This window comes from Enterobacter sp. MG-EB028 (assembly GCF_056673305.1).
The window spans coordinates 2,392,929-2,447,647 of sequence record NZ_CP195079.1; the positions used below are offsets into that span (position 1 = coordinate 2,392,929).

At 55.5% G+C, this 54,719-nt stretch carries 60 protein-coding genes (2 of these 60 cut by a window edge); 41 read left to right on the forward strand and 19 right to left on the reverse strand.

The features are described from left to right. Both ACR42C_RS11355 and ftrA read right to left on the reverse strand, forming a co-directional pair. A protein-coding gene (locus ACR42C_RS11355; protein WP_162874949.1) for a dihydrofolate reductase family protein crosses the window boundary here: on the reverse strand, window positions 1-476 show its 5' portion. Its footprint begins 61 nt before the window's first position; only the first 476 of its 537 coding nucleotides appear in the window; its start codon is at window positions 474-476; the stop codon falls past the left edge of the window. Window positions 477-517: 41 nt separating this feature from the next. After that, window positions 518-1,525, reverse strand: coding sequence for a transcriptional regulator FtrA (gene ftrA / locus ACR42C_RS11360; RefSeq protein WP_316379123.1), 1,008 nt, complete (start codon window positions 1,523-1,525; stop codon window positions 518-520). 73 nt (window positions 1,526-1,598) lie between these two features. Between ftrA and ACR42C_RS11365 the strand changes: the two genes are divergently transcribed. From ACR42C_RS11365 to zinT, 8 genes are all read left to right on the forward strand, one after another. Next, complete coding sequence (locus ACR42C_RS11365; RefSeq protein ID WP_479985150.1) at window positions 1,599-2,012, forward strand: rhodanese-like domain-containing protein; 414 nt, start codon at window positions 1,599-1,601, stop codon at window positions 2,010-2,012. Window positions 2,013-2,168: 156 nt separating this feature from the next. Then, entirely contained in the window at window positions 2,169-3,272 is a 1,104-nt protein-coding gene (locus ACR42C_RS11370) for a cobalamin-independent methionine synthase II family protein (RefSeq protein WP_192982362.1), read from the forward strand. 202 nt (window positions 3,273-3,474) lie between these two features. Beyond that, window positions 3,475-4,746: an urea ABC transporter substrate-binding protein gene (urtA, locus tag ACR42C_RS11375; protein WP_116339951.1), complete on the forward strand. Its 1,272-nt coding sequence runs from the start codon at window positions 3,475-3,477 to the stop codon at window positions 4,744-4,746. Window positions 4,747-4,770: 24 nt separating this feature from the next. After that, entirely contained in the window at window positions 4,771-6,345 is a 1,575-nt protein-coding gene (gene urtB / locus ACR42C_RS11380) for an urea ABC transporter permease subunit UrtB (protein ID WP_320719555.1), read from the forward strand. Then, on the forward strand, window positions 6,345-7,418 hold the full coding sequence (gene urtC / locus ACR42C_RS11385) for an urea ABC transporter permease subunit UrtC (protein ID WP_316387201.1): 1,074 nt from the start codon (window positions 6,345-6,347) through the stop codon (window positions 7,416-7,418). Before urtB ends, urtC begins: the two co-directional genes overlap by 1 nt. Next, window positions 7,418-8,215, forward strand: coding sequence for an urea ABC transporter ATP-binding protein UrtD (gene urtD / locus ACR42C_RS11390; protein WP_479985151.1), 798 nt, complete (start codon window positions 7,418-7,420; stop codon window positions 8,213-8,215). Before urtC ends, urtD begins: the two co-directional genes overlap by 1 nt. Window positions 8,216-8,224: 9 nt before the next feature. Next, window positions 8,225-8,923: an urea ABC transporter ATP-binding subunit UrtE gene (gene urtE / locus ACR42C_RS11395; protein ID WP_163329615.1), complete on the forward strand. Its 699-nt coding sequence runs from the start codon at window positions 8,225-8,227 to the stop codon at window positions 8,921-8,923. A gap of 52 nt (window positions 8,924-8,975) precedes the next feature. After that, window positions 8,976-9,617: a metal-binding protein ZinT gene (zinT, locus tag ACR42C_RS11400; protein ID WP_479985152.1), complete on the forward strand. Its 642-nt coding sequence runs from the start codon at window positions 8,976-8,978 to the stop codon at window positions 9,615-9,617. Window positions 9,618-9,663: 46 nt separating this feature from the next. Here zinT and ydeE read toward each other — a convergent pair whose 3' ends face one another. After that, window positions 9,664-10,881 carry an efflux MFS transporter YdeE gene (gene ydeE / locus ACR42C_RS11405; protein ID WP_479985153.1) on the reverse strand — a complete coding sequence of 406 codons (1,218 nt, stop codon included), beginning with the start codon at window positions 10,879-10,881 and terminating at the stop codon, window positions 9,664-9,666. Window positions 10,882-11,074: 193 nt separating this feature from the next. On the opposite strand from ydeE, the gene eamA reads away from it, so the two are divergent. Then, entirely contained in the window at window positions 11,075-11,980 is a 906-nt protein-coding gene (gene eamA, locus ACR42C_RS11410) for an O-acetylserine/cysteine exporter (RefSeq protein ID WP_479985154.1), read from the forward strand. Between the two features lie 31 nt (window positions 11,981-12,011). On the opposite strand, the gene marB is transcribed toward eamA, so the two are convergent. From marB to marR, 3 genes are read right to left on the reverse strand one after another with little or no spacing between them, the layout of a single operon-like run. After that, window positions 12,012-12,230: a multiple antibiotic resistance protein MarB gene (gene marB / locus ACR42C_RS11415; RefSeq protein ID WP_116339935.1), complete on the reverse strand. Its 219-nt coding sequence runs from the start codon at window positions 12,228-12,230 to the stop codon at window positions 12,012-12,014. A gap of 33 nt (window positions 12,231-12,263) precedes the next feature. Continuing rightward, complete coding sequence (marA, locus tag ACR42C_RS11420) at window positions 12,264-12,644, reverse strand: MDR efflux pump AcrAB transcriptional activator MarA (RefSeq protein WP_008502237.1); 381 nt, start codon at window positions 12,642-12,644, stop codon at window positions 12,264-12,266. Window positions 12,645-12,664: 20 nt separating this feature from the next. After that, a complete protein-coding gene (gene marR, locus ACR42C_RS11425) occupies window positions 12,665-13,099 on the reverse strand; it encodes a multiple antibiotic resistance transcriptional regulator MarR (protein ID WP_116339933.1) in 435 nt (144 codons plus the stop codon). A 256-nt stretch (window positions 13,100-13,355) separates the two neighbouring features. Here marR and ACR42C_RS11430 point away from each other — a divergent pair, with 256 nt between their 5' ends. Next, window positions 13,356-14,021 (forward strand): MarC family NAAT transporter, encoded by a 666-nt coding sequence (locus ACR42C_RS11430; protein ID WP_479985155.1) that lies wholly within the window; start codon window positions 13,356-13,358, stop codon window positions 14,019-14,021. A gap of 46 nt (window positions 14,022-14,067) precedes the next feature. On the opposite strand, the gene ACR42C_RS11435 is transcribed toward ACR42C_RS11430, so the two are convergent. Then, window positions 14,068-15,264 (reverse strand): sugar transporter, encoded by a 1,197-nt coding sequence (locus ACR42C_RS11435; RefSeq protein ID WP_479985156.1) that lies wholly within the window; start codon window positions 15,262-15,264, stop codon window positions 14,068-14,070. A gap of 176 nt (window positions 15,265-15,440) precedes the next feature. On the opposite strand from ACR42C_RS11435, the gene ACR42C_RS11440 reads away from it, so the two are divergent. The 3 genes from ACR42C_RS11440 (at window position 15,441) to ACR42C_RS11450 (ending at window position 17,614) form a co-directional block, all read left to right on the forward strand. Further along, window positions 15,441-16,229 carry a PhzF family phenazine biosynthesis protein gene (locus ACR42C_RS11440; protein ID WP_192982351.1) on the forward strand — a complete coding sequence of 263 codons (789 nt, stop codon included), beginning with the start codon at window positions 15,441-15,443 and terminating at the stop codon, window positions 16,227-16,229. A 26-nt stretch (window positions 16,230-16,255) separates the two neighbouring features. Continuing rightward, on the forward strand, window positions 16,256-17,050 hold the full coding sequence (locus ACR42C_RS11445) for a PhzF family phenazine biosynthesis protein (RefSeq protein WP_479985157.1): 795 nt from the start codon (window positions 16,256-16,258) through the stop codon (window positions 17,048-17,050). An 81-nt stretch (window positions 17,051-17,131) separates the two neighbouring features. Beyond that, on the forward strand, window positions 17,132-17,614 hold the full coding sequence (locus tag ACR42C_RS11450) for a GNAT family N-acetyltransferase (protein WP_163329372.1): 483 nt from the start codon (window positions 17,132-17,134) through the stop codon (window positions 17,612-17,614). Here ACR42C_RS11450 and ptrR read toward each other — a convergent pair. Beyond that, entirely contained in the window at window positions 17,568-18,446 is an 879-nt protein-coding gene (gene ptrR, locus ACR42C_RS11455) for a putrescine utilization regulator PtrR (protein ID WP_116339922.1), read from the reverse strand. The two genes, ACR42C_RS11450 and ptrR, sit on opposite strands and share 47 nt — an antisense overlap. Window positions 18,447-18,544: 98 nt before the next feature. Between ptrR and sad the strand changes: the two genes are divergently transcribed. The 8 genes from sad to ACR42C_RS11495 all read left to right on the forward strand — a co-directional run bounded on the left by sad (window position 18,545) and on the right by ACR42C_RS11495 (window position 27,444). After that, window positions 18,545-19,933, forward strand: a complete 1,389-nt coding sequence (gene sad, locus ACR42C_RS11460; RefSeq protein WP_479985158.1) for a succinate-semialdehyde dehydrogenase — start codon at window positions 18,545-18,547, stop codon at window positions 19,931-19,933. A gap of 129 nt (window positions 19,934-20,062) precedes the next feature. Continuing rightward, the gene (locus ACR42C_RS11465; RefSeq protein WP_479985159.1) at window positions 20,063-21,652 is read left to right on the forward strand and encodes a methyl-accepting chemotaxis protein; all 1,590 of its coding nucleotides are present in this window, start codon (window positions 20,063-20,065) and stop codon (window positions 21,650-21,652) included. An 88-nt stretch (window positions 21,653-21,740) separates the two neighbouring features. Beyond that, complete coding sequence (gene glsB, locus ACR42C_RS11470; protein WP_479985193.1) at window positions 21,741-22,643, forward strand: glutaminase B; 903 nt, start codon at window positions 21,741-21,743, stop codon at window positions 22,641-22,643. Continuing rightward, window positions 22,643-23,005: a DUF4186 domain-containing protein gene (locus ACR42C_RS11475; protein WP_320719546.1), complete on the forward strand. Its 363-nt coding sequence runs from the start codon at window positions 22,643-22,645 to the stop codon at window positions 23,003-23,005. The genes glsB and ACR42C_RS11475 overlap by 1 nt, the downstream gene beginning before the upstream one ends. Window positions 23,006-23,185: 180 nt before the next feature. Then, window positions 23,186-24,151 carry a sensor domain-containing diguanylate cyclase gene (locus ACR42C_RS11480; RefSeq protein WP_320719545.1) on the forward strand — a complete coding sequence of 322 codons (966 nt, stop codon included), beginning with the start codon at window positions 23,186-23,188 and terminating at the stop codon, window positions 24,149-24,151. A gap of 83 nt (window positions 24,152-24,234) precedes the next feature. Further along, entirely contained in the window at window positions 24,235-24,762 is a 528-nt protein-coding gene (locus ACR42C_RS11485; protein WP_479985160.1) for a GNAT family N-acetyltransferase, read from the forward strand. Window positions 24,763-24,877: 115 nt separating this feature from the next. Then, a complete protein-coding gene (locus ACR42C_RS11490) occupies window positions 24,878-26,329 on the forward strand; it encodes a tagaturonate reductase (protein ID WP_479985161.1) in 1,452 nt (483 codons plus the stop codon). A gap of 200 nt (window positions 26,330-26,529) precedes the next feature. After that, entirely contained in the window at window positions 26,530-27,444 is a 915-nt protein-coding gene (locus ACR42C_RS11495) for a bestrophin family protein (protein ID WP_479985162.1), read from the forward strand. Here ACR42C_RS11495 and ACR42C_RS11500 read toward each other — a convergent pair. Next, window positions 27,432-27,980, reverse strand: coding sequence for a GNAT family N-acetyltransferase (locus ACR42C_RS11500; RefSeq protein ID WP_320719543.1), 549 nt, complete (start codon window positions 27,978-27,980; stop codon window positions 27,432-27,434). The genes ACR42C_RS11495 and ACR42C_RS11500 overlap by 13 nt on opposite strands. Window positions 27,981-28,304: 324 nt before the next feature. On the opposite strand from ACR42C_RS11500, the gene ACR42C_RS11505 reads away from it, so the two are divergent. The 8 genes from ACR42C_RS11505 to ACR42C_RS11540 all read left to right on the forward strand — a co-directional run bounded on the left by ACR42C_RS11505 (window position 28,305) and on the right by ACR42C_RS11540 (window position 34,515). Further along, window positions 28,305-28,448, forward strand: a complete 144-nt coding sequence (locus tag ACR42C_RS11505) for a hypothetical protein (RefSeq protein ID WP_163329390.1) — start codon at window positions 28,305-28,307, stop codon at window positions 28,446-28,448. Then, complete coding sequence (locus tag ACR42C_RS11510) at window positions 28,448-29,035, forward strand: hypothetical protein (RefSeq protein WP_479985163.1); 588 nt, start codon at window positions 28,448-28,450, stop codon at window positions 29,033-29,035. Before ACR42C_RS11505 ends, ACR42C_RS11510 begins: the two co-directional genes overlap by 1 nt. A gap of 9 nt (window positions 29,036-29,044) precedes the next feature. Continuing rightward, entirely contained in the window at window positions 29,045-29,515 is a 471-nt protein-coding gene (locus ACR42C_RS11515; RefSeq protein WP_479985164.1) for an N-acetyltransferase family protein, read from the forward strand. 12 nt (window positions 29,516-29,527) lie between these two features. Continuing rightward, a complete protein-coding gene (locus tag ACR42C_RS11520; protein WP_479985165.1) occupies window positions 29,528-29,968 on the forward strand; it encodes an N-acetyltransferase family protein in 441 nt (146 codons plus the stop codon). A 145-nt stretch (window positions 29,969-30,113) separates the two neighbouring features. Then, complete coding sequence (locus ACR42C_RS11525) at window positions 30,114-31,109, forward strand: alpha/beta fold hydrolase (RefSeq protein ID WP_116339894.1); 996 nt, start codon at window positions 30,114-30,116, stop codon at window positions 31,107-31,109. Between the two features lie 44 nt (window positions 31,110-31,153). Further along, complete coding sequence (locus tag ACR42C_RS11530; protein ID WP_479985166.1) at window positions 31,154-31,894, forward strand: response regulator; 741 nt, start codon at window positions 31,154-31,156, stop codon at window positions 31,892-31,894. Then, a complete protein-coding gene (locus ACR42C_RS11535) occupies window positions 31,891-33,189 on the forward strand; it encodes an ATP-binding protein (RefSeq protein WP_479985167.1) in 1,299 nt (432 codons plus the stop codon). The genes ACR42C_RS11530 and ACR42C_RS11535 overlap by 4 nt, the downstream gene beginning before the upstream one ends. Before the next feature lie 135 nt (window positions 33,190-33,324). Continuing rightward, window positions 33,325-34,515, forward strand: a complete 1,191-nt coding sequence (locus ACR42C_RS11540; RefSeq protein ID WP_479985168.1) for a cytochrome c biogenesis protein/redoxin — start codon at window positions 33,325-33,327, stop codon at window positions 34,513-34,515. Between the two features lie 6 nt (window positions 34,516-34,521). Here the strand turns inward: ACR42C_RS11540 and tam are convergent, their stop codons facing one another. Together tam and ACR42C_RS11550 are read right to left on the reverse strand one after the other, a co-directional pair. Continuing rightward, on the reverse strand, window positions 34,522-35,280 hold the full coding sequence (gene tam, locus ACR42C_RS11545) for a trans-aconitate 2-methyltransferase (RefSeq protein WP_479985169.1): 759 nt from the start codon (window positions 35,278-35,280) through the stop codon (window positions 34,522-34,524). A gap of 81 nt (window positions 35,281-35,361) precedes the next feature. Further along, window positions 35,362-35,946, reverse strand: coding sequence for a GDP-mannose pyrophosphatase (locus ACR42C_RS11550; RefSeq protein ID WP_479985170.1), 585 nt, complete (start codon window positions 35,944-35,946; stop codon window positions 35,362-35,364). 86 nt (window positions 35,947-36,032) lie between these two features. On the opposite strand from ACR42C_RS11550, the gene ACR42C_RS11555 reads away from it, so the two are divergent. After that, entirely contained in the window at window positions 36,033-36,794 is a 762-nt protein-coding gene (locus tag ACR42C_RS11555) for a DeoR/GlpR family DNA-binding transcription regulator (protein WP_479985194.1), read from the forward strand. A 32-nt stretch (window positions 36,795-36,826) separates the two neighbouring features. On the opposite strand, the gene ACR42C_RS11560 is transcribed toward ACR42C_RS11555, so the two are convergent. The 3 genes from ACR42C_RS11560 to ACR42C_RS11570 form a co-directional block, all read right to left on the reverse strand. Then, window positions 36,827-37,189: an NUDIX hydrolase gene (locus ACR42C_RS11560; protein ID WP_479985171.1), complete on the reverse strand. Its 363-nt coding sequence runs from the start codon at window positions 37,187-37,189 to the stop codon at window positions 36,827-36,829. Between the two features lie 117 nt (window positions 37,190-37,306). Further along, window positions 37,307-37,678 (reverse strand): VOC family protein, encoded by a 372-nt coding sequence (locus tag ACR42C_RS11565; protein ID WP_479985172.1) that lies wholly within the window; start codon window positions 37,676-37,678, stop codon window positions 37,307-37,309. A gap of 100 nt (window positions 37,679-37,778) precedes the next feature. After that, a complete protein-coding gene (locus ACR42C_RS11570; protein WP_080327072.1) occupies window positions 37,779-38,222 on the reverse strand; it encodes a PACE efflux transporter in 444 nt (147 codons plus the stop codon). Between the two features lie 375 nt (window positions 38,223-38,597). Here ACR42C_RS11570 and ACR42C_RS11575 point away from each other — a divergent pair, with 375 nt between their 5' ends. Beyond that, complete coding sequence (locus tag ACR42C_RS11575) at window positions 38,598-39,635, forward strand: aldo/keto reductase (RefSeq protein ID WP_116339876.1); 1,038 nt, start codon at window positions 38,598-38,600, stop codon at window positions 39,633-39,635. Between the two features lie 69 nt (window positions 39,636-39,704). Here the strand turns inward: ACR42C_RS11575 and ACR42C_RS11580 are convergent, their stop codons facing one another. After that, a complete protein-coding gene (locus tag ACR42C_RS11580; protein WP_479985173.1) occupies window positions 39,705-40,886 on the reverse strand; it encodes an aldo/keto reductase in 1,182 nt (393 codons plus the stop codon). A 46-nt stretch (window positions 40,887-40,932) separates the two neighbouring features. Continuing rightward, window positions 40,933-41,919 carry an aldo/keto reductase gene (locus tag ACR42C_RS11585; protein WP_096927994.1) on the reverse strand — a complete coding sequence of 329 codons (987 nt, stop codon included), beginning with the start codon at window positions 41,917-41,919 and terminating at the stop codon, window positions 40,933-40,935. Window positions 41,920-42,131: 212 nt separating this feature from the next. On the opposite strand from ACR42C_RS11585, the gene ACR42C_RS11590 reads away from it, so the two are divergent. After that, window positions 42,132-43,040, forward strand: a complete 909-nt coding sequence (locus ACR42C_RS11590; protein WP_320719535.1) for a LysR family transcriptional regulator — start codon at window positions 42,132-42,134, stop codon at window positions 43,038-43,040. Window positions 43,041-43,076: 36 nt separating this feature from the next. Here the strand turns inward: ACR42C_RS11590 and ACR42C_RS11595 are convergent, their stop codons facing one another. Continuing rightward, window positions 43,077-43,976, reverse strand: a complete 900-nt coding sequence (locus ACR42C_RS11595) for a LysR family transcriptional regulator (RefSeq protein ID WP_479985174.1) — start codon at window positions 43,974-43,976, stop codon at window positions 43,077-43,079. Between the two features lie 139 nt (window positions 43,977-44,115). On the opposite strand from ACR42C_RS11595, the gene ACR42C_RS11600 reads away from it, so the two are divergent. The 9 genes from ACR42C_RS11600 (at window position 44,116) to ACR42C_RS11640 (ending at window position 50,390) form a co-directional block, all read left to right on the forward strand. Then, window positions 44,116-44,424, forward strand: coding sequence for a hypothetical protein (locus ACR42C_RS11600; protein WP_014831950.1), 309 nt, complete (start codon window positions 44,116-44,118; stop codon window positions 44,422-44,424). 8 nt (window positions 44,425-44,432) lie between these two features. Then, window positions 44,433-45,122 carry a type 1 glutamine amidotransferase domain-containing protein gene (locus ACR42C_RS11605; RefSeq protein WP_116339868.1) on the forward strand — a complete coding sequence of 230 codons (690 nt, stop codon included), beginning with the start codon at window positions 44,433-44,435 and terminating at the stop codon, window positions 45,120-45,122. Between the two features lie 84 nt (window positions 45,123-45,206). Next, entirely contained in the window at window positions 45,207-46,154 is a 948-nt protein-coding gene (locus ACR42C_RS11610; RefSeq protein WP_479984105.1) for an aldo/keto reductase, read from the forward strand. Window positions 46,155-46,256: 102 nt separating this feature from the next. Further along, complete coding sequence (locus tag ACR42C_RS11615) at window positions 46,257-46,508, forward strand: hypothetical protein (protein ID WP_320719533.1); 252 nt, start codon at window positions 46,257-46,259, stop codon at window positions 46,506-46,508. 88 nt (window positions 46,509-46,596) lie between these two features. Beyond that, entirely contained in the window at window positions 46,597-47,169 is a 573-nt protein-coding gene (locus ACR42C_RS11620; protein ID WP_479984106.1) for an NAD(P)H-dependent oxidoreductase, read from the forward strand. A 2-nt stretch (window positions 47,170-47,171) separates the two neighbouring features. Continuing rightward, entirely contained in the window at window positions 47,172-48,191 is a 1,020-nt protein-coding gene (locus ACR42C_RS11625) for an aldo/keto reductase (protein ID WP_479984107.1), read from the forward strand. A gap of 59 nt (window positions 48,192-48,250) precedes the next feature. Beyond that, window positions 48,251-48,946 carry a putative quinol monooxygenase gene (locus ACR42C_RS11630; protein WP_479985195.1) on the forward strand — a complete coding sequence of 232 codons (696 nt, stop codon included), beginning with the start codon at window positions 48,251-48,253 and terminating at the stop codon, window positions 48,944-48,946. Window positions 48,947-48,961: 15 nt separating this feature from the next. Continuing rightward, window positions 48,962-49,765: a carboxymuconolactone decarboxylase family protein gene (locus tag ACR42C_RS11635; protein WP_479984108.1), complete on the forward strand. Its 804-nt coding sequence runs from the start codon at window positions 48,962-48,964 to the stop codon at window positions 49,763-49,765. A gap of 346 nt (window positions 49,766-50,111) precedes the next feature. Then, entirely contained in the window at window positions 50,112-50,390 is a 279-nt protein-coding gene (locus ACR42C_RS11640; protein ID WP_316379156.1) for a hypothetical protein, read from the forward strand. Window positions 50,391-50,417: 27 nt separating this feature from the next. Here the strand turns inward: ACR42C_RS11640 and silA are convergent, their stop codons facing one another. Next, complete coding sequence (silA, locus tag ACR42C_RS11645) at window positions 50,418-53,558, reverse strand: Cu(+)/Ag(+) efflux RND transporter permease subunit SilA (RefSeq protein WP_479985196.1); 3,141 nt, start codon at window positions 53,556-53,558, stop codon at window positions 50,418-50,420. A 10-nt stretch (window positions 53,559-53,568) separates the two neighbouring features. Further along, window positions 53,569-54,719: the 3' portion of an efflux RND transporter periplasmic adaptor subunit gene (locus tag ACR42C_RS11650; protein WP_479984109.1), read on the reverse strand. Its footprint extends 100 nt past the window's final position; the window shows 1,151 of its 1,251 coding nt (coding positions 101-1,251); the start codon falls outside the window, past its right edge; the stop codon is at window positions 53,569-53,571.

A 54,719-nucleotide genomic window follows, 5' to 3' on the forward strand; every position in this document is an offset into this window, starting at 1 on the left:
AGGGTTAAATCAATATCCCGGGACAGCGTGCCAAAAAGCGGTTTTCCTGAGCCGAGCAGCACGGGTACGGTAGTGATAACAATATCGGCGACCAGCCCTTCGTGCAGGAAGGACTGTATCACCTGCCCGCCATCGATATAGACGCGATTTACGTTTTGTGCCGCCAGATCGTCGAGAACCTCTTTTGGCGTGCTGCGCGAGAACTGCACTTTGCCCTTCAGCGCCTCGGGCACGGGCGTCCCGGCCAGCTGTCGGGAGAGCACCAGCACGGGCCGGTCATAAGGCCATGCGTCAAAGGTCAGCACCTTTTCGTAGCTACCCCGGCCCATCACGATCCACTCTTTATCGGCGATGAACGCGTCATAGCCATGATCTTCTGTCGGGTCATCGCGCTGCAGCAGCCAGTCGATATCGTCATTTTCTCTGGCGATGTAGCCATCAAGACTGACAGCGATAAAAACGTGTGTGGTGACCATCAGGAGCTCCGTATTCAAACGTAATCGAAAAGACTGACCGTTTAGCGGCCAGCATCAGGGGGCGAAAACTGTTTACGATACTGGGCAGGCGAAAGCGCATACTGCTGGCGAAAATGATGGCGCAGCGTCGATGCCTGACCGAACCCGGTCTGTTCAGCAATGCTGTCGATGCTCAACCGACTGCTTTCCAGATAATCTTTCGCTCTCAGCAGGCGTTCATTGATCAGCCAGCGTGCGGGCGTCATCCCCGTCGCCGCCTCGAAGCGGCGCAGGAAGGTGCGCTGGCTCATACCGACCCGACGCGCCAGCGAGTCGAGGCTGTGCGGCTCGATAAGATGCTGGTGCAGATAGTCAAACAGCTGGCCCAGGCGCTGGCTCTCACGCAGCTGTGCCACCGGGCGGCTCAGCTGCTGCGGCTGCGAACCGTCACGGTGAGGGGGGATCACCAGCCGCCGCGCCACGCTGTTGGCGGTTTCCATACCGTAATCCCGCCGGACGACGTGCAGACAGAGATCGATCCCTGCCGCGCTGCCCGCAGAGGTCAGGATGTCTCCCTCGTCCTGGTAGAGCACGTCCTCAACCACTTCGATTTCAGGGTAGCGGGCCTTAAGCCCGTCAATATAGCGCCAGTGCGTTGTGGCCTTGCGGCCGTTCAGTAGCCCCGTAGCGGCCAGCACGAACACGCCCGAACAGATGGACAGCAGCTGGCACCCGCGCGCGCTGGCCTGGCGCAATGCCTCGCTGAGTGCGTCCGGAACCGGTGCATCCAGCCCGCGCCAGCCGGGAACCACGATCAGATCTGCCGACGCAAGCAGGCTCAAATCGCCATCAGTAACCATGCGGATCCCGCCGGTCGCCCGCAGTTCTCCGCTATCCACGCTCGCCACCGCAAAACGATACCAGTCGTCGCCCAGTTCCGGACGCGGCAGGCCAAAAATCTCCACCGCGACGCCAAACTCGAAGGTACACAGTCCGTCATAAGCCAGCACCACCACCTGCGGGCGGGAAATTTGTCTTAAGTTTGTCATCTTTTTGCTGTTTTCTGGCATAAGCAAGCGCATTCATGAGCTGAATTTGTGGATAGAGTAGTGTTAACACAAACGCCAAAGATGAGGAAGGATCATGAGCTATGTTACTGAATTTCCGGCTGCCGAGCCGCAGGAAGCCGTTACCCATTTTCTGCGTCGCCTGAGCGTCGAAACCGACTGCGCCGACGTGCATCATGCCATCGCCAATAATGAGCAGGACTTTGTGCTGCTGCACGTGGTGGGGAGCCCGGAACAGTTTGCCCGTCGCCATGTGCCGGGGGCACTGCATATGCCCTGGAGCCAGATTACCGCTGAGCGGATGTCCCAATGGCCGGAAAGGACGCTGTTTGTCGTCTACTGCGCGGGGCCCCACTGTAACGGGGCTGACCGAGCCGCGCTGAAGCTGGCGCGTCTCGGGCTGCCGGTCAAAATCATGCTTGGCGGCATTACCGGCTGGGAAGATGAGCGCTACGCGTTTGCCAGCCTGGCGTCCGTCGCCGCGCTGTGAATATGAATTTTTTTCAACACCCGTGAAATTTTCTCGTTTGCCGGAAGCGGTGAGGTATGACATCTTTTTTGGACATTTAGACATCCAGAAGTCTAAATATTCAAATGATGAATTATCACTGCCGGCAATTATCGCCGGCAGACTGAGGAGATTTCCATGCAACGACAGCACGCCCCTTACCGCGCCGACGTAGTCGGCAGCTTTTTACGTCCGGATGCCGTTAAACAGGCGCGCCTGAAGTTCGCCAGCGGCGAAATTGATGCCGGACAGCTTCGTGCGGTGGAGGACGAGGCCATTCGCCACGTCGTCGAGCAGCAGTGTGCGTGCGGCCTGCATGTAGTGACCGACGGTGAATTTCGCCGTGCCTGGTGGCACTTCGACTTCTTTGACGGTCTGCAGGGCGTTGAGCGTTACGATTCACAGCAGGGCATTCAGTTCAACGGAGTACAAACCAAGGCCCACGGCGTGCGCGTGACCGGCAAGCTGGGCTTTGGCGACCACCCGATGCTGGAAGATTTCCGCTATCTGAAAAGCATCAGCGGCAATGCCCAGCCGAAGATGACCATTCCCAGCCCAAGCGTGCTCCATTTCCGCGGCGGGCGCAAAGACATCGACGCGACGGTTTACCCGGATCTGAACGACTATTTCGAGGACCTGGCGACCACCTGGCGCGACGCCATCCGCGCATTCTACGACGCGGGCTGCCGTTACCTGCAGCTGGACGACACCGTCTGGGCTTATCTCTGTTCGGACGATCAGCGCCGTCAGATCCGCGAGCGCGGCGATGATGCCGATGAGCTGGCGCAAATCTATGCCCGCGTGCTGAACAAGGCGCTGGAAGGCAAGCCGGAGGATCTGACCATCGGGCTGCACGTCTGCCGCGGCAACTTCCGTTCCACCTGGATTTCCGAAGGCGGCTACGAGCCGGTGGCGGAAGTGCTGTTCGGAACGGTTAACGTTGACGCCTTTTTCCTCGAATACGATAACGACCGCAGCGGGGATTTCGCGCCGCTGCGCTTCGTTCGTCCGGGCAAGCAGCAGGTGGTGCTGGGGCTGATCACCACCAAAAACGGTGAGCTGGAGAACCCGGAAGGCGTCAAGGCGCGTCTGGAAGAGGCAGCGAAGTACGTGGCGAAAGATCAGATTTGCCTCAGCCCGCAGTGCGGTTTTGCCTCGACAGAAGAGGGCAACAGCCTGAGCGAAACCCAGCAGTGGGATAAAGTCCGTCTGGTCACGCAGATTGCCAGCGAAGTCTGGTAAACCTTCCGGCACAGCGCTGCATTATAAAAGTGCAGCGCTGTGCCATTCTGAGTCGTTCTCTTTACATCCTGCACTCTGTTTCCTGCAATAGCGCATTTTTCATTCTGGCATCCTTTTTGCTCCTGCTTCGCTGACACCTTTATTTCCGCGTCCATGCCGTAACGGACGTTTTCGCACAGCGTTCTTTTTCAGGAGTGAAAATATGCAGCGTCGTACCTTATTAAAAGCCTTTGCGTTATCCGCGTCCGTCGCGGCGATGGGAATGAGTTTTGGCGTGCAGGCCGCCGATACCATCAAAGTGGGGATCATGCATTCTCTGTCCGGCACGATGGCCATCTCCGAAACCCCGCTGAAAGACGTCGCGCTGATGACCATCGATGAGATCAACGCCAAAGGCGGCGTGCTGGGTAAGAAACTGGAGCCGGTGGTGGTGGATCCGGCCTCGAACTGGCCGCTGTTTGCCGAGAAGGCGCGTCAGCTGTTGAGCCAGGATAAAGTGGCGGTAGTGTTCGGCTGCTGGACGTCGGTTTCGCGTAAATCGGTGCTGCCGGTCTTCGAAGAGCTGAACGGCCTGTTGTTCTATCCGGTGCAGTATGAGGGCGAAGAGATGTCGCCAAACGTCTTCTATACCGGCGCAGCGCCGAACCAGCAGGCCATTCCGGCGGTGGAATACCTGATGAGCGAAGACGGCGGCGGGGCAAAACGCTTCTTCCTGCTGGGGACCGACTACGTTTACCCGCGCACCACCAACAAGATCCTGCGCGCGTTCCTGCATTCGAAAGGGGTGGCGGATAAGGACATCGAAGAGGTTTACACCCCGTTTGGTCATAGCGACTACCAGACCATCGTCGCCAACATCAAGAAATTCTCCGCAGGCGGCAAAACCGCCGTGGTCTCGACCATCAACGGCGATTCCAACGTGCCGTTCTACAAAGAGCTGGCTAACCAGGGACTGAAGGCGACCGACGTCCCGGTGGTGGCGTTCTCCGTAGGTGAAGAAGAGCTGCGCGGGATCGACACCAAACCGCTGGTCGGCAACCTCGCGGCGTGGAACTACTTTGAATCCGTGGATAACCCGACCAACCAGGCCTTCGTCGCGGATTACAAAGCCTATGCCAAAGCGCACAAGCTGCCGAACGCCGATACCGTAGTGACCAACGACCCGATGGAAGCTACTTACGTGGGGATTCATATGTGGGCGCAGGCGGTGGAAAAAGCGGGCACCACCGACGTGGATAAGGTGCGTGCGGCGATGGCCGGTCAGTCGTTTAAGGCGCCTTCAGGCTTTACGCTCACCATGGATGCCACCAACCATCATCTGCATAAGCCGGTCATGATCGGTGAAATCGAAGGCAACGGCCAGTTCAACGTGGTCTGGCAGACGGAGCAGCCGGTACGTGCCCAGCCGTGGAGCCCGTTCATCGACGGGAATGACAAAAAGCCCGACCAGCCGATGAAAACCGCCAGCAACTAAGCCTTCACCGCAGGGAGAAACGTCATGAACGCCATGCGCATGTTCATCGCTCTTGTATGGCTTTCCGGACTGCTGCCAGGGATGGCGCAGGCATCGGATGCCGATCGTTTTGTTGCCGCCAGCCGCAGCCAGCAGGCGGATTTACTCACGCAGTGGGCCGCCGCGCCGGATGCCGCTCGTCTGCCGCTGCTTCAGTCTCTGCAAAAGGAAAACCTGTATACCGACAGCCAAAAGCACGCCTTTGCGCAGCGCAATGGTCAAATGGTTTCGCTCGGTGAAGCCCGTGTGATCGAAGGGCAAACCAAAGCCGTTCGTCTGACCAACCGGCTGCGCGTGCTGGCCGCTACGGCCATCGCTACACATCAGCTGGTGAGTGACAGTGTCACAGAAAGACGAGCGGCGGCGCGTCAGCTTCAGCGGGATGCCCAGTCGGGGATGCTCGCTTTTCTCGAAAAGCGGGTAAACGATGAAACGGACGCTGTCGCGCGCCAGGCGCTTTTACTGGCGGTGGCGAATCTCCAGCTGGCCAGCCCGCAGGCAGAGGTGCGCCACAAGGCTGTCGAATTATTAGGCCAGTCAGACGATCCGGACGTTCAGTCCAGACTCACCCCGTTCACTCAGGCGCAGACCGAGCCGGACGCCAGCGTGCGCGCGGCCGCGCAGGAGAGTCTTAGCCAGATCCAGCATCGACTGATGTGGGGCGACCTGCTGGGCCAGGCGTTTATGGGGCTGTCCCTGGGATCGGTGCTGCTGCTGGCCGCGCTGGGGCTTGCCATTACCTACGGCCTGCTGGGCGTCATTAATATGGCGCACGGCGAGATGCTGATGCTGGGCGCGTACGCCACGTGGATGGTGCAGCAGGCGATGGCCGGGCTTGCGCCCCAGTGGCTGGCGCTCTATCCCGTTATCGCGCTGCCGGTGGCGTTCTGCCTGACGGCGGGCATCGGGATGGTGCTGGAGCGCACCGTGATCCGTCACCTGTATGGTCGCCCGCTGGAAACGCTGCTGGCAACGTGGGGGATCAGCCTGATGATTATCCAGCTGGTGCGCATGACGTTTGGCGCCCAGAACCTGGAGGTCGCCAACCCGGCATGGCTGTCCGGCGGGGTGCAGGTTTTTGCCAACCTGACGCTGCCGTGGAACCGCATCGTGGTGCTGGGCTTTGTGCTGATGGTGCTGTTCTTTACCTGGCTCATTCTGAATAAAACCCGTCTGGGGCTCAACGTGCGGGCGGTAACGCAGAACCGCAGCATGGCCGCCTGCTGCGGGGTACCGACCGGGCGCGTCGATATGCTGGCGTTTGGGCTGGGCTCAGGGATCGCCGGGCTAGGCGGCGTGGCGTTATCCCAGCTTGGGAACGTCGGGCCGGAGCTCGGTCAGGGTTACATCATCGACTCGTTCCTCGTGGTCGTTCTCGGTGGCGTGGGCCAGCTGGCAGGCAGCGTAGCCGCCGCATTTGGGCTGGGCATTTTCAATAAAATTCTTGAGCCCCAGATGGGGGCCGTACTGGGCAAGATTGTGATTCTGGTAGCGATCGTGCTGTTTATTCAGAAGCGTCCTCAGGGGCTGTTTGCGCTGAAAGGGAGGGTGATTGACTGATGAGCCAGCCGCTAACCTTAACGCTGGCGCGTAAAGCGCCGCGCGTCACGCAGATTGCAGGCAGCCTCCTGGTGGCATGTCTGCTGATATTACCGTTTTTCGCCTTGCTGCCTGCGACGCATCCGCTGGCGCTGTCGACCTGGATGCTGACGCTCATCGGCAAGATCCTCTGCTATGCCATCGTTGCGGTGGCGCTGGATCTGGTGTGGGGCTATGCCGGCATGCTCTCTCTTGGGCACGGCATCTTCTTCGCCCTGGGCGGCTATGCGATGGGGATGTACCTGATGCGTCAGGCGTCAGGGGACGGCCTGCCCGCGTTTATGTCGTTTCTCTCCTGGAGCGAGCTGCCGTGGTTCTGGTGGGGCACCCAGCACTTTGCCTGGGCGCTGGTGCTGATTGTGATGGTGCCGGGCCTGCTGGCGCTGGTGTTTGGCTGGTTTGCCTTCCGCTCAAAGATCAAAGGTGTCTACTTCTCGATTATGACCCAGGCGCTGACCTACGCGGGCATGCTGCTGTTCTTTCGCAACGAAACCGGATTTGGCGGCAATAACGGCTTTACCGGCTTCACTACGCTGCTCGGGTTTTCGGTGACGGAAACGGCCACCCGCATCGCGCTGTTCCTGGCAACCGTGCTGCTGCTGCTCATGGCGTTGGGTACCGGATTTGCGCTGGCGAAGAGCAAGTTTGGCCGCATCCTGACCGCCGTTCGCGACGCCGAAAACCGCCTGACGTTTTGCGGCTACGATCCGCGCGGGTTCAAGCTGCTGGTATGGACGCTCTCTGCCGTGCTGTGCGGCCTGGCGGGGGCGCTGTACGTCCCGCAGGTGGGCATTATCAACCCCGGAGAGATGTCGCCGACCAACTCGATAGAAGCCGCCATCTGGGTGGCGCTGGGCGGGCGCGGCACGCTGGTGGGGCCGGTGATTGGCGCGGCGCTGGTCAACGGAGCGAAGAGCTTTTTCACCGTCGCCATGCCAGAGTACTGGCAGCTTTTTCTGGGACTGATTTTTATTGCCGTCACGCTGTTCCTGCCGCGCGGCGTCTACGGTCTGTTGCGTAAGGGAGAGAAATAATGCAGCCAACGGAAGGATTATTTACCCGCCAGCTGCCCGGCGATCGCTACCGGGAGCAGACTGACCCGGTGCTTCAGCTTGAGGCCATTAACGTCAGTTTCGACGGCTTTCAGGCCCTGTCCGATCTCTCGCTGAATATCGGCGTGGGCGAGCTTCGCTGCGTGATTGGCCCCAACGGGGCCGGTAAAACCACGCTGATGGACGTCATTACCGGCAAAACGCGGCCAAAGAGCGGCAGGGCGATTTACGATCAGTCCATCGACCTGACCGCGCTTGAGCCTGCGGCCATTGCCCGTCAGGGGATTGGTCGAAAATTCCAGAAGCCCACGGTCTTTGAAGCGCTGACGGTGTGTGAAAACCTCGAGATCGCCATGAAAACCGACAAATCCGTCTGGGCGAGCCTGCGGGCAAAACTCAACGGCGAGCAGCGCGACCGGATCGACGAAATGCTGGTGTTGCTGCGCCTTAGCAGCGAGCGCGATCGCCGCGCCGGGCTGCTTTCGCACGGGCAGAAACAGTTCCTGGAGATCGGCATGCTGCTGGTGCAGGACCCGCACCTGCTGCTGCTGGATGAACCCGCCGCCGGGATGACTGACGCAGAAACGGAATACACCGCCGAGCTGTTCAGAACCCTGGCGGGCAAGCACTCCCTGATGGTGGTGGAGCACGATATGGGCTTTGTTGAAACGATTGCCGACCACGTCACGGTGCTGCATCAGGGGCGGGTGCTGGCGGAGGGCTCGCTTCGCGAGGTGCAGGCCAACGAGCAGGTGATTGAGGTCTATCTGGGGCGCTAAGGAGCGATGATGTTACAGGTTAACGAACTGAATCAGTATTACGGCGGTAGCCATATCCTGCGCGGCGTGAGCTTTGAAGCCGTCACCGGCGAAGTCACCTGCCTGCTGGGGCGCAACGGCGTCGGGAAAACCACGCTGCTGAAGTGTCTTATGGGGCTGATCCCGGCGAAAACCGGGGAGGTCATCTGGCAGGGTAAAACGATCACCCACAGCAGGCCGCACCAGCGGGTGCAGTCTGGTGTGGCGTATGTCCCGCAGGGGCGCGAGATTTTTCCGCGCTTAACTGTGGAAGAGAACCTTCTGCTGGGGCTGTCGCGATTTCCCGCCCGCGAGGCGAAGCAGGTGCCTGACGAAATCTGGCAGCTGTTCCCGGTACTTAAAGAGATGAAGCATCGTCGCGGGGGTGATCTCTCGGGTGGGCAACAGCAGCAGCTGGCGATTGGACGCGCGCTGGCGAGCCGTCCGCAGCTGCTGATCCTGGATGAACCCACCGAAGGCATACAGCCATCCGTCATCAAAGAGATCGGCCACGTGATCCGCACCCTGGCAAACAGAGGCGACATGGCGATCCTGCTCGTTGAGCAGTTTTACGACTTTGCCGCAGAGCTGGCCGACAGCTATCTGCTGATGTCCCGTGGCACCATTATTCAGCGCGGGCGGGGTGAAAATATGGAGCAGGAGGGCGTTCGCGGGCTGGTTGCGATCTGAGATGTTATAATATAACATTCTCGTTCTTATAAAACGGAACGAGGGCGTTACTTTGGCTGCATATATTGGAAAATTTGCCATGACTCTGGGGGCGCTGCTGGTCAGCGGCCAGCTGTTTGCTCACTCGCACGGTCATCAGATGACCGAAGCGGAACAGAAGGCGGCAAACGGCGTGTTTGAGGATAAGGACGTGAAGGACAGAGCACTGTCAGACTGGGACGGGACCTGGCAGTCGGTTTATCCGTTCCTGCTGGACGGCTCGCTGGATCCGGTCTTCAGGCAGAAAGCGCAGAAGGAAAAAAGCAAAACCTTTGACGAGGTGAAAGCGTACTACCGTAAGGGATATGCGACGGACGTGGATGCCATCGGCATCGAAAATAACGTGATGGAATTTCATAAAGGCAAAGCGGTCAGCCGCTGTCAGTATGCTTACAGCGGCTACAAAATTCTGACCTATGCGTCAGGTAAGAAAGGCGTTCGCTATCTGTTTGAGTGTAAAGATGCCGACAGCAAGGCGCCTAAATTCGTGCAGTTCAGCGACCACACCATCGGACCGAAGGCCTCTTCGCACTTCCATATTTTCATGGGCAACACCTCCCACGAGGCGCTGCTGAAAGAGATGGATAACTGGCCGACCTATTATCCAAACGAGATGTACAAAGAGCAGGTGGTGGAGGAGATGCTGCACCACTAGGCTGTTGCTTTTGCCGGGTGGTGGCTTCGCCATACCCGGCACACGATTAGGGTTTTGTAGGTCGGGTAAGCGCAGCGCCACCCGACACGCTATCTTCACTTTTCACGCTCATCCCGCGCAAAATCATCAGCCACGCCACAATAATCGCGGCCATCATAATCACAAACAGCGACCAGTGCGGCAGGTTGGTCAGGATAATACCGGTGAGCATCGGGTTTGCCGCCGCGCCGAGCCAGCCCAGCGCCTGGGCTGAAAAATAGCTCGCCTTCATCCCCGGCGGGGCAATGTTGTCGATCAGCATGTATTCACCCGGTGCGTAGATAATCTCACCCAGCGTAAAGACGGCGGCGGCGATGCCCCAGTAAATCAGGTTCTCCCCGGAGAGCATAAAGCCCCCCAGCCCCAGGATAAAAAACAGCGTTGCGGCAGTCATTAAAGGCCGAATATTGCTGGCGGAGATCTTGCGCCCCAGCGCATACTGCAGCGTCACCACCACGGCGGCGTTAACGGGCAGCACCACGGCGACCACCTTCTGGGCAAAATCGCTGTCGGCATTGGCGGCCAGAACATACTGCGAAATGCAGCTGGCGAACGATCCGCCCACGTAAGACGCGAGCAGGCCGGAGAGGGTGAACCAGAACAGGGCGCGGTCTTTCAGCAGCACCGACGGCTGCCAGGGCATCTTCTCCTCGGCGGTATCCAGCGCGACGCTTTTCTGCACGAAGAAATGAATAAACCCGAGCGGCAGCGCGGCGCAGAAGGCAGCCAGCCAGAACGGCAGCTGCAGGCTGTACATCACCAGCAGGGTGCCAATGGGCGGCCCGATCGTCCAGCCAATGTTCAGGAAGCTGTAGTTCAGCGAGAAGACTCGCGCTTTCTGGCTTGCGGTGAGCACGTCGGAGAACCAGGCTTTCAGCACCGTCGAAAAGACAGAATAGGCGCAGTTGATCAGGGAAAAGAACAGCACCACCAGCGTGACGTTATCCACCAGCGGGATCGCGACAAAACCGGCGATAAAGGCAACGATCGCGATCAGCATGTAGCGCTTTTTATCAAACTTATCGGCCAGAATGCCAAATCCCAGGCTGAACACTACGCCGACGGTGAGCGCAATCGTCAGGGCATAACCAATATTCTCGACGCTCATATGAAACACGCGCGTGAGATAAATGGTCATGAACGGCAGCGTTGCCCCCCGACCGATGGTTAGTAACAATGACGATGCCAGCAGCGCTGCGGTTGAGCGCCTGAGAGATGGTTTCATATTCCTGCCCGACAATTGCTTATGCTTTTTATGTTGTGTCCTAAAAGGAGTATCACGACATAAGGGGCTTGTATAGCACCCGATTTATCCCTAAGTGCTTCAGCTCCCTGCCAGAAATAATGATCTTCTCGCGACACACTTTTTTCTGTTACCTTGAAGTGTTAACAAATTATTAATAATTCAGGGGCAGGGTATGACGCGTAAAGACGGGCTGCTGGCGTTGCTGGTGGTCGTGGTATGGGGGCTCAATTTTGTGGTCATCAAGCTGGGATTGCACAATATGCCCCCGCTGATGCTGGCCGGTTTGCGTTTTATGCTGGTGGCGTTCCCGGCGCTCTTTTTCGTCGCCCGTCCAAAGATTCCGTTAAAACTGCTTTTGGGCTATGGCCTGACCATCAGCTTTGGCCAGTTCGCGTTTCTCTTCTGCGCCATTAAGTTCGGGATGCCGGCCGGTCTTGCCTCGCTGGTGTTACAGGCGCAGGCGTTCTTTACCATTATTCTCGGCGCCTTCGTGTTTGGCGAACGTTTACAGGGCAAACAGCTGGCGGGGATCGCGCTCGCGGTGTTTGGCGTGCTGGTGCTGATTGAAGCCAGCCTGAACGGTCAGGACGTGGCGCTGCTCGGGTTTATGCTCACGCTGGCGGCGGGGCTGAGCTGGGCCTGCGGCAATATCTTCAACAAGCTGATTATGCAGCATGAAGCGCGCCCACAGGTGATGTCCCTGGTGGTCTGGAGCGCGTTGATCCCGATAATCCCGTTTCTGGCGGCGTCGTTTATTCTGGATGGCCCGGAGGTGATGCTGAACAGCCTGGTCTACATCGATCTGACCACGATCCTTTCTCTTATCTATCTGGCGTTTGTCGCCACCATCGTGGGCTACGGGATCTGGGGCTCGCTGCTGGGGCGCTATGAGACCTGGCGCGTCGCGCCGCTGTCTTTGCTGGTTCCGGTGGTGGGGCTTGCCAGTGCGGCGATACTGCTGGATGAAACGTTAAGCGCGCTGCAGCTGCTCGGTGCCGTGCTGATCATGGCCGGTCTGTACATCAACGTGTTTGGTCTCCGTGTACGTCGGGCGGCGCGGGTGAGTGGAAAGGCATAAAAAAGCCCCGCGTATGCGGGGCAAAAACGAATCAGAGGCCGTGCCGATTATAATAAGGCACGCCTAATTCGTCGGATTTGTCGCTACCAGCACCCATATGGTTGAAATCAAAAGGTGACTGGTCATGTGCTGACGGCAAAATCATCGTGTCACGATTATTTTGCTGCGTTGCACCTGGGGTTTGCTCCGCGAAGGTCTGGCTGGAAAACAGCACCAGCAAGGCGAGGGCGGCGGAGGCGGTAACGTTCATTTTTTCCTCGGTTACGTCTGTTACAGGCGATGTTTAACTACAGTGTTTTAACGGATACAGATAACGGGATTCACCCGGTACGCTGGTGATTCGGTACTTATGAGGCGGCACGTCAAAGTAGTTCTTGAACGTACGCGTCAGGGTTTGCTGTGATTCAAATCCGTAACGCTCCGCCAGATAAAGGATCGGCTCATTGCTTTCTTTCAGTTTCTGGGCAATTTCCGTCAGTTTGCGGCTGCGAATATATTGACCTAATGAATGACCGGTCTCTTTTTTGAACATCCGTTGCAGGTGCCATTTGGAGTAACCTGAACGCTCAGACACTTTTTCAAGGGAGAGCGGCGATTCCAGGTTATCTTCGATCCAGTCCAAAATGCTATGAATAGTGATAGCGTCAGTATTGCGTCTGGACATCGTCATACCTCTTTTTCTGTTTACGGCAGTATTTTCTTCAGCAAAAGCTCAAGGGTTGCCACTTCATCTGCCGTTAAGTTTTTTGTTAGTTCCTGATGCAGTGTTTGTCCTACTAATTGATGACATTGCTCGCACATAGCCGCGCCATCGCTGGTGAGCCTGACCAGTACGCCGCGTTTGTCATTTGGGTTAGGGCTTCGTTCTACCCATCCTTTGCAGACGAGACGATCGAGCATGCGCGTTAACGCACCCAGATCGACAGAGAGCACCTTTTTCAGCTCAACCGGCGTGATACACCCTTCGCAGCGAATGGAGCACAGCACTTTGAACTGTGTTGCGGTGATATCCAGCGGTGACAGATAGTCATTGAGCAGGCGATCTTTTTTCTGGTTAACCATATGAATAAGACGACCCAGTGGAACAACGTCGTTGAAGATATCACTGGTGTTTTTCACAATGGTTGCCCTGGCAAGTAGTTTAGTCACGGCAGATATTATTGCTCAGGCAAGTATAAGTCAACTGAATGAATCGGCCGATGCCACGAATTGCTAAAACGTTTCATGAACTTTATTTGAAAGCTTGTAAATCATATAGATAACTGCTGGTTATCATTACCTTAAGAAAATAATCGTTACGTTGCGCTGATGGCTGAGCGTCACACTTTCACCCTATAATTGCGATGTTAAATGTGGATAAGGACAACGACGCACTATGTTGGATTTGATTAAAGCAATTGGGCTTGGGCTGGTGGTACTGCTGCCGTTGGCTAACCCGTTAACGACGGTGGCGCTTTTCCTCGGGCTGGCAGGGAATATGAACAGCGCCGAGCGCAATCATCAGTCGATGATGGCTGCCGTGTATGTCTTTGCCATCATGATGGTGGCCTATTACGCCGGGCAGCTGGTGATGAATACCTTCGGGATTTCCATCCCTGGCTTGCGTATCGCCGGGGGGCTGATCGTGGCCTTTATCGGCTTCCGCATGCTGTTCCCGGCGCAAAAGGCGCACGAGTCGCCCGAGGCGGCCAGTAAATCCGAAGAGCTGGAAACCGAACCGAGTGCCAATATCGCCTTTGTACCGATTGCCATGCCGAGCACGGCGGGGCCGGGTACTATCGCGATGATCATCAGCTCCGCGTCGACGGTGCGCGACAGCGCAACCTTCCCGGACTGGGTGCTGACGGTTGCGCCGCCGCTGATTTTTGCGATTATCGGGCTTATCGTCTGGGCGTCGCTGTGCAGCTCTGGCGCCATTATGCGCTGGGTAGGCAAGGGCGGGATTGAAGCCATTTCGCGGCTGATGGGCTTCTTGCTGGTTTGTATGGGCGTGCAGTTTATTATTAACGGCGTGCTGGAGATTATTAAGACCTACCATTGAGTTTATTGCCGGGTAAGGCGAAATCGCCACCCGGCATAAACAAACCTCACCCGTGCTGCCCCTGTTCCTCCAGCGCCACCGGCCACTTGCGGAAGATGAGTACCGACCAGATCAGCGCCACCAGGGCCGGAATGGCTCCCAGATAGCCAATCGCCGACATCGACACGTGCAGGCTAATCTGATTTCCCGCCAGCGCCCCCGCGCCAATCCCCAGATTGAATATCCCCGAGAACAGCGACATCGCCACGTCCGTGGCATCCGGTGCCAGGGCCAGGACTTTCACCTGCATGCCGAGACCAATAATCATAATCGCTACGCCCCAGAAAAGGCTCAGGATCGCCAGATGGCTTTCGCTGCCTGACGCAGGCAGCAGCAGCACCAGGCACGCCAGCAGCAGGCCGATGGCGCTGCTCACAAGCAGGGAGGCATGCTGGTTACCCAGTTTGCCAAACAGCACGCTGCCAATAATGCCCGCGCCGCCGAGGATGAGCAGTAAGAGGGTGGCAAAGTTAGCGCTAAAGCCCGCGACCATCTGCACAAACGGCTCAATGTAGCTGTACGCCGTGTAATGCGCGGTGACCACGATAACGGTGAGCAGATAGATACTCAGCAGCGCCGGGCGACGCATCAACAGCGGCAGGCTTTTCAGCGAGCCGGAATGTTCGCTCGGCAGCGCGGGCAGCAGCTTAATCAGACACACCAGCGTCACCAGCGCGCCCATGCCGATGGCGAAGAAGGTGGTACGCCAGCCGAAGTATTGTCCCACGATGCGGCCAATGGGCAGCCCCAGCACCATTGCCAGCGCGGTACCGGTGGCAATCAGGCTCAAGGCCTGGGCGCGTTTACCCGCCGGCGCGAGTCGAATAGCCAGCGACGCGGTAATCGACCAGAAGACCGCGTGGGCAAAAGCGATGCCGATGCGGCTAATGACCAGCACCGTAAAATTCCACGCCATAAACGACAGGACATGGCTGGCAATGAACAAAGTAAACAGACCGATCAACAGCCTGCGCCGCTCCATCTGGCTGGTCAGCAGCATAAACGGCAGCGACATCAGCGCCACGACCCAGGCGTAGATGGTCAACATAATGCCCACCTGCGCCGTTTCCATCTGGAAGCTTTCGGCTATGTCAGACAACAGCCCAACCGGAACAAATTCTGTGGTGTTAAAAATAAACGCGGCAATGGCCAGCGTGACCACGCGTAGCCACGCAACTCTGCGGGAAACTGTGTTCGTTGTCATAGGGATGTGGAGATACGTTGCTGGAAAGAAGAGGAGACGATCTTAAAACGTTGAACGGCGAAAACTCAACCATTATGTGACGCAGGTCTCAATATTTACTTTATGAAAGCGGTAGCCGGAGGCACTGTTTTCATTGAATATAAAAGTACAACACAACAAAAACAGGCGGTAAGACAATGCAGGAGATTGATTTTTATCTGGTAGATGCGTTCAGCAAAAGCGCTTTTGGCGGCAACCCGGCGGCGGTTTGCCCGCTGAAAGCGTGGTTACCCGATGAGACGCTACTGAAAATGGCGCAGCAGCATAATCAGTCGGAAACCGCATTTTTCGTCTGCACTAAAGGCGGCATTGAGCTACGCTGGTTTACCACGCTCGCCGAAGTCAATCTTTGCGGTCATGCTACCCTTGCCGCCGCGTACGTTCTGTTTAATGAACTGGATTATCCCGACTCACGGATCCATTTTGACACTGCGTCCGGTCGCCTGACGGTCAGCCGGGAGGGAGAGTGGATGACGCTAGACTTCCCGGCGTGTCCGACCAGTGAAGAGACGCCGCCGCCGGAGATGCTTGCGGCGCTAGGTATCCGCGATTACGTTGAAGCCCGTAAGGGCCGCGCCTGGGTGATTGTGCTGGAAAACCGCCAGCAGGTTGAAGCGCTTGAGCCGCGCTTTTCGGCGATGACGCCGGGCGAGCATAAGGTGAGCGTGACGGCACCGGGCGAAGGGGAGTATGACTTTGTCAGCCGCTTCTTCTCGCCGGGCGTTTCCGTTCCGGAAGATCCGGTCACTGGATCCGCGCACACGATGCTGATCCCCTACTGGAGCGAAAAGCTGGGGAAAACGGCGATGTTTGCCCGTCAGGTCTCGGCGCGCGGCGGGGATGTACGCTGCGAGCTGCGAGGGGAGCGCGTATTGATGAGCGGTCAGGCGTCGTGCTACCTGAAAGGCACTGTGTATCTGCGCTAAAACTGATAACAAGAGAGGAAGAGACAATGCGGGAAATTGATTTTTATCTGGTGGATGCCTTCAGCGACAAAACCTTTGGCGGCAACGCCGCGGCGGTATGTCCTCTGGAAGAGTGGCTGCCCGACGAGACCCTTCTCAAGATGGCGCAGCAGCATAACCAGTCTGAGACCGCCTTTTTTGTGCGAACAGACGGTGGGTTTGAACTGCGCTGGTTTACCACGCTGCATGAAATTAACCTCTGCGGCCATGCGACCCTCGCGGCATCGCACGTCATTTTTGAGTATCTGGACTACCCACATACGGAAATTCACTTTACCACGCGCTTCGTGGGCGAGCTGACGGTCAAACGCAGCGGCGACTGGCTGACGCTGAACTTCCCCGCGTGGTCGACGGAAGCCGTCGATAACCCGCCGCCGGCGCTGTTTAGCGCGCTGGGCATCCCGGTGGCGAAAGAGGTGCGCGTCGGGCGAGATTATATGGTGGTGCTGGAGAGCCAGCAGCAGGTGGAGGCGTTAACGCCTGATATTGGCGCGATGGTTCCGCTGGATAAAATGGTCTGCGTGACCGCGCCTGGCGAGGGTGAATATGACTTCGTCAGCCGCTTCTTCTGCCCGGGCGAAGGGGTACCGGAAGATCCGGTTACCGGGTCCACGCACAGCATGCTGATCCCTTACTGGAGCGAAAGGCTGGGTAAGACGTCGCTCAACGCCCGCCAGGTGTCGTACCGCGGCGGGGATCTTCGCTGTGAACTGAAGGGCGACCGCGTGCTAATTGGCGGCCAGGCAACGCTGTATCTGAAAGGGCGTGTCTTTTTGCGCTAGCCGGACGGCGTATAAGTTAATACTATGATGCACCCAGGCAGGCCTGCGCTATGTTGAAATAAAAACAACAAGGAGCCTGCCATGTATTCCATTACCTCTGAATCTGCCCGCCATCCGGACATTACCAGACTGATCGCGGCGCTTGACCGCTATCAAAGCGAACTCTATCCCGCCGAAAGTAATCATCTGCTCGATCTGGCTGCGCTGCCGGAAACGTCGCTGATCCTGATGATCGTCCGCGACCAGCAGCTTCAGGCCGTCGGCTGCGGCGCCATCGTGCTCAACGGGGACGGAACGGGAGAGATGAAGCGGGTCTATATCGATCCGGCCCATCGGGGCCAGCATCTCGGTGAGACGCTGCTGGCCGCCCTGGAAGACGAGGCCCTGAGCCGTCATTGCCACACGGTGCGGCTGGAAACGGGCATTAAGCAACGCGCTGCGGTTCGTCTCTATGAACAGTGCGGATACGAATTGCGTCCGGCCTTTGCCCCCTACGTTGACGACCCGCTCAGCCTGTTTATGGAGAAGGCGCTGGTTGAAGACGTTCGTTTAGCAGCGCTATAAACGCCTCCAGCTGGCGGGTCATCGCCCCGCGACGCCACACCAGCCAGGTGGTGAGCCAGCGCCAGTTTTCCGCCAGTGGCCAGGCTTCAACCTGATGATGGCCCGGCATACTTTCCAGCATTGAGCGCGGCATCAGGGCAATGCCTGCACCCGCAATGACGCAGGCGAGCATGCCGTGGTAGGACTCCATCTCATGAATGCGGCCGGGCGTGGCTCTGTCCGCATGAAACCAGCTTTCAAGGTGTCGGCGATACGAGCAGTTCGCGCGAAAGGCATAAACGTCGCTGCCGCTCACCTGCGCGGCGCGCGTGACCTCCGCCTGCCCGGCAGGTGTGACCAGCATCATCTCTTCCCTGTAGACCGGCATCCCCTCCAGCTCCGGGTGCGACAGCGGTCCGTCGACAAAAGCGGCGCTCAGGGTTCCCTCCAGTACGCCGTCAATCATCGTCCCGGATGGCCCGGTAGAAAGGGCAAACTGGATGCGCGGGTAGCGCTGGTTAAACTGCGCCAGCGTCTCAGGGATGCGCACGGCAGCGGTGCTCTCCAGCGCGCCGAGGGCAAACAGCCCCTGCGGCTCATCGCCCGCGACGACCATGCGCGCTTCATCCACAAGCGCCAGAATCTGCCTGCTGTAGCGCAGGAAGTTATGCCCGGCGGGAGATAAGCGCAAACGCTGGTTCTCACGAATAAACAGCTCAACGCCAAGATCGGCCTCCAGCTGGCGGATGCGGGTCGTCAGGTTCGAGGGAACGCGATGCACCTTCTGTGCCGCCTGGGTGATGCTGCCCGTCTGCGCGACGGCGTTAAACATTTCAAGCTGGGTTAAATCCATAGCATTCTCGTTTCGTGAATAAGGTGGTCAGTATTATTCATTTTTAAGAAATAGCAGAGTGAGCCACACTTAATCAACCGTAATGCGTGGAGAACATCATGAAATATTCATCTGCTACACATGCCCTGTCAGTTAACCCGGCTACGGGCGAAACGCTCGCCGCCTGTCCGTGGGCGACGCAGGAAGAGGTTGAACGTGCCATCGCGCTGGCTGATGCGGGCTTTCGTCAGTGGCGGCGCGAAAGCGTTGCCCACCGGGCGCAGAAGCTGCGCGATCTCGGCGCCGCGCTGCGCGGCCGTGCGGAAGAGATGGCCCGGATGATGTCCCGCGAGATGGGAAAACCCATTCAGCAGGCGCGGGCGGAAGTGGCGAAATCAGCGGGTCTGTGCGACTGGTATGCCGATCATGGCCCGGCGATGCTGCATGCGGAACCTACGCTTGTGGAAAACCACAACGCGGTCATTGAATACCGTCCGCTGGGGCCGATTCTGGCGGTAATGCCCTGGAACTTCCCGCTCTGGCAGGTTCTGCGCGGCGCGGTGCCGATCCTGCTGGCAGGTAATAGCTATCTGCTCAAACACGCGCCGAACGTGCTCGGCTCGGCGGAACTTATCGCGCAGATTTTTGCAGATGCCGGTTTTCCTGAAGGGGTGTTCGGCTGGGTGAATGCCACCAATGACGGCGTAAGCCAGGCGATTAACGATCGCCGCATTGCGGCGGTGACCGTAACCGGCAGCGTGCGCGCCGGGGCCGCCATTGGCGCGCAGGCGGGCGCTGCGCTGAAAAAATGCGTACTTGAGCTGGGTGGCTCCGACCCGTTCATCGTACTCAACGATGCCGATCTGGACCTTGCCGTGAAGGCGGCGGTAGCAGGGCGCTACCAGAATACCGGGCAGGTGTGTGCGGCGGCCAAACGCTTCATTGTGGAAGCGGGTATTGCGGATACCTTTACCCGACGCTTCGTTGACGCCGTCGCCGCGTTAAAGATGGGCGCGCCGGAAGAAGAAGAGAACTACCTTGGCCCGATGGCGCGCTATGACCTGCGCGATGAACTGCATCAGCAGGTGCAGGCGAGCCTGGCAGAAGGGGCAACGCTGCTGCTGGGCGGAGAGAAAATCAGCAGCGACGGGAATTATTACGCGCCTACCGTGCTGGCGAACGTCACTCCGTCGATGACAGCCTTCCGCCAGGAGCTGTTTGGTCCGGTTGCGGCCATTACGGTCGCGAAAGATGCGGATCACGCCCTCACGCTTGCCAACGACAGCGACTTCGGTTTGTCTGCGACGGTCTTTACCGCTGACGCAGCGCTTGCGGATAAATTCTCTCGCGAGCTGGAGTGCGGCGGGGTGTTTATCAACGGTTACAGCGCCAGCGACGCGCGCGTGGCCTTTGGTGGCGTGAAGAAGAGCGGTTTTGGCCGCGAGCTTTCTCATTTCGGGCTGCATGAATTCTGTAATGTGCAGACGGTGTGGAAGAACAGAGTGTAATTTATCGCCCGGCGGCGCCGCGCTTGCACCTCAGGCAAGACGGCGTCGCCTGTCATTTTTCTGAAATGGTTCTGTCATTTTCGTTTCGTAGACTCGCACGCGTCTAACGTCTTGTTACTGAAGAAAATTATGAACCTAACGCAAATTTTTCGTCGTATTGCGCAGCGTATTATCCCTCGCCAGTTTGGCCTGCTGACGGGTATCTTCTGCATCATTGGCCTTTTCTCCGCGCTGCAGCTCTCCTCATCCTTTCTGCTTAACGCCTCCCTGAAGGAAGCTCAGCGCAACGAACAGCAAAATCTGCTGGCGTACCAGCAGCAGAACAAACTGGATCTGGCGCGCGTCTCACTGCTGGCGGCGAGCGATCTGCTCAACCGCTCCGGCGTCTGGTTTATGCAGGATAAAGAGACAGGCTCGGAAGGAAGCTGGCACAGCCTGATGGACGACGCACAAAAGTCGCTGGCGGTTTCTCAGCAGGCATGGAAGGCCTGGCTGGCGCTCAGCCCGCAAAAAGATGAGGCGCTGATTAACAGCTACCAGCTTTTCTACGATGCCATTAAAGAGCAATCGGAAGCGCTTGTCAGAACCAACTCCATTGATGCCTTTTTTGCCGTGCCGGCGCAGGCGTTTCAGACCGACTTTAACGACAACTACGCGCGCTACCAGCAGGCCAGCGAGAAGCAGGCCATGCAGGGGCGTCAGGCCCTGATGGCGCAGCTCTCCGGTCTGCAAACGCTGTTCCTGCTGGCGCCTGTTCTGCTGCTCGCCATCGCCGTAGCGGTCTGGTTCGGCATGTCCCGTTGGGTGATTACGCCGCTGCGTCGCCTGATTGCGCATATTAACCGGCTGGCGGCCGGGGATCTCTCCGGCACGCCGCCCGACGTTATGCGTTTTAACCGGGAGACCGGGCAGCTCAGCGACAGCGTTGCCACCATGCAGCGCGGCCTTCAGCAGCTGGTGACCCAGGTCAGCCACGCCACAGCCACGATGGTGGAGAACATTGGCTCCCTCGCAGAGGGAAACCAGAAGCTGTATCAGCAGTCGGCGCGTCAGGCAAAAGAGCTGGAGGAGGTGACAACGCATATCGCGGCGCTGGAAACCCACGTGGAAGGCAATACCGGCTATGCCCGGCTCGCCAGCTCGCGTGCGGATGAAGCGCGTCAGGCCGCGGTGGGCGGCGACCAGATGATGTCGACCGTGAATGCGTCCATGCAGGCGATCGTCGAGCGATCTTCAGAGATGCGCGGGATCGTGGCGATGATCGACAGCGTGGCGTTTCAGACTAACATTCTGGCGCTGAACGCCGCCATTGAGGCCGCCCATGCCGGAAACCAGGGGCGAGGGTTTGCCGTTGTCGCGCGGGAAGTCGGGCTTTTGGCCAGAAAAAGCAGCCATTCGACGCAGACCATTCAGGAGCTTATTAACCGCTCGCTGCAGGGCATTGAAGACGGTTCTCGTGCCGTTAACCTGATGGAAGAGAATCTGCAGCAGGTCACTGGGCTTGTGGGGAATTTAAGCAGTTTGCTGAATGAGATCTCAACCGCCACGCTCAGCCAGGGAGAGAGTATTCACCAGATGACCCGCCAGCTTCAGGCGCTGAATCAGGTCTCCCGCCAGACGGATTTGCTGGTTTCTGACGCCTCGGAAGCCTCAGAACGCCTGCAAAAGCAGTCCGATCTTTTATTGCAGGCCGTTTCGCGTTTTCGTCTTAGCGCCTGACGCAATACATTAGCCTCTGTTATACTCGCAGCCCGTTTTAGCCTGAGGGCAAGGAGCAATAAGAGTGGCTGCGGTCATCCATAATGAGATGCTGGACGAGATTCTGGCGCAGGTTCGTCCGTTATTGGGAAAGGGTAAGGTTGCCGACTATATACCGGCCCTTGCCTCGGTGAGCGGGAATAAGCTGGGCATCGCTATCTGTACCATAGACGGACAGCGATACCAGGCCGGCGATGCGACTGAACGTTTCTCCATTCAGTCCATTTCTAAAGTGCTGAGTCTGGTCGCGGCGATGCGCCAGTACGAGGAAGAGGAGATCTGGCAGCGCGTGGGGAAAGATCCGTCCGGCCAGCCTTTTAACTCACTGCTTCAGCTCGAAATCGAGCAGGGTAAACCGCGCAACCCCTTTATCAATGCCGGGGCGCTGGTGGTCTGCGATATGCTGCAAAGCCGCCTCAGCGCACCGCGTCAGCGAATGCTTGAGATCGTGCGTCAGCTCTCGGGCGTGGATGACATTGCCTACGATTCAGTGGTGGCGCGCTCGGAGTTTGAACACTCCGCCCGCAACGCGGCTATTGCCTGGCTGATGAAATCCTTCGGCAATTTCCACAACGATGTGGCGACCGTGCTGCAAAACTACTTCCATTACTGCGCCCTGAAGATGAGCTGCGTTGAGCTGGCCCAGACGTTTCTGTTCCTTGCGTACCAGGGACACGCGCCGCATCTCGATCAGGAGGTGGTTTCCCCGCTTCAGGCGCGTCAGGTTAACGCCCTGATGGCAACCAGCGGCATGTATCAGAACGCCGGCGAGTTTGCCTGGCGGGTTGGCCTTCCGGCCAAATCGGGCGTTGGCGGCGGAGTGGTGGCGATTGTGCCGCATGAAATGGCGATTGCCGTCTGGAGCCCGGAACTGGACGAAACGGGAAATTCACTTGCCGGCGTGGCAGTTCTGGAGAAGCTGACTCAACGTCTTGGACGTTCCGTATACTGATGTCTGACCTGGACCCTCTCTTTTCCCGTCTGGCGCGATCGACGTTTCGCTCGCGCTTTCGACTGGGCAATAAGGAACGGCAGTACTGCTGGGACAAAGGCCCCGAAACCATTGACCAGCATGCCGCCGATTTTGTCGCTAAACGCCTTGCACCGGCGCAGCCCGCAAACGACGGTAAGCAGACGCCCATGCGCGGCCATCCGGTGTTTATCGCCCAGCATGCCACCGCGACCTGCTGTCGGGGTTGTCTGGCAAAATGGCATAGCATTCCCCAGGGCGTGCAGCTGAGCGCGCAGCAGCAGCACTATATCGTCAGCGTTATCCACCACTGGCTGGTGATACAGATGAACGCCCAAAAATGATAATTAATGCGTTCTGCTCTTAACGCCATCGGGCATTCCAGCCTCGCGCCCGGCTGGCGGACGAGCAAATCGTCATAAGGCATTGACGTAAAAATGGATAGCGGCTTAACAGGATGTCGAACACTGACAATGTCTCTGTTTAAGCTACGCTTTGAGTAACGCTTTACGTCAGGAGACATTATGAAAGCACCTGCAACACCTGAAAATGAAATGGACAGACTTAACGCGCTGCGCGAATCGGGTCTGCTTGAGATTGACAGTTCCCCGGCGTTTGACCGCTTAACGCGTCTGGCAAAGCGCTTTTTCCAGGTACCGCTGGCAATGGTCAACCTTATTGATGAGCATACGCTGATCGTTAAGTCGGCTGATGGGCAGGCACCCGGTTCCGTTCCGCGTAATATCTCATTTTGTGGTCATACCATCCTCACCGAAGCACCGCTAATTGTGGGGGATATGCTTCAGGACGATCGTTTTGCAGATAACCCGCTGGTGGCCGGCGAACCTCGCGTGCGGTTTTACGCAGGCTTTCCGCTGCGCCTGCGCAACGGCGCAAGCGTTGGCTCGCTTTGCCTGATTGATTACGCACCGCGGGAGTTCTCAGCGGCCGATCTCGCCGTGCTGGGGGATTTGGGCGCGCTTGCTGAAGACGAGTTTGCAGCAATCAGCGCGGCGACAACCGATGAATTGACCGGATTATTCAACCGACGGGGCTTTAACCAGCTCGTGCGCTTCACGCTCTCCATAGCCCGACGCCGGGCTGAGCCGTTAACGCTCGGCTGGCTGGATCTGGATCGGTTTAAGGATATTAACGATCGCTACGGGCACGAAGAGGGGGATAAGGCTTTAAAAACCATGGCGCAGTTGATGCGCGCCTCTTTCCGCGAAGCGGATCTGCTGGTTCGTTTCGGCGGCGATGAGTTTGCCGTGCTCTTTGCCGATACGGATGAGAAGGGCGCGTGGATTGCCATGCAGTATCTCGCTGAGCAGGTTGAAAACTACAATGCGCGCAAGCTACATCCGTGGTCGCTTATGTTCTCCTGGGGGCTCAGCGAATTCGATCATAACAGCAACGACCTGCAGCAGTGGCTCAAAGATGCCGATGAAAAAATGTATGCCATGAAGCAGCAGCGGCAGCGGGCCAGGTAACATAACAAAACCGTATGGCCGTTTCGTTTGCGTTAATAAAATGTTAAATGCAAAGTGAGGGTATTCAACGTAAGGACTCAACAATGAATACCCCACTGCAAATTAAAAACCTCTCCCGGGACGATATTCTCACCCATCTTGATGCGCTGTCCGAAATCCTCGAAAACTGCGTTAACGGCGGCGCATCCGTCAGCTTCATGCTGCCTTTTAGCCCGGAAAAGGCCCGTTCATTCTGGCTCGGCATAGCTGACAGCGTAGGGCGCAACGAGCGCGTTGTGCTGGCCAGTATCGATCCGCAGGAGGGCGTTATCGGCACGGTGCAATTGATTACCGACCAGCCGGAAAACCAGCCGCACCGTGCGGACGTGGCAAAGCTGCTGGTTCATGAAAAGGCGCGGCGTAAAGGAGCCGCAATGGCGCTGATGGAAGCGCTGGAGGCTGAGGCCCGGTCAAGAAACATTTCGGTTCTGGTGCTCGATACCTCCACCGGCAGCGGCGCGGAAACCTTCTACCAGCGTGCCGGCTGGCAAAAGGTCGGTGAGATCCCGTGCTACGCCCTGATGCCGGACGGCGCCATGACGGCCACGTCGGTATTCTATAAATTCCTGTAATTATTTCACAACCACGCCCGGGATTGATCGAAACAGGGTTTCTGGTCGTAAAGTTTTGATAAGTTATCGTACCAATATTATCAGGCTGTATGACTAATCATAAAAGGAACCCCTTGTGAACACGCTCAACCGTCGTGATTTTCCCGGTGCGCAGTACCCCGAACGCATCATTCAGTTTGGTGAAGGCAATTTCCTGCGTGCGTTTGTCGACTGGCAAATTGACCTCTTGAATGAACATACCGATCTCAACGCCGGTGTGGTTATCGTTCGTCCTATTCAGAGCGACTTCCCGCCTTCGCTAAGCACACAGGATGGGTTGTACACCACCATCATTCGTGGCCTGAATGAGCAGGGCGAAGAGGTGAGCGACGCTCGACTTATCCGCTCCGTTAACCGTGAAATTAGCGTCTACGACGATTACGACACATTTCTGAAGCTGGCCCACAACCCGGATATGCGCTTTGTTTTCTCGAACACCACCGAAGCTGGCATCAGCTACCACGCGGGGGATAAGTTCGATGATGCCCCTGCGGTGAGCTATCCGGCGAAGCTGACGCGGCTACTGTTTGAGCGCTTTAGCCACTTCAACGGTGCGCCTGACAAAGGCTGGATCATCATTCCGTGTGAACTGATTGACTACAACGGTGACGCATTGCGTGAACTCGTGTTGCGCTATGCGCAGGAGTGGACGCTGCCTGCCGCCTTTATCCAGTGGCTGAACGAGGCGAACAGCTTCTGCTCAACGCTGGTTGACCGCATCGTGACCGGTTATCCGCGCGACGAAGCGGCCACGCTGGAGGCTGAGTTGGGGTATCACGACGGGTTCCTGGATACGGCTGAACACTTCTATCTGTTTGTTATTCAGGGGCCTGAATCTCTTGCCCGCGAGCTGCGCCTGGATCAGTATCCGCTAAACGTGCTAATCGTGGACGACATCAAGCCCTACAAAGAGCGCAAAGTCGCCATCCTGAACGGTGCGCACACGGCGCTGGTGCCGGTGGCATTCCTGTCCGGGCTGGATACCGTGGGCGAGGCGATGAACGATGCAGCGATCTGCGCATTTGTCGAAAAAGCGATTTATCACGAGATAGTCCCGGTCCTCGATCTGCCCCGTGACGAGCTGGAATCTTTCGCCAGCGCGGTGACAGGGCGCTTCCGGAACCCCTACATCAGACACCAGCTGCTTTCCATTGCGCTCAATGGCATGACCAAGTATCGCACGCGTATTCTTCCGCAGCTGCTGGCAGGGCAGAAGGCAGTGGGAAAATTACCCGCACGTTTGACGTTTGCCCTGGCGGCACTGATCGCATTTTATCGCGCGGAGCGTAACGGGGAGAGCTACCCGGTGCAGGATGATGCGTTCTGGCTGGAACGGTATCAACAGCTATGGGCGCAGCATCGCGATAATCAAATAGCTACCCGTGAACTGGTGCACGCCGTGCTGAGCGAGGAAGCGCACTGGGAGCAGGACCTGACGAAGTTGGATGGTCTCGTCGACCAGGTAACGCTCGATCTTGATGCCATTCTGCTGAAGGGTATGCGCGCGGCGGTGAAGCCGCTTTGCTAATCACGTGACCCGGCTTCGGCCGGGTTTAAACAGGCATTACTTTAGTTACAACATACTATTTGCCATTACTTAAAAAAAACATGCAGCACCGTGCGGTTTACGTTCTTCAGATGAGAAAATGCAATGTTCCGTTAACATGCTTGCAACCGTGACGGGGATCACGTTTAATAGCCACGCTCTTTTCTTGCCTGAAACTCACTATGATCGTTCGTCCTAAACAGCACTGGCTACAACTGATTTTTGTCTGGCATGGTTCGGTACTTCCTAAAATCTATACCCGACTGCTGCTCAACTTCCTGCTTTCTATCGCCGTTATTCTGATGCTGCCGTGGTATACCTCACTCGGCATCAAATTTACCGTGGCACCGTTTAGCATTCTCGGCGTGGCAATTGCTATCTTTCTGGGTTTCAGAAACAACGCCTGTTATTCGCGCTACGTTGAGGCTCGCCTGCTCTGGGGGCAACTGATGATAGCGGCACGCTCGCTGTTTCGCGAGGTAAAAAACACCTTGCCTGACGATAAGCACCTGGGGGAGTTTGTCCGCCTGCAGATCGCCTTTGCCAACTGCCTGCGCATGACCCTGCGCCGGGACATGGACGCTGAGCAGCTCTCTCGCTATCTGGCTCCGGACGCTTTACGTCAGGTAATGGGCGCCAACTCGCCGGCAAACCGTATTTTACTGATCATGGGGGAGTGGCTGGCCGTACGGCGGCGTAACGGGCAACTCTCAGACATCCTGTTTCACAGCCTGAACAACCGTCTGAACGATATGTCCATCGTCCTTTCCGGGTGCGAGCGCATTGCGACAACGCCAGTGCCGTTTGCCTATACGCTGATTTTGCACCGCACGGTGTATCTCTTCTGCATCATGCTGCCGTTCGCGCTGGTTGTGGACTTGCACTACATGACGCCGTTTGTCTCGGCGCTGATCTCCTACACCTTTATCTCGCTGGATACCCTGGCGGAAGAGCTGGAAGACCCGTTTGGCACAGAAGATAACGACCTGCCGCTGGACGCCATCTGCAACATGATGGAACGCGATCTGCTGCAGATCAACGATGAAGAGAACATTCCGGAAAGGCTGATGCCGGATAAGCACTATCAGCTGACCTGACGGGCATTCCACTCGTCGCGGGTGATCTCCCACAGTTCGGAGTCCAGCATCCCGCTGACGTAGGCTTTCTTTTCCGTTCTGATAAGCCGCATGCCGCTGCTGTCTGAAAAACGACGGGAGCGGCTGTTCGCGGCGGCCTTCGGCGCCCGCAAAACGGGTTTGTTCAGCGTATTAAACCAGTAATCCGTCGCCGCAATGCTGGCCTCACGCATATACCCCTGTCCCTGAAACTCCGGCGCCAGCCAGAATCCGCGGTTATTATCGTCAACGTCATACAGGCAGATAATACCCATCAACTCATCCGGCACCTCGCGACGGCGGATGCTCCAGAACCAGGCAATCCCTTTTGCCATATCCGGCAGCGCGACGTTGTTGACATAATTTTCCGCGCCGTTATCCGGGTAGGGCCAGGGCACTGTAGAGACCATATAGCGGACGATCTCCCAACGCGGATACAGCTTTTGAATCTGAACCGCATCTTCGGCAACCAGCGGTTTCAGCAGGAGACGTTCTGTCGTGAGTGTCGGTATCGTCATCTGCGGATCTCCATATTTAAGCGTTATGTTTTTGTTTGCGTTCTGGTATTTTCACTTCTATCACATTCTGTTTAGTTGCGTTGTAACTTATTTACTACCAAAATTTTGCTCTGCAGATCTCTCGATTACCGTCAGATTAGTTGGGTTAACCTACCCACAAACATAAGGAGTAATGTATGGTTTTGCCTGGAATGAATCCTGAGAAAAATCTACCCGGATATGATTATGCTCGCATGGCAGGTTTTGGAGCTGCGGATTTCGATTTCAAAGCATTGGGTTCCGCAATGGACTGTAATCGCGAATTCACACAAGCCGGGATCATTTATGCTGATGGAGCTCAACGATACCTGGTTCGTTCTGGTCAGCGTCATCCTAATGGTCAAAGTGGTATTGGTTGCGTCACCCGGTAACATACCACGGACGGGTAAATACATTATCGGTACCATTCAGTCGCTGGCGGTATTCTGATGAGCTTTCTGAGTTTTTTAACCGGACGCGTATTCCAGGATTTCCTGCTGCATGGCAAAGAGATAGAAGAGGCTGTTGCTCGTCGTGATAGCCGCCTTTTAAACCATTCCACTCCCAAGCTGGAACGGTATTTTTCCCGGCCGCTCAGCGAGCTTCCGCGTCAAAATCCTTATCCGGTAGCGGCGCTGTTACCTCTGTTTTTAGTGGCATTTGCATTAAACCTTTTGCCTTTTCTTCACGCATTGCCGGGCTTATCGCCATTACATCATGCACTGAGTTTTTTCATACCATCATTAACAATGACAGGCGTGCTCATTGCGATAAGCGTACTTCTGGCCCGTGGAAAGACGTCTGGATTGTTGGGGTTTATGGCCTTGTTCATCATTCTGCTGATAACGACCCTCGTTCAGGCGCTCCATATACTGCTTTCTCATGACGGAAGTCTTTGGCCACTGGTCATCGCATTTTTTGCTCTGCTACTTTGTCGGATGGTGATGAACAGCAGAGGCTTTGTGCTGTTTACGCTCTATTGTCGCACTCAGCGTCTTGCCAGACTGGCACGCGAAATGCGGCTAAAAAGCCATTAATGAGGTGATATGACGTTACGAACTGCTCAACCCCAGGAAGCCGAAATACTCTGGAATATACGCAATCAGGCGATTCGTCACGGCTGCAAAACCAGCTACGACGCTGACGTGATTGCACGCTGGACGCCGGATCTGATGCCCGAGCATTACCGTCAAACGATCATTCAATACCCTTTTTACGTGGTGGAAGACGAGAAGGGCGTCATTGCGGCAACCGGCTACCTGGATCTTGATACCCATTGCCTGGAGGCCATATTCACCTTGCCCTCAGCCACCGGGAGAGGCATGGCGACCCGGATTATCAAGGCGCTTACAAACGAGGCGCGCAGTCGGGGAATCACCCGCCTGAGGCTTGATGCAACGCCTAACGCCCAGTCCTTTTATCAGAAACTGGGGTTTGTGACGCTGCGCGAAAACTATCATCACTCGCGTATGGCGGGGGCTGATTTACGCTGTTTTGAAATGGCAATCGACTTGTAATGTGAGGAACGCATGGCTGTCACGGTAAGACCTCTCCGCGAAGACGACTATTCCCAGTGGCGACCGCTGTGGGATGGCTATACCCATTTTTATGATTGCTACCTTGACGAGCCCGTCACCGCATCGACATGGGAAAGGGCGCTTTCAGCGCATTCTCCGATGTTCTGCCGCGTGGTAGAGAAAGACGAAAAGGTCATCGGTTTCTCAATGTGTGTTCTGCACGAGGGAACCTGGTCAACCGCGCCCATTTGCTATCTGGAAGATCTGTTTGTTGATGCCGACGAACGCGGCGCGGGAGCGGGTAAGGCGCTTATTGATGCCCTGATAGCGGAAGGCAAGCGTGAAGGGTGGTCAAAACTGTACTGGGTCACCCGGGAGAACAATCCGGCACGTAAACTCTACGATCGATACGGTGACGCTGACGATTACGTCCGCTATCGAATCTCTCTGTAAGGCAACAGCGCCTGTGTTTGTATCACACTGTATCTGCATACCGGATACATACGCAGGCTTGCAATAAACCCGCTTTCGCACATATCCGCTATACATTGCAGTGTTGTTATATCCCCGTGAATTGTACTCAACCGGAGATACCAACATGTTCAGCAAACTCGCTTATTCAACGCTTGCTCTCACCGTTTCCCTTGGCACCGTCATGTCATGTCAGGCCGAAGTCACCGGCACTAACTTCGCGGCGGCTTTCGATCGTCCACAGCAAATTAACGCAGGCGATCTTAACGTCGGGTATGTCGACATTGGTCCTAAAGACGGCCAACCGGTTATTTTATTACACGGCTGGCCCTACGATATTCACAGCTACGCTGAAGTCGCGCCTGCGCTGGCGGCAAAAGGCTACCGCGTGATTGTACCTTCCCTGCGCGGCTACGGCACTACGCGTTTCCTGTCTGCAAAAACACCGCGCAACGGCCAGCCTTCCGCAATGGCGAAAGATATCGTGAACCTGATGGACGCCCTGAATATCAAGCAGGCGGTATTTGCAGGCTATGACTGGGGCGCCCGTACGGCGGATATCGTTGCGGCGCTGTGGCCAGAACGCGTTAAGTCGCTCGTTTCGGTGAGCGGTTATCTCATCAGCAGCCAGCAGATTGGCAAACAGCCGTTGCCGCCAAAAGCGGAGCAGCAGTGGTGGTATCAGTTCTATTTCGCCACCGAGCGTGGTGCTGAAGGCTATGCCAAAAACACCCATGACTTCGCTCGTCTGATCTGGTCTCAGGCCTCGCCTGACTGGAAATTTAGCGATGCAACCTTCAACGCCAGCGCCAAATCCCTTGATAACCCGGATCACGTTGCGGTGACGCTTAGCAATTATCGCTGGCGCTTAGGGCTGGAAAAAGGCGAGCGCAAATACGACAGCTACGAGCAAAAGCTGGCCACACTGCCGAATATCACCGTTCCAACGATCACCATCGAAGGCGGAAACAACGGGGCGCCGCATCCGGCACCGCAGGCCTACGCGGGTAAATTTACCGGTAAATATGAACACCGTACCTTCGGCGCAACCGTGGGGCACAATCCCCCTCAGGAAGATCCGCAGGATTTCGTCAAGGCAGTTGTTGACGCTGACAAACTCTGAAATGTGCTATTTTCAATACGTTACCCTTCGGTCTGGAGATTTCGGTGGAGCATATTGATCATATCCTTGTCGTCGATGACGACAGGGATATTCGTGAACTGATTATCGACTATCTCGTTAAGTCCGGTTATCGCGCCACTGGCGCGGCAAACGGCAAAGAGATGCGCGTCGTGCTGGATAAGCAGCATATCGACCTGGTGGTGCTGGACGTTATGATGCCCGGCGACGACGGGCTTACGCTGTGTCGGCAATTACGCAGCGGCAAACACAAGGATCTGCCTATTCTGATGCTGACGGCCCGCAATGAGGAGACGGACAGGATCCTCGGTCTGGAGATGGGCGCGGATGACTACGTGGTGAAGCCGTTTGTCGCCCGCGAACTGCTGGCACGTATCAAAGCGATTTTACGCCGTTTTCGCACGATGCCGCCCAATTTACAGGTCACGGAAGCAGGGCGGCTGGTGACGTTCGGTGAATGGCAGCTCGATACCGTTGCCCGCCACCTGATTGACCCGGAAGGGGTAATCGTGGCGCTCAGCGGGGCAGAATATCGCCTGCTGCGCGTTTTCCTTGACCACCCGCAGCGGGTGCTGACCCGCGATCAGCTGCTCAACCTGACGCAGGGGCGTGATGCCGAACTGTTTGAACGCTCAATCGATCTACTGGTTAGCCGGGTTCGCCAGCGTCTGAATGAAGATGCCCGCACGCCCGCGTATATCAAAACCGTGCGCAGCGAGGGCTACGTTTTTACCATGCCGGTCACCATCAAAGAGGCTAACGAATGACGCTCTGGCCCCGCTCGCTGCTGGCCCGCTTGCTGATCGTCGTGCTGCCCGGACTGTTGCTGGCCAACGCCCTGAGTCTGACGCTGGTCATGATTGAGCGAATGCACAGCGCCCGAACGGTGATGCTCGGTAATCTGGAATACGATGTCGCGACCAGCGTGGCTATTTTAGACCGCTTACCCGCCAATGAACGCGCGGCCTGGCTGCCGCGACTTGAACGCGGTAACTACCGCTATATTCTGGGGCCGGGAGAACCCGGCAACGCGCCGACGGATAAGCGTTCGCGGGACGCCATCCGAACCTTAAAAGCGACGCTTGCGGCACGGTATCCGCTCAGCTTCACTGCCGTTCCCGGCGCCATTTCACACATCCAGGCGCATCTCACGTTACGCGATGGCGCGCCGCTGACCATCGATCTGATCCCACGGATGCCGCCGGTCGCCAGTTGGCTGCCCGTGGTTCTGATTCTGCAGCTGCTCGTGCTGGCTGCCTGCTCCTGGATCGCCGTGCGGCAGGTGGTACGGCCTTTTTCGCAATTTACCCGCGCGGTAGATTCCCTGGACCCGGCCGCCAACACGCCAATGACGGAAAAGGGGCCGGTTGAGGTGCAGCGTGCAGCGCATGCCTTCAACGCGATGCAGGCGCGAATTCAGTCCTATCTCAGGGAGCGGGCGCAGATCCTGGCGTCCATTTCGCACGATCTCCAGACGCCCATTACCCGCATGAAGCTTCGTGTTGAGATGGCCGAACAGCCTGAACTGCGCGACAAGCTTTTAAACGACCTTGATAATATGACGCGTCTGGTGCGGGAGGGTATTGCGTATGCCCGGTCATCTGAATTGCTGGAAGAAACCTCGCTGAAGCTTGAGCTGAATGCCTGGATAAACAGCATCGCCTGCGATTATCAGGACATCGGTAAAAACGTGCAGTTTCAGGCAGGTGAAACCCGTTTGCCCATCGTCACGCGTCCTCAGGCGCTTCGCCGGGTGATGACCAATCTGTTGGATAACGCCCTGAAATTTGGCGAGTACGCCACCATTAGCATTGATGACTCGACTACCGGAGAGGTGACCATTCACATCATGGACGGCGGGCCGGGTATACCGGATGCCGAACTGGAGGCAGTATTACAGCCGTTTTATCGTGTGGAAACATCACGCAACCGCGATACCGGCGGGACAGGCCTTGGCCTGGCGATCGCTGCGCAGCTCACCGCACAGCTGGACGGAAAGCTGAAGCTGGCAAACCGCGCAGAGGGCGGGCTGGACGTCTCGATTACACTCCCGCGCCGTTAATTGTACGGCTTTGTATCTTCCGGAAAGGGCGATACAGAGCCAGACAAAAACCACGCTTTTACACATATCCTGAACACATCCGCACGATGAAATAACCTCACTGCAGCGTCGCAGGACTTGTATTGTGAGGTGTTTATGTTTCTGATAATTGCTTTTCTGGGCGGGATGATAAGCCTGCTCAGTCCATGTACGCTCCCGGTTATTCCACTCCTGTTCGCCGGTTTTCAGGGGCAGCGGCGGCACATTCTGGCGCTGCTCGCGGGGATGATTGTCATGTTCACCCTGGTGGCGATGGTGGTCACCGTTGCCAGCGAGTGGATAACAGACGCAACTATCATCGGGCGCTGGATTGCGCTTATCGTTCTGGCCGCGGCCGCGCTGGCCTTAATTTTTCCTGCTTTTGCCCAGCGTATTGCCGGGCCGGCTGTCAGCGCAGGAAATGTCCTCAACGCCCGAAGCGGGCAAACGCGCGGTATGGCATCGGCATTTCTGGCCGGGCTTGCGGTCGGGCTGCTCTGGTCTCCCTGCGCGGGACCGATCCTGGGCGCCATTTTCAGCATCAATATTGCCGGACATTCGGCCATTGCCACAGGCGCTTTGCTGGCCGCCTATGGTAGCGGCTGCGCGCTGATGCTGGGTTTACTCGTTCTCGGAGGCCGCACGCTGATGGCGCCGCTGAGAGCCAAATCGGCGCTGATGGAAAAGCTACGTCAGGGGGCAGGCGTGGTAATGTTAGCGGCCGTCGTCTTTAACGCAACGGGGATGACGTCTTTTCTGCAGGGCGCAAACGGCGTCGCGGATCGCCTAGAAACCGCGCTGCTGAATCTGGCCAAACCTGCCACGCAGCCGCCGAAGCTTCAGCCGGTAGTGATGACCGAGCCCAGCAGCCAGCTGCCTTCATTAAGTGGTGGGACAGGGTGGGTGAACGGTGACCCTGTCACGTCTGAATCATTACGCGGGAAAGTGGTTCTGATCGATTTCTGGACCTGGGACTGCATTAACTGCCAGCATACGCTTCCGCACGTGCGCGACTGGGCAACAAAATACCAGTCTCAGGGCCTGGTCGTCATAGGAGTACACACGCCTGAATATCCCTGGGAGAAACCGATCGCCTCGGTGAAAAACGCGGTAAATAAATGGCAACTCCCGTACCGGGTTGTAACGGACAACAACTATCAAATCTGGAACGCTTTCGGCAACCAGTACTGGCCCGCACACTACTATTTCGATGCAAAAGGCCAGCTGCGCTATACCGTCTTTGGTGAAGGTGATTATGAGCAGCAGGAAAAAGTTATTCAGCAGCTGCTCAAAGAGGCCCGTTCATAGCCCCGTTCAGGGCTGACGCTGGGCAACGATAAATAGCCGAGGAAAAGCCAGCAGTATCTGCCCGTTTTCCTGGAGTGGATACTGCTCTTCCAGCAGTTCGTGATAGCGTTTCAGGAAACGTTTCTGCTCGCTCTCGTTCAGATCCTGGAGCCACGGCCGCAAACCGGTGGCGCTGACCCAGTCAATGATGGCCTGGTGCGAGCTCATTTTATGGAAATAGGTTGTCCGCCAGATATCCACATCGCAGCTGGCCTCCGACAAGATATCGTAATAGGCATGCACGCCTGGCAGCGGTTCGCGGCCGCGGTCAGGATAGTCCTGCTCCAGCGCCACTTCGCGCATCGCCACGTGCGTGGGTTCGAGCCAGTTATCCGGCATCTGGATCGCCAGTACGCCATTTAGCGCAAGCAGAGAGACCAGATGAGGCAGAAGATCGTAATGGTCAGGAACCCATTGCAGCGAAGCATTGGCATAAATCAGACTCAGCGGCTGGCCAGGCTTGTACTGGCGGATATCGGCCTCAACGAACTGGCAGCCGGGCAGTGCACTACGCGCCTCTTCCAGCATGGCAGGTGAGTTATCGACGCCGACGATCTGAGCTTTCGGCCAGCGATGGTGCAGCAGCGCCGTGCTGTTGCCCGGCCCGCAGCCCAGATCGGCGATGGTGGCTACGTCATCGAGGGGAATTCTGGCAAGCAGCTCAGCGGCGGGGCGCGTTCGTTCGGCGCCATATTGCAGGTAAAGCGAAGGGTTCCAGTCGGCCATCTTCAGATCTCCGTTTTGCGTGTTTCAGCAAGGATAGCACAGGCCGACACCTGCACCGGGGCAGGCGTCGAAAGCGGCAGGTTACAGAATGCCTTTTAGCGCAATATGATAGAGCAGCATGATGGTTTTTCCGTCGACGATCTTGCCCGTATCAATTGCCCGCAATGCCTCTTCAAAGGGCATTTCCAGTACGTCGATATCTTCTCCCTCCGCTTTGATACCGCCGCCTGCGCTGGTTTTGTCCTTCGGATGATACTCGGCAAGATAGAAGTAGAGTTTCTCCGTAACGGAGCCAGGGCTCATATAGGCTTCAAAGATTTTCTGCACGCTCGACACGTTAAACCCGGTCTCTTCTTCCGCCTCTGCTTTAATGCGGCTTTCCGGATCCATGTTATCGAGCAGGCCGGCCGCCGCCTCAATCAGATCGTCCTCATGGCCATTAATAAAGACCGGGAAGCGGAACTGGCGGGTCAGAATCACCGTTTTTTGGTCACGGTTGTAGAGCAGGATCGTGGCGCCATTCCCCCGGTCATAAACTTCACGCGTTTGCCGCTGCCATTCGCCATCGCGTCTTTGCAGGTCAAACGTATATTTTTTAAGTAAGTACCAGTTATCGGACAGCGTTTCACTGTCAATGATGCGCACATCTGCACGTTTTGATTGCACGTTTCATCCTCCTTACGTAGAGTAACTATCAATAACAGCATTAGCGTGCAGTTTCAAGATTAAACATGCAACATCAGGAATCCATGATGCTCACCAGTCAGCGAAAACAATTGATCCTCGAAAAGCTCGGCACCGAAGGTCAGGTTCAGTCAAAAGCGCTAAGCGTTCTCTTCGACGTCTCTGAAGACACCATCCGACGCGATTTACGCGAGCTGGCGGCAGAAGGGCGTTTACAGCGAGTTCACGGCGGCGCGCTGCCGTCGTCTTCCGCTATTGTGCCTTTCGCGGAACGACAGTCCGTCAAAATGGATGCCAAAAGAAAGGTGGCGCAGAAGGGAGCGCAGCTGATCTCTTCGGGCCAGGTGGTGATCGTTGACGGAGGAACGACCACCTCAGAGCTAATAGCCCTCTTACCGCATGACCTGCGTATTACCGTGGTGACGCACAGTCCGAGCATTGCTCTGGGGCTTGTTAATCATCCTTCCATCGAAGTGATTCTGATCGGTGGCCGTTTGTATAAGCATTCGATTGTGGCCGTCGGCGCGGCGGCTATTGAAGGCATTGAAAACATTCATGCGGATCTGTTCTTTATGGGCGTGACCGGCATCCATCCGGAAGCAGGGCTGACGACCGGTGATTTCGAAGAGGCGTGCATCAAACGTGCATTTTCCGGCAGAGCCGCGGAGACGGTTGTCCTTGCGTCGCCGGAAAAAATAAACACGGCGTCATCATTTGTAATAGGCGATGTGTCACTGGCAAATACGATTGTCGTCGAAGGCGATACCGATCGTGGCTGGGTGAATGCGGTATCGGAAAAAGGGGTATCGATCGTGCTGGCTACCGCGTGAGCCAGCCAGAACACTGGCTGGCGCAGGCACCGTTAAGCCTGAGGTATGCTTTCAAGTGCGGTATAAATCGTGAGGCCGTGTTTACGGGCAACCTCTATGTCCATATCCGCGCCCTGAGACGCGCCGGCAATACGATAAATCGCATCGCATTTTGCGATGAGCCGGTGCGCAACGGGATACAGCATCGATTCTGCGACCTCATCGGCTACAGACTTCGAGCCCGCGGCCTTCGCCAGTGGAAGCGCCAGCCATTCACCAATCACCGGAACGTGGCCGAGCTGGTAAACGGCTAATGCAGCACGTTCAAGACGGGCAAGATTGTCATCAATGCGGGACTGAATGCCATCGGTACCGCTCCGATAGGGGCCAGCAATCAAAATCAGCTGTTGCGTCATATTCACCTCGTTAAGTGTTTTTGCATGATGTTGCAGGTTTGCGTGTCACATTACGGGGATAATAATCGGCACTATCGTGCAATATCAAGCATTATCATGCATGTTTACGAAGTTAAATTATTCCTCCTCGGGGGCATGGCATACCGCTTCGATATTATGACCGTCAGGCGCAATGACAAATGCTGCATAGTAATTTTTGCCGTAGGAGCGCAATCCCGGTGCGCCATTATCGCGTCCGCCTGCGCGCAGCGCGGCATGGTAAAAGTCATTAACCTGCTGGCGTGTCGTGGCCACAAAGGCCAGATGAAGCGGAGCAGGTTTATCATTCGACTGAAAAAGGCAAAGAGAAACGTCGCCGGAACTCATTTCGACGCCATAGTCAGGAGAGTCTTCATCGACGAGTTCGACACCGAGCGGTTGAAGCGCCATGAGGAAGAAGGCTTTACTTTTCTCATAATCGCTGACGCCGAATTTCACATGATCAAACATTATGGACTCCTCAAAAAGTGATAACGAAATGGGAAGTATAGAAAGAGAGTGGAGTCCAATGCGATCAAGGGGTTGTGAATGTGACCGATATCAAGATTCGCTACACAGCAGACCGTTTCCGCCCAACGAATGTCCAACGCAGGTAATCATAAAGCCAGTTAAAGAGCATCGTGTATGGCAGGAAAAACAGAACAAGGCCAATCTCAACAAAAAATGCCTCAGCGATCGTTAAATCCAGCATGAACATGGCTACAGGAATTAAGGAGACGATAAGGCCCGTTTCAAAACCAACCGCATGGATGGCGCGAACGAGGAATGTTCGTTGAAACTGATGTTTTTTCTGCAGGGAGTCAAAGAGCTTATTGAAGACAAAATTCCAGGCCGTTGCGGTAAGTGCGGATATCACGGACAACGAACCGGACTGGAGTACCGAAACGTTCATCAACCATGCAAGAGACAGTGCGATAATGACGTTGGCCGTCACTTCAAAAATGACAGCGTGGAAAATCCTTTCTTTAAAGCTTTTATCGAGTTCAATTTCCATAAGTCTGCGGGAGCGATGGTCAAAGGCTTGAGTATATCAAACGTTTTTTAACCTTGTATAAACGTAGGAGTTGGCAGCTCACAAGCTTTCTATAACCAGGGCAATCACGACCGTAGAAAGGCAGATTTTTCCTGCCTCCATCTTAGTGCGCATAATGTATATTATGTTAAATGACATCTGATAGTTAATCACGGGCCGATACATCAATCTGTTACTAATTCTGACCTCCCTCTTGCTTCTCGTCTTTCACTGTCGATTACGAGGATTTGTGAAAAAAACTCAAAACACCATTCGATGGCGCATGCTGTTTCCCTTCATGTCTGTGCAATACCCTGTCACATACAGAATTGCTGGCAATAAAAGAAGGAACACAGAATGAAGTATGTGAATCTGGGTCGTAGCGGTTTGCAAGTCTCCCGTCTTTGTCTCGGTTGTATGAGCTATGGTGAACCTGAACGTTTGCCTCAACCCTGGTCCCTGGATGAAAAGGCGTCACGTCCGCTCATTCGTCAGGCGCTTGAAGCGGGCATTAATTTTTTTGATACCGCGAATATCTACTCGGGCGGAAGTTCTGAAGAGATCACTGGTAAAGCGCTGAGAGAAATGGCCAGACGCGATGAGATCGTTGTGGCGACAAAGACCTTCTTTCCGTGGCGCAACTCACCCAATACCGGGTTTCTTTCCCGCAAGGCCATTTTCCAGTCTATTGACGATAGCCTGATGCGCTTAGGTATGGATTATGTGGATCTCTTTCAGATTCACCGCTTTGACCACTCCACGCCTGTTGAAGAGACCATGGAGGCTCTGCATGACCTCGTTAAATCAGGAAAAGTACGTTACATCGGCGCATCATCTATGGAAGCCTGGCGCTTTGCAAAAATGCAGCATACTGCAGAGCGTAACGGCTGGACCCGATTTATTACGATGCAACCGCAATACAACCTGCTTTACCGGGAAGAAGAGCGCGAGATGTTGCCCCTGTGTGAAGACCAGGGCGTTGGTGTGATCCCCTGGAGTCCGATGGCACGCGGCAGGCTCACGCGCGACTGGAGTGTCACGTCCCGACGAACGCAAAACGATGCCTTTGCGTTAAAAATGTATGAGAACGCAGCCCTTCTGGATAAGCCCGTTATTGATGTCGTTGCCAGAATTGCCGAAAAGCACGATGTGCCAAGAGCCCATGTTGCAATTGCCTGGTTGCTATCAAAAACGGTCATCACAGCACCGATCGTAGGCGCGACAAAACCAGAACATCTTTCTACGGCTATCAGCGCGCTGGACTTTTCACTTAGCGATGCCGAAATCATGGAACTCGAGGCACACTATCTGCCGCACCCCGTCGACGGGATCATTCCCCCGCTTCCGGATACGCCACCTTCACTCACGCCGCCTTCAGCAATACAGGACTGTTAATGCCCTACCCTGGCCCGGCGTTGCCGGGTCTCCCTGGCCACTGATGTGAAAAAAGGTGGCCATCACCGTTTAACTTTTATCAAACTGACTTTCGGTAAACGGATCTGCGCGACCGCCCTGCAATGGGATCCTGGCAAGCGCTGCATCGATTTCGCGTAACTCGCTGTCCGTCAACCGGACTTGCGGTGCACCGCGATTTTCTATCAGGTGCGGATATTGCGTCGTACCCGGGATAGGGACAATCCATGGCCGCTGTGCCATAACCCACGCCAGCGCGAACTGAACCGGAGTGGTGTTTTTGCGACGGGCCCACGACTGCGCGAATTCAAGCAGTACCATGTTTTTGGCCAGGGCATCGGGCTGGAAGCGTGGCAGGTTATGCCGCCTATCTGTGCTGTCGAACCGCTGATCTGGATTGACTGCCCCGGCAAGGAAACTCCGGGCGGTCGGGCAGTAAGGTACGAAGCCGATACCCAGCTCTTTGAGCGTTGGAAATATCCTCGTCTCCGGTTCACGCCACCACATGGCATACTCACTCTGTACTGCAGTCACAGGGAGTACCGCATGTGCGCGGCGGATTGTCCTGGCACTCGCTTCCGACAGTCCCCAGTGTTTCACTTTACCCTCCTGGATCAACACCTTCACGGTTTCCGCCACATCCTCGATCGGCACATTAGGATCGGGGCGATGCTGATAAAGAAGATCGATGTGGTCCGTTTTCAGACGCTTTAGCGAGCCCTCTACGGCGCGGCGGATATGGTCAGGATGGCTGTTGAGTGAGGTTGGCTTCCCCTCCTCCACGCCGAAACCGAACTTAGTGGCAATCACCACACGATCGCGAACGGGGGCCAGTGCTTCCCCGACAAATTCTTCACTGAGATGGGGGCCATACACCTCGGCAGTATCAAAGAACGTGATGCCTTGTTCGAAGGCGGCCCGGATGAGCGAAACCATGGCTTTACGATCGCGCGGACCACCGCCGTAATACCCCACCATAGGCAGACACCCGAGTCCCATGCTGGAAACCTCCAGCGAGCCGAGTTTACGCGTGGTTAAGGTCTCCTTCTGGACGGGAACAGCATCCGAAGGGGCGCTCGACGTGTCCTGACCAGCCGGTTTAGCCATCACGGCTCCGCTCCTGCCAAGGGTGGTAGCGGCCAACGCCAGACCGGCGCCGGCGATCAGAAAATTGCGACGATCCCAGGAAGCGGGTACGGAAGTAGAATGCTGGTCATGCATCATCTTGCTCATAAACTGGAACTCCCTATAGCGAAGAAAGGATTCATTAATTTGGGCATTACCAGGCATAAGCCTGGGGCGCTTCTCCCCCGGGGCCGGGCCAGATTTCGTCGAGACAGCTCATGGTGTCGTCTGATAGCGTGATTGTTGTTGCGTGAAGCGCCTCCCGGAGTTGTTCCGCCGTACGAGGCCCGATAAGTGGAGCAGTAACGACAGGATTCTGCAGGAGCCACGCAAGCGCCACATCGGAAGGGGTTTCGCCGAGGTCCTCACATAATCCTTCGTAGGCTTCCAGCTGCGGACGATACTGTTCGATTAGACGGGCAAACGCGGGCCTCGCACGGCGCCCGCTGGCCATCTTTTTCAGTACGCCGCCAAGCAACCCTCCGGCAAGTGGACTCCAGGGAATCAGTCCCAGGCCAAAATGACGGCATGCGGGAATGACCTCCAGCTCAACAGTTCGGGCAGTCAGATTGTAGAGACTTTGCTCAGCAACCAGGCCCAGGGAATGACGGGCCGTGGCAACTGACTGCGCAGTCGCAATGTCCCAGCCTGCGAAATTGCTGCTACCGATATAAAGCACTTTTCCCTGCTGAACAAGGAGCTCCATGGCCTGCCAGACCTCTTCCCATGGTGTATAACGATCGATGTGATGCATCTGATAGACGTCAATATGGTCGGTCTTAAGCCGTCGCAAACTGTCCTCGCAGGCCTTGCGAATATGGTAAGCAGAAAGACGGCGATCGTTCGGACCTGGTCCCATAGGCTGATAGGCTTTCGTCGCCAGAACGATACGGTCACGGCGGCCACCCTGCTGGAGCCAGCGACCAATAATCTCTTCGGACAGCCCCGAACCTTGCTGGATATCGGGTGATTGCTCGGTGCCATACACGTCTGCTGTATCAATGAAATTGATACCCGCCTCAAGCGCTTCATCCAGAATGCGGGCGCTGGTTTTCTCGTCGGTGACGTCACCAAAATTCATGGTTCCGAGACAAAGGCGGCTGACTTTCAGGCCGGTGCGGCCAAGATGCGTATAGTTCATACACGGCTCCGTTAGGTGAATATTCCGCCCTGACCGACGGCCAGAGCGCATAATTTTCAAGAATAACGAAGCACAACGTGTTCAGTGAGAGGCGATGAGTGGATGGACTTGTGAAATAAATTCAGCAACGGATTAGCCCTGGTCGGTCTATGGTGTATATCATTTCCGTATCAACGCATTCGGGCCTTAACGCACAAGGAAAACGATTCTGTATGCAAATAAGCAGAGCTGATGTCGCCGATCTCATTTATTTCATGGCTATTGCACGTCATCGCAGTTTCAGCCGTGCGGCGATTGAATTAGGTGTCAGTGCATCAGCGCTTAGTCATGCCCTGAAGGGACTGGAAACAAGGCTCGGGGTTCGCCTGCTTAATCGCACGACCAAGAGCGTTACCCCTACGGCTGCAGGTGAAGAACTGGTTCAGTCTGTCCTTCAGCCTTTCGACAAGATAGAAGGCGCGCTTGAATCGCTTAACCGGTATCGTAATACGCCTACCGGGCGTATCCGCATCAATGCTGCCGTTGAAGCAGCCAATCTTTTGCTTGCACCGGTTATGCCCGCTTTTATGGATCGCTATCCCGATATTGAAATCGATATTGTGGCCAGCAACCGTATGGTTGACGTCACTGATGCGGGCTTCGATGCCGGTATCCGCTATGGTGGCACCGTCCCGGAAGACATGGTTGCCCGGCGTTTATCTGCCGATATTCGCTGGGTTATCGCAGCATCCCCCGACTACCTTGAACGCTACGGAACGCCTGAACATCCTGATGATTTATTGCACCATCGCTGTATAAGCAATCGTCTCGGCGACGATCGGATTTATCGCTGGGAACTTGAGCGAGATGGCGAAACGTACCAAATCACTGTGCCTGGCTCAGTGACGGTCAACCAGGCTGAAACGGGTCTTGTGGCCGTATTAGGTGGAGCCGGCCTGATGTATTTTCCGGAGCCTCTTGTTGCACCCTGTGTGAAGGATGGACGGCTCCGCCTGGTGCTTACGGAATGGTCCCCGCTGGAGGAAGGTTTTTATATCTATTATTCAAGCCGCCGGCAACTGCCGACCGGGCTTCGCCTTCTGATTGAGTTCATACAGGAGGCCAGGCCGCTGGAGCTGTGAAATAGCGCTTCCATACGGGACGATGCGTTATCGTCTTTATCGCCCCGTAGCGAATATCAGAAAATCAATCAGGGCCTTCACTCTTTTCGTTTTACCCGCATTTTTAGGGTAATAGAGATAGACTGGCGGGTAGGTTTTCCAGTAACTCTCCATCACGGGGATAAAGTGCTCCCTGTCGGGCTGTAACTGCCAGATGGGTTCAAACAGGCGTCCAATTCCCAGCCCGTTACGGATCCCGTCAGCCATAACGTCGATATCGTTACTGATTAACTGCCCGGGCATCTCAACCGTCAACTGCTCTCCGCGGTCGTTAAGAATCAACGGAAGGATGCGGTTGTTCGTAATAAAACGGTAGCCAATCAGCTTGTGTTGACTGAGGTCAGCCGGCACCTCGGGCATTCCATACTCGCGAATATAAGCTGAGGATGCATATAACCCTTCACGAAAGGGTTTCATTAACGGCCGCGCCACCACCCCACCTTCGAGAATATCGCCAAAACGGATCCCAAGGTCAAAACGCTCTTCGATGATATTCACGGTACCGTCGTAAACCGATATTTCCAACTGTATACCCGTGTATTGCTGACAGAATTCCGCCATTGCAGGCTTGAGAATTAACAGATAGGCAAAACGCGAGAGCGTAATTCTCACCACACCAGAGGGCTCCTGATTCTGGTCGCGAATGCTTTCAAGCGAATTTTCCAGCGACTCCACCGCCGCGGCGGTCTGTTCCAGCAACAGCTGCCCGGTTTCTGTCAGCTCAATACGGCGGGTCGTACGCACAAAAAGCGGATGGCCAATATGCTCTTCCAGCAATTTAAGCGCATTGCTGACGGAGGGAGGCGTAATTTCCAGTTTTCTTGCGGCTGCCGAAATATTGCCCTCACGTGCAATGCTCTGAAAGATGCGTATCTGGTTATACAGGGCGTTATTCATAATGTGTTCCTTAAGCAATCACTGCTTAATTATTAAGTACAGCCTAAAGATGCTTAAGTCAATGCCCCTCTAATCTTCGTGAAATTCGCCTCTTATACTTTTATCTCTTTCTACAACAACCTGAGTTCAGGAGACTATGATGCGAATTTTATGTCTGGATATCCCCGCACCTGGAGCATCGCTGGAAAAATATGCTCCACACCTTAACGCTGAAGCGCTGCACGCCTGGGGATTGTATAAATCCGGCTTCATCCGCGACATTTACTTCCGTCAGGACAGACCTGGCGTCGCTATTTTTCTTGAATGTGACTCTGTCGATGAAGCGATGAACGTAATGGCCGAATTCCCGCTGGCAAAAGCAGGCTTATTAAGCTTTGAGTGCATTCCGCTTGGCTCCTTTATTAACTGGGAAAATCTCTTTGCCGCTGAATTTAAAAATAAAGAGTGAGGCCCGATATGAAACCTGCAGATAAACCCGTGCTGTGTGTCGTTTCCAGCCATCCGATTAAAGGCGCATCCGGTGTACCAACCGGTTTTTTCCTGGCTGAGCTGACGCATCCGCTGAAAGTACTGGAAGATGCCGGACTAAAAACGACGATAGCCAGCATTCGCGGGGGACAGCCGCCGGTGGATGGATTTGACCTCAGTGACTCTGTCAACGCCTGGTTCTGGAACGAAACCGATTTTCAGCAGCGCCTGGCCACAACGCCTTCGTTATCCGAGCTGAACGGTACCGATTACAGCGCCGTTTTCTTTGCGGGCGGGCATGGAACCATGTGGGATTTCCGCGACAGCCAGGATGCCCAGCGTATTATCCGCGAAGTGTATGAAAGTGATGGGATTGTCTCAGCCGTCTGCCACGGACCTGCGGCACTGGTTGACGCAAAGCTCAGCAGCGGCGAATACCTGGTGAAAGGCAAAAACGTGGCGGCCTTTACCAACAAGGAAGAGGAAGAAGTTCACACCACAGATGTGGTTCCCTTCCTGCTTGAGACTGCACTCCGCGAGCATGGCGCGCTTCATCATGAGGCCCCGAACTGGTCTGAAAACGTGGTTACCGACGGACGCCTTATCACGGGGCAGAATCCCGCTTCAGCGCACGGTGTGGGTGTGGCGCTGTTAAATGCCCTCCGCCAGCCAACTTAATTCATTCATCTGTCTTTCACCGTTACTCACCCTCTTTGGCCGGTTTACGTCAGCAACGTTCCGGCCTTTTTTCAGGAGCTGAATATGAAATCTCTTCCTTCAGTCGCGCTCGGCACATGGTCCTGGGGCACAGGCTTTGCCGGTGGCGACACCGTCTTCGGCAATCATCTTTCTGATACTCAGATGGCAGACGTGTTCACCACGGCCATGAGTAAGGGTCTCAATCTTTGGGATACCGCAGCAGTATATGGCATGGGGAGTTCCGAGGCAGCGCTGGGAGCATTAGTCCGTCAGTTCCCCCGCGAGGATATGATTTTATCCACCAAATTCACGCCGCAGATTGCGAACGAACAGTCAGCACAGCCTGTCAGCGATATGCTTGAGGCCAGCCTCGGACGCCTGGGCGTGGACGCGATTGATATCTACTGGATCCACAATCCCCTCGACGTTGAGAAATGGACGCCAGGACTGATCCCACTTTTACAAAGCGGTAAGGTCAAACGCGTCGGGGTTTCCAACCACAATCTGGCACAAATCAGACGCGCCAACGAAATCCTTAACGCTTCCGGTTATTCCCTCAGTGCAGTACAGAATCATTACAGCCTGCTCTATCGCGCCTCTGAAGAGGCCGGGATCCTTGATTACTGCCGACAAAATAACATCACGTTCTTTGCTTACATGGTCCTGGAGCAAGGCGCGCTCAGTGGTCGTTATGATTCAAATCATCCCATGCCTGCCGGGAGTGGCCGGGCCGAAAGTTATAACGCAGTACTGCCGCAGATAGAAAGATTAACCGCCGCCATGAAAAAAATGGGAACTGAAAGGAATGCCAGCGTGGCACAGATAGCCATCGCATGGGCTATTGCAAAAGGTACCCTTCCCCTCGTTGGTGCGACTAAAGTCCATCACGTTCTGGACGCCGCCTGCGCTTCAGACATCCAGTTACGCGATGAGGAAATCATCCTGCTGGAACAAGTCGCCACAGAGACCAGAGTCGATACACGAGGCGCCTGGGAAAAACCGATGGTGTAAACCCTGTCCGGGACAGACTGTCATGAATGACACTCACGAACGGGCTGTTCCGGGCGATCCTAATCTGCATCACTTTTACTGCTTTGTATGAAGAGTGAGAATATGAAAATCATTTGCCTCGAAGAACATTATCTCGACAGCGAGTTAGGGCGAGCGTGTATGCCTGTTGCGCTTGAGCAGGCACCTTTCCTTGGCGACTGGGGGAAAACCGTCGCTGATGGTCATAATCCTGACCGAAGCCAACCGCAGATAGAAAAGAATGCGCTGATAAACGCGAAAGGCGCTGATTTGGGAAGCCGCCAAGGGATATGGGGGCACAATGAGATCAATCGACCATTATTAGTTTTTGTCTAAAAGTGAATGAGCCTTTACTGCTCTAAAAAAAATAATGGTGTCACTCTATACTGGGTTAAAAATCCACCAGCCTCTTTAACGTATTGAAATGAAAAATATCCTTGTTATTTCAGGTCATCCTGAGCTGAACCATTCCGTCGCCAACGCCACTATCCTTGATGAAGTGGCAACCGCCCTTCCCGATGCTGAAATTCGTCGTCTGGACTGGCTCTATCCGGACGGCAAATTCAATATCGCTGCGGAGCAGGAAAGCCTGCTCAGGGCCGATGTGATTGTCTGGCAGTTTCCTTTTTCCTGGTATGGGCTGCCCGGGTTAATGAAACAATGGCTGGACGAGGTCTTTGTCCACGGCTTCGCGCATGGCTCAACGGCGAAACTGGGCGGTAAAAAGCTGATCCTCTCCTTCACTACAGGGGCGCCACAGGCGCTCTATACCGCTGACGGTTTCTTTGGCCATGCCATTAAAGAGTATCTTATTCCGTTCGAGACCACGGCAAAACTGTGCAATCTTGAGCTGCTGGCGCCGGTTTATACCTGCGGTATCAGCTATGCCGACCGGGATGCCGACAAAATCGCGCAGCATAAAACGCTTGCCCGGGAACATGCTTCAAGGCTTGTCGATCTGCTCAATTCCGTCGTGAATAATCCAGAGGGAGAATAACGATGCAGTATACCCGGCTCGGTAAAAGTGACTTACTGGTCTCCCGCATCTGTATGGGATGTATGGGGTTTGGCGACCCGTTAACGGGCCAGCATCGCTGGACGCTGGACGAAACAGCAAGCCGGGACATCATCCGCTACGGTCTCGAAAAGGGTATCAATTTTTACGATACCGCCATCGCCTATCAGAACGGCTCCAGTGAGCGATACGTTGGCCGGGCGCTGCGGGAGATGGCAAAACGCGAGGATGTGGTGCTGGCCACCAAGTTTCTGCCGCGAACCGCCGCGCAAATTGCCGCGGGGATCGGCGGAAAAGAGGCAATAGCCCGATCGCTCGACCAGAGCCTGCAAAATCTGGGGATGGACTACATCGACCTCTACATCTACCACATCTGGGATTACAACACGCCCGTTATTGAGGTGCTTGAAGCGCTTCATGCCGCCGTTACTGCGGGCAAAGTGCGCGCTATTGGTATTTCCAATTGCTATGCCTGGCAGCTTGCGAAAGCGAACGCCCTTGCCGAACGCGAAGGGCTGACGCCCTTTGTTTCCATGCAAAGCCACTACAACCTGATTATGCGTGAAGATGAACGAGAGCTCTTCGGTCTGTGCGCTGAAGATGATATCGCCATGACCCCCTATAGCGCGCTGGCCAGCGGTCGTCTCTCCCGGAAAGAAGGCCACACGCGGCGAGCCACGGAGGATGATTATGCGCGCGGGAAATATGACAGCACGGCTGAACAGGATCGGCTCATTATTGAGCGTGTCGCCGAACTTGCCGAACGGCATCAGGTGTCCATGACGGAAATCTCACTCGCCTGGCTGCTGACAAAAGTCACGTCACCTGTCGTAGGGGCCACAAAAAAAGATCACGTTGATGGCGCGGTAAACGCCGTAAATCTTCAACTGAGCCCGGAGGAAATCCGGTTTCTGGAAGAAACCTACCAGCCGCACGTTCTGACGGGGATCATGGCGCAAAACACGCCGCAAACGAAAGACGTTAAGCAGGTCTGGACGCGGTAGCAAACAGTAATTTCAGTAAAAGGATCAACGTGAAAAAGCCCCTTATGTTTTTAATTTGTATGCTAATAAGCATCCCTGTCTTTGCAACAAAACCGGACACGCAGAATAAGCCCGTGATGAATATCTTCGAGCTTGGCGTCAGACCCGATCGGGACAAAGTTTTTGCAGACGTGGCCAGGCAGACGATTTCCGCTTCGGTTGATCATGAAGCAGGTACGCTGGCGATGTACGCCCTGCAACGAAGCGACAATCCACGTCAGGTATTCGTGGTCGAACTCTATGAAAACGAGAGTGCTTACCGCAAACATCTGAATGCTGAACCGTACAAGGCATTCGCTGCCCGGGCACCTGACATTATCGATCGGAAAAATAAAATCACTCTGGAGCCCCAATTTCTGGGGGACAAATACATCCTACCGAATGAGCGAACCATTAATAATCTGGTGATCGTTGAGGTAAAGCCTGAATTTCAGACCGAATTTAAAAACATCGTTCTGCCTGAAATGGCTGAGTCGCTCAACGTTGAGAAAGGCGTGTTAGCCATGTATGCCGCTACAGACTCACAGACGCCAAACCGCTGGTATTTCTATGAGGTTTACGCCAGTGAGGAAGCGTATCAACTGCACCGACAAACGCCACACTTCCGGGACTATCTCAGGCAAACGGCGCATATGAGCGCCAGTAAGGACGCTATCCCGGTAAAACCGGTATTTCTTCGTAACAAAGGCGGAATCAAACAGGATCCGCACCGTTGACCAGTGAGGATTAACATGAAAAGCGTAATTGCAGCGGCGGCCATGTCGCTTGTTATTTCTGATTTTGCTAATGCTGAGGAAACAAGAGGTAAAGCTATGATGAAAATTGAACCTTCAGCGATTCCTGAAGCTGATATTCGTTCTGTCTCACCGGCTCTTGCCCGCTTTGGTCGAGAAGCTATTACTGAAGATCTGTGGACACGCGATGCCCTCTCGCCCAGGGATCGTAGTATGGTGACCGTCGCCATGCTAATTGCCAGAAACCAGCCTGGCGACCTTAAGCACTATGTAGACATTGCCCTTGATAATGGCGTTTCGCCAGCGGAATTGTCAGAAATCATTACCCATCTGGCGTTCTACTCAGGTTGGCCAAATGCCATGTCAGCAGTCAGCGTGACCAAAGCAGTATTTGAATCTCGTGGCGTCACGGCAGATGCACTTCCTGACGCTTCTCCGGACCTGCTTCCTCTCAATCAGGAAGCAGAAAAGCATCGTTCAGAGACAGTGGAAAAAAACGTGGGACCGATATCACCTGGTCTGGTTAAATTTACTGCTGACCCACTGTTCCTGGATCTCTGGCAAAGACCCGCGCTGAAACCCCGCGACAGAAGCCTGATTACGGTCAGCGCGTTAATCGCATCTGGACAGAGCGCGCAGATTGGCTATCACCTCAACAGAGCGATGGATAATGGACTTTCTGCTGAGGAAGCTGGGGAGATCGTTACCCAAGCCGCGTTTTACGCTGGCTGGCCAAACGCATTTACCGCTGCTCCTGTTGTCGGAGAGGTATTAAGCAATCGCTCATCGAGTAAAAGGTAATATTACTTAACACGAAAACCTGACGTACATCATAAAATTAGAACGAACAGTTCATGAACTAACAGACGTAACATCGAGTGATTTCTGGACAGCGTTTAACACAGTTATGAACCAAATTTGAGTTCATAACTGTGAATTTGAATTAGCATTTGATAAATATACATTTAAAACAGTTTGTTATGCTGTTACTGGTGCTGAGATTAATTATGTATATTCCTCAAACCCAGAATAATTAAATCACCTGGGGTGTTAAAAAGATATATCAACGCCCGCTCCATAAGCCCTTCCACATCACGACCACAAATTACATCTAGCCCTTCTGTTCGCCGGCATCAACGGCGTGACGATGTTTATGATTGGCAACGGCAACATGCGCGCCGTGCGGTTACATCTTACGCTGGCTGTGATAAGCCTGATATTGACTGCCGCCTATCTGCTGGCCGCGCTGAGCGGTAGCGCTTCTCCGGGCGTCAGTCTGGCCGCGGCGCTGGTAAGCCTCGTCATGCTGGGGCTTAGCGGCAGCTGTATCCTTTCCACCGCTTTCTATAAGATGCTGTTGTTTACTTTGCATAATCGCGCCTGGCGCAAGCTTATCAGCCAGACGCGCCAAGCAAACATCCCATAACATTCCCGCCGTTATCGGCGGGATTTTTTATGCCTTTCTCTGCCTGCGCAACCAAATCAACTTATACGCCGCAGGAATAATAAACAGCGACAGCAGCGGCGCCGTGATCATCCCGCCAATCATAGGCGCCGCTATCCTGCTCATGACCTCTGACCCGGCACCGGTCCCCCAGAGAATGGGCAGCAGACCGGCAATAATCACCGCCACGGTCATCGCCTTCGGCCGCACGCGCAGCACGGCACCATGATAAAGCGCGTCATCAAGCCCCTGCTCGGTGAACGTGTCCCGATGGGACAACGCCGGATTCTCCTCAATGGCATGACGCAAATACATCAGCATGACCACCCCAAACTCAGCCGCCACCCCGGACAGGGCGATAAACCCGGTGCCGGTTGCGACAGACATGTGGAAGCCCTGCCAGTACAGGAACCAAATGCCTCCGACCAGGGCGAACGGCAGACTTATCAGGATTAGCAACGCTTCTTCCACGCGACGGAACGCCAGATACAGCAGAATAAAGATGATCATCACCGTCATCGGCACCATCAGCTTCAGCTTCTTGTTGGCATGTTCGAGGAGCTCAAACTGGCCGGAGAATGACACGCTGGTTCCCGGCTTTAGCTTCACGTTCTGGCTGATGGCCGTCTTCATGTCGTTCACCACCGACACCATATCCCTGCCACGGGCATCGATGTAAATCCAGCTGGCAGGACGCGCATTCTCCGTTTTCAGCATGGTCGGGCCAGATACGACCTTAATATCAGCCACATCGCCCAGCGTGATCTGCTGTTTCATCGGCGTCAGGATCGGCATCTGCATCAACGCGTTCGGGCTGTTCCGGTAATCCTGAGGATAGCGAATATTAATCGGGTACCGGGCAACGCCCTCCACCGTTTCACCCACCGTCGCCCCGCCGATGGCCGAGGAGACAAACAGCTGCACGTCACCCACCGTCATTCCGTAGCGGGAGGCTTTTTCCCGGTTGATATCGACATCAATGTAGCGCCCGCCCTCCAGACGTTCAGCCAGGGCAGACACCACGCCCGGCACGGTTTTCGCTACCGCCTCGATGCTTTGCGCCGTCGCGTCGATATCAGACAACACGGTACCTGACACCTTGATACCAATCGGGCTTTTGATCCCGGTGGAAAGCATGTCTATCCGATTGCGGATCGGCGGAACCCAGAGATTCGCCAGACCGGGCAACCGAACGGTCTTGTCGAGCTCGTCAATAATCTTCTCAATCGTCATGCCGGACCGCCACTCATTCTCAGGCTTGAGCTGAATGGTGGTTTCCACCATTTCGAGCGGCGCGGAATCCGTAGCCGTTTCGGCTTTACCCGTCTTGCCGAAAACAGAGGCCACTTCAGGCACGGTTTTAATTAACTTGTCCGTGGTCTGTAACAGTGCGGCCGCTTCTGCCGGAGAAACGCCCGGCAATGTTGACGGCATATACAGCAGATCGCCTTCGTTGATCTTCGGTAAAAACTCGCCGCCCACCTGGCTGAGCGGCCAGATCACCGTGAAGATGGATAAGGCCGCAACCAGCAGGGTTGTTTTGGGCCAGTGGAGCACCTTAATCAGAGCCGGATGGTAGGCTTTAATCAGCAGCCTGTTCAATGGGTTACTGGTCTCAGCGGGAATCTTACCCCGGATCCAGAATCCCATCAGAATAGGAATAACAATGATGGCAAGCGCAGCCGCGCCCGCCATGGAGTACGTTTTGGTGAAGGCCAGCGGACCAAACAGCCTCCCTTCCTGGCCCTCAAGAGTGAAGATAGGAATGAATGACAGGGTGATGATCAGCAGGCTGATAAACAGCGCGGGGCCAACTTCGACAGAGGCGTTGGTGATCACCTTCCAGCGCGTGGCGTTATCAATCTGCTCTCCCGGATGCTGGTGATCCCACTCTTCCAGCCGCTTGTGCGCGTTTTCAATCATCACGATAGCGGCATCCACCATCGCGCCAACCGCAATGGCAATGCCTCCCAGGGACATAATATTGGCGTTCAGCCCCTGGAAATGCATGACGATAAAGGCAATACACAGGCCCAGCGGCAGAGAAACAATTGCCACCAGCGCAGAGCGAACGTGCCAGAGGAACAGCGCGCAGACAATGGCCACCACGATAAACTCTTCGAGCAGCCTGGAACTCAGGTTGTCGATTGCCCGGTCGATCAGCTGGCTGCGATCGTAGGTGGTCACAATCTCAACGCCTTGCGGCAGGCTGGCCTTCAGCGTCTCCAGCTTATCTTTTACCGCCGTAATGACTTCACGCGCGTTTTTGCCCGAACGCAGGATCACCACACCACCAGCGACTTCCCCCTGCCCGTTCAGCTCCGCAATACCGCGCCGCATTTCCGGTCCCGCCTGTACGCGGGCAACATCACGAAGGTAAATAGGTACCCCGTTCTCTCCGGTTTTCAGGACGATGTTATTGAAATCATCCAAAGTCTGCAGATAACCGCTGGCCCGGACCATATACTCCGCTTCCGCCATTTCAACTGACGATCCTCCCGCCTCCTGGTTAGACGACTCAAGGGCCTGCTTAACCTCAGGCAGGCTAATGCCGTACTGAGCCAGTTTTAACGGATTGACCTGAATCTGATACTGCTTAACCACGCCGCCCACCGACGCCACTTCAGCCACGTTCGGGATTGTTTTCAGCTCAAATTTCAGGAACCAGTCCTGCAGCGAGCGCAACTCTGCGAGATCGTGTTTTCCGCTGCGATCCACCAGCGCATACTCGAATATCCAGCCCACGCCCGTGGCATCAGGGCCGATTTCAGAGCTCACGCCCGCAGGCAGTTTGCCCTGAACCTGATTCAGATACTCCAGCACGCGGGACCGGGCCCAGTACAGATCGGTGCCGTCTTCAAAAATGACATACACGTACGAATCACCAAACTGCGAAAAACCGCGCACGGTCTTTGCGCCGGGAACCGAGAGCATGGTGGTGGTGAGCGGATAGGTCACCTGGTTTTCAACAATCTGCGGTGCCTGGCCGGGATAGCTTGTTTTGATAATCACCTGAACATCAGACAGATCGGGCAAGGCATCGACCGGGGTGTTGATAACGGTCCATGTCCCCCAGACGCTGAGGAACAGCGCCCCCATCATGACCAGGAAACGGTTGGCGACTGACCGCCGGATAATCCATTCAATCATCATCGTCTCCTTAATGGCCGGGATGCGCGCGGTCCGCGGTTTCAGCCTGACGCATGCGCTCCAGCGCGCCGGTAATATTGGCCTCCGAGTCAATAAGGAACAGGCCGCTGACCACGACTGAATCCCCTTCATTCAGGCCAGAGCCAATGCCGGACTGCTGCTGAGATTCATGCAGAACGTGGATCCTTTTCGGGACAAAATTCCCGTCCGCATCAACCGTAATAACGCGCTGTTCTTTGCCGGTATCGATAACGGCCTGGGAGGGGATCAGCAGCATCTCCTGACTTTGGGTATTCAGCTTCAGGTAGGCGTTCATGCCCGGTTTCAGCAGCTCGTCCTTGTTAGCGACCTGCAGGCGAACCTGCAGCGTGCGGGTGGTCTGGTCCACGCTCGGCAGGATATTCCATTTTTCAACCGGGAAGGTTTTATCCGGATAAGCTGGTACCGAAACAGCAAACTGCGAGGTGTCTTTCAGCAGATAAGCAATGGATTCAGGCACTGCCGCGCCGATCCAGACCGGATCCATCCCCTGAATTTGCGCCACTACCTTATCTTTGGAAATATTCATGCCGGTACGCAGGTCAAAAGCCGTGATCACTCCGTCGATCGGCGCCTTGATGGTAAAGCGGGTCTGGATCGTTCGGGTGGCACGCAGCCTCTGAATATCCTCATCCGGCATACCCGCCAGGCGAAGACGTTCCAGAACGCCTTTTATTTGCGTCGGCGTTCCGCCGGTGCCGGATAACAGCAGAAACTCGCTCTGCGCCTCTACCCAGTCAGGAATGGTAATATCAATAAGTGGCGTGCCTTTCTTCACCTTATCGCCCGTCGTCAGCGGGTACACTTTCTCCACGAAGCCTTCCGCGCGCGCCTGCACAATGACGAACTGATAGTCGTTATAGCTAACGTTAGCCGGGATGGTCTGAGCATAATTCAGCGTTCCGCGCGTCACCTTTTGCGTTTTTAATCCGAGGTTCTGAACCTGTGTTGGGTCAATACGGATACCGACACTGCTTTTATTGTCGTTTTCATCCGCATATTTCGGCACCAGATCCATATCCATAAACGGCGATTTACCGGGCTTATCGAATTTCACGTCGGGCTTCATCGGGTCATACCAGAAAAGCACCTTTCTTTCTGGTGCGCTATTTTCTGTTTTTT

Excerpts from the sequence above, each read along its gene's own strand:
- ACR42C_RS11465 (WP_479985159.1), top strand. The coding sequence starts at position 20,063 with ATGAACCTAACGCAAATTTTTCGTCGTATTGCGCAGCGTATTATCCCT.
- ACR42C_RS11620 (WP_479984106.1), top strand. The coding sequence starts at position 46,597 with ATGAAAAATATCCTTGTTATTTCAGGTCATCCTGAGCTGAACCATTCC.
- tam (WP_479985169.1), bottom strand. The coding sequence starts at position 35,280 with ATGGCCGACTGGAACCCTTCGCTTTACCTGCAATATGGCGCCGAACGA.
- ACR42C_RS11585 (WP_096927994.1), bottom strand. The coding sequence starts at position 41,919 with ATGAACTATACGCATCTTGGCCGCACCGGCCTGAAAGTCAGCCGCCTT.
- ACR42C_RS11600 (WP_014831950.1), top strand. The coding sequence starts at position 44,116 with ATGCGAATTTTATGTCTGGATATCCCCGCACCTGGAGCATCGCTGGAA.
- ACR42C_RS11475 (WP_320719546.1), top strand. The coding sequence starts at position 22,643 with ATGTCTGACCTGGACCCTCTCTTTTCCCGTCTGGCGCGATCGACGTTT.
- ACR42C_RS11590 (WP_320719535.1), top strand. The coding sequence starts at position 42,132 with ATGCAAATAAGCAGAGCTGATGTCGCCGATCTCATTTATTTCATGGCT.
- sad (WP_479985158.1), top strand. The coding sequence starts at position 18,545 with ATGAAATATTCATCTGCTACACATGCCCTGTCAGTTAACCCGGCTACG.
- ACR42C_RS11430 (WP_479985155.1), top strand. The coding sequence starts at position 13,356 with ATGTTGGATTTGATTAAAGCAATTGGGCTTGGGCTGGTGGTACTGCTG.
- ACR42C_RS11525 (WP_116339894.1), top strand. The coding sequence starts at position 30,114 with ATGTTCAGCAAACTCGCTTATTCAACGCTTGCTCTCACCGTTTCCCTT.
- ACR42C_RS11605 (WP_116339868.1), top strand. The coding sequence starts at position 44,433 with ATGAAACCTGCAGATAAACCCGTGCTGTGTGTCGTTTCCAGCCATCCG.
- urtC (WP_316387201.1), top strand. The coding sequence starts at position 6,345 with ATGAGCCAGCCGCTAACCTTAACGCTGGCGCGTAAAGCGCCGCGCGTC.
- ACR42C_RS11520 (WP_479985165.1), top strand. The coding sequence starts at position 29,528 with ATGGCTGTCACGGTAAGACCTCTCCGCGAAGACGACTATTCCCAGTGG.
- ptrR (WP_116339922.1), bottom strand. The coding sequence starts at position 18,446 with ATGGATTTAACCCAGCTTGAAATGTTTAACGCCGTCGCGCAGACGGGC.
- ACR42C_RS11540 (WP_479985168.1), top strand. The coding sequence starts at position 33,325 with ATGTTTCTGATAATTGCTTTTCTGGGCGGGATGATAAGCCTGCTCAGT.
- marA (WP_008502237.1), bottom strand. The coding sequence starts at position 12,644 with ATGTCCAGACGCAATACTGACGCTATCACTATTCATAGCATTTTGGAC.
- ACR42C_RS11480 (WP_320719545.1), top strand. The coding sequence starts at position 23,186 with ATGAAAGCACCTGCAACACCTGAAAATGAAATGGACAGACTTAACGCG.
- ACR42C_RS11440 (WP_192982351.1), top strand. The coding sequence starts at position 15,441 with ATGCAGGAGATTGATTTTTATCTGGTAGATGCGTTCAGCAAAAGCGCT.
- ACR42C_RS11595 (WP_479985174.1), bottom strand. The coding sequence starts at position 43,976 with ATGAATAACGCCCTGTATAACCAGATACGCATCTTTCAGAGCATTGCA.
- ACR42C_RS11615 (WP_320719533.1), top strand. The coding sequence starts at position 46,257 with ATGAAAATCATTTGCCTCGAAGAACATTATCTCGACAGCGAGTTAGGG.
- ACR42C_RS11485 (WP_479985160.1), top strand. The coding sequence starts at position 24,235 with ATGAATACCCCACTGCAAATTAAAAACCTCTCCCGGGACGATATTCTC.
- ACR42C_RS11500 (WP_320719543.1), bottom strand. The coding sequence starts at position 27,980 with ATGACGATACCGACACTCACGACAGAACGTCTCCTGCTGAAACCGCTG.
- ACR42C_RS11365 (WP_479985150.1), top strand. The coding sequence starts at position 1,599 with ATGAGCTATGTTACTGAATTTCCGGCTGCCGAGCCGCAGGAAGCCGTT.
- ACR42C_RS11635 (WP_479984108.1), top strand. The coding sequence starts at position 48,962 with ATGAAAAGCGTAATTGCAGCGGCGGCCATGTCGCTTGTTATTTCTGAT.
- glsB (WP_479985193.1), top strand. The coding sequence starts at position 21,741 with ATGCTGGACGAGATTCTGGCGCAGGTTCGTCCGTTATTGGGAAAGGGT.
- marB (WP_116339935.1), bottom strand. The coding sequence starts at position 12,230 with ATGAACGTTACCGCCTCCGCCGCCCTCGCCTTGCTGGTGCTGTTTTCC.
- ACR42C_RS11570 (WP_080327072.1), bottom strand. The coding sequence starts at position 38,222 with ATGGAAATTGAACTCGATAAAAGCTTTAAAGAAAGGATTTTCCACGCT.
- urtB (WP_320719555.1), top strand. The coding sequence starts at position 4,771 with ATGAACGCCATGCGCATGTTCATCGCTCTTGTATGGCTTTCCGGACTG.
- ACR42C_RS11435 (WP_479985156.1), bottom strand. The coding sequence starts at position 15,264 with ATGACAACGAACACAGTTTCCCGCAGAGTTGCGTGGCTACGCGTGGTC.
- ACR42C_RS11630 (WP_479985195.1), top strand. The coding sequence starts at position 48,251 with ATGCTAATAAGCATCCCTGTCTTTGCAACAAAACCGGACACGCAGAAT.
- ACR42C_RS11560 (WP_479985171.1), bottom strand. The coding sequence starts at position 37,189 with ATGACGCAACAGCTGATTTTGATTGCTGGCCCCTATCGGAGCGGTACC.
- ACR42C_RS11575 (WP_116339876.1), top strand. The coding sequence starts at position 38,598 with ATGAAGTATGTGAATCTGGGTCGTAGCGGTTTGCAAGTCTCCCGTCTT.
- ACR42C_RS11640 (WP_316379156.1), top strand. The coding sequence starts at position 50,112 with ATGTTTATGATTGGCAACGGCAACATGCGCGCCGTGCGGTTACATCTT.
- ydeE (WP_479985153.1), bottom strand. The coding sequence starts at position 10,881 with ATGAAACCATCTCTCAGGCGCTCAACCGCAGCGCTGCTGGCATCGTCA.
- ACR42C_RS11610 (WP_479984105.1), top strand. The coding sequence starts at position 45,207 with ATGAAATCTCTTCCTTCAGTCGCGCTCGGCACATGGTCCTGGGGCACA.
- ftrA (WP_316379123.1), bottom strand. The coding sequence starts at position 1,525 with ATGCCAGAAAACAGCAAAAAGATGACAAACTTAAGACAAATTTCCCGC.
- ACR42C_RS11450 (WP_163329372.1), top strand. The coding sequence starts at position 17,132 with ATGTATTCCATTACCTCTGAATCTGCCCGCCATCCGGACATTACCAGA.
- urtE (WP_163329615.1), top strand. The coding sequence starts at position 8,225 with ATGTTACAGGTTAACGAACTGAATCAGTATTACGGCGGTAGCCATATC.
- ACR42C_RS11580 (WP_479985173.1), bottom strand. The coding sequence starts at position 40,886 with ATGAGCAAGATGATGCATGACCAGCATTCTACTTCCGTACCCGCTTCC.
- ACR42C_RS11565 (WP_479985172.1), bottom strand. The coding sequence starts at position 37,678 with ATGTTTGATCATGTGAAATTCGGCGTCAGCGATTATGAGAAAAGTAAA.
- ACR42C_RS11515 (WP_479985164.1), top strand. The coding sequence starts at position 29,045 with ATGACGTTACGAACTGCTCAACCCCAGGAAGCCGAAATACTCTGGAAT.
- urtD (WP_479985151.1), top strand. The coding sequence starts at position 7,418 with ATGCAGCCAACGGAAGGATTATTTACCCGCCAGCTGCCCGGCGATCGC.
- ACR42C_RS11625 (WP_479984107.1), top strand. The coding sequence starts at position 47,172 with ATGCAGTATACCCGGCTCGGTAAAAGTGACTTACTGGTCTCCCGCATC.
- ACR42C_RS11505 (WP_163329390.1), top strand. The coding sequence starts at position 28,305 with ATGCTGATGGAGCTCAACGATACCTGGTTCGTTCTGGTCAGCGTCATC.
- eamA (WP_479985154.1), top strand. The coding sequence starts at position 11,075 with ATGACGCGTAAAGACGGGCTGCTGGCGTTGCTGGTGGTCGTGGTATGG.
- urtA (WP_116339951.1), top strand. The coding sequence starts at position 3,475 with ATGCAGCGTCGTACCTTATTAAAAGCCTTTGCGTTATCCGCGTCCGTC.
- ACR42C_RS11510 (WP_479985163.1), top strand. The coding sequence starts at position 28,448 with ATGAGCTTTCTGAGTTTTTTAACCGGACGCGTATTCCAGGATTTCCTG.
- ACR42C_RS11535 (WP_479985167.1), top strand. The coding sequence starts at position 31,891 with ATGACGCTCTGGCCCCGCTCGCTGCTGGCCCGCTTGCTGATCGTCGTG.
- ACR42C_RS11370 (WP_192982362.1), top strand. The coding sequence starts at position 2,169 with ATGCAACGACAGCACGCCCCTTACCGCGCCGACGTAGTCGGCAGCTTT.
- ACR42C_RS11445 (WP_479985157.1), top strand. The coding sequence starts at position 16,256 with ATGCGGGAAATTGATTTTTATCTGGTGGATGCCTTCAGCGACAAAACC.
- ACR42C_RS11495 (WP_479985162.1), top strand. The coding sequence starts at position 26,530 with ATGATCGTTCGTCCTAAACAGCACTGGCTACAACTGATTTTTGTCTGG.
- ACR42C_RS11555 (WP_479985194.1), top strand. The coding sequence starts at position 36,033 with ATGCTCACCAGTCAGCGAAAACAATTGATCCTCGAAAAGCTCGGCACC.
- silA (WP_479985196.1), bottom strand. The coding sequence starts at position 53,558 with ATGATTGAATGGATTATCCGGCGGTCAGTCGCCAACCGTTTCCTGGTC.